Source organism: Actinacidiphila sp. bgisy144, assembly GCF_057708105.1.
The window spans coordinates 115,344-172,103 of sequence record NZ_JBYIRM010000011.1; the positions used below are offsets into that span (position 1 = coordinate 115,344).

Sequence of the window (56,760 nt, forward strand, 5' to 3'; positions counted from 1 at the left end):
CCTGAACCGCATGGAATTGCCCTCGCCGCTCCCCACGTCCCCGGTGCTGCTCGCCGCCTACCGCGCCCGCGCCGCCGCCGCGGACCTGGCCCCGCAGACCCGCGCGGCGAAGGACGACGCGCTGCTGGCCATCGCGGACGCACTGATCGTCCGCACCCAGGAGATCGTCGCCGCCAACGCCGAGGACGTCGTCCGGGCGCGCGAGGCCGGCACCAGCGAGGCGATCATCGACCGGCTCACCCTGACCCGCGAGCGCGTCGCGGCGATCGCCGCGGACGTCCGGCACGTGGCGTCCCTGCCGGACCCGGTCGGCGAGGTGCTGCGCGGCTCGACCCTCCCCAACGGCCTGGACCTGCGCCAGGTCCGTGTCCCGCTCGGCGTCGTCGGCATCATCTACGAGGCCCGCCCGAACGTCACCGTGGACGCCGCCGCGCTCTGCCTGAAGTCCGGCAACGCGGTGCTGCTGCGCGGCTCCTCCTCCGCGTACGCCTCGAACACCGCGCTGGTCACGGTGGTGCGCGACGCGGTCGGCGGCGCCGGGCTGCCCGCGGACGCGGTCCAGCTGGTGCCCGGCGAGAGCCGCGACTCCGTCACGGAGCTGATGCGCGCCCGCGGCCAGGTCGACGTACTGATCCCGCGCGGCGGCGCCGCCCTGATCCGCGCCGTCGTCGAGGGCTCCACCGTGCCCGTGATCGAGACCGGCACCGGCAACTGCCATGTCTACGTGGACGCCGAGGCCGACCTCGACACCGCCGTGCAGATCCTGGTCAACTCCAAGGCGCAGCGCCCCAGCGTCTGCAACGCCGCCGAGACCCTGCTCGTGCACCGCGACATCGCCGACCGCTTCCTGCCCCGCGCGCTGGCCGCGCTCGCCGAGGCGGGCGTCACCGTGCACGGCGACCCGGGCGTGGTCGCGGCCGCGCGGGCGCACGACAGCAAGGCCACCGTGGTCCCGGCCACCGCGGAGGACTGGGAGACGGAGTACCTGTCGTACGACATCGCCGCGGGCGTGGTCGACTCCCTGGACGCGGCCGTCGCGCACATCCGGCTGTGGTCCTCCGGCCACACCGAGGCGATCGTGACCACCTCGCAGGCGGCCGCGCGCCGCTTCACCCAGCTGGTGGACGCCGCGGCGGTGATGGTGAACGCCTCCACCCGGTTCACCGACGGCGGCCAGTTCGGCTTCGGCGCCGAGATCGGCATCTCCACCCAGAAGCTGCACGCGCGCGGCCCGATGGGCCTGCCGGAGCTGACCTCCACCAAGTACATCGTCACCGGCGACGGCCACATCCGCTGACGGCGCGCCCGCCGGCCGCCGCCGCACCCGTACCTCCGGCACCGCCCGCGCCGCCCGTCCCCCCCGCCCCGCGCGCTCGGGGCGGGCGGATACCACGGACCCGCCACTGGCGCACAGCCGCCGCACCAAGGGCCGGGAAAGCCCTGCCCAAAAGGGCCCCTTCCGGATTACGCTGAACAGATGCCGGACGATGACGAGTTCGCCTCCGTAGTCCTCGACGAAGAATTCGTACGGTCCGCCCTGTTCCACGAGCCCACGGCCAGGGAACGGGCGCTTGCCGTCGCCGAAGGCCCCGCGCTGCCACCCGGTCGCCCCGGGCGGTACGGAAGCCGGGGCGCCGTGCTGCCCGAGCCGGCGGACGACGACTCCGTGCTGGAGTCGGACGAGCTGTACGCGCAGGGCCACCCGTACCGCACCATCGGCAGCCGCTGGCACCGGCCGGTCGCGTGGGCCCTCGCGGTGGTGCTGGGCGTCGGCGTGGTCGCCCTGACCTTCGCCGCGGTCTACCGCGGCGCGGGCAGCGGACGCACCACCACCCCGCCCCCGCCCGCCCCGCCGATCGGCTCCTCGGCGACCCCGGCCGTCCACTTCGCGCCGCAACCCTGACCCCGCGTCAAGTTGACCGCCACGAGGGCGCCGCTTCCGGTCCATGCGGATTTAACCTTGTGATATGGGTGGGCGCGAGGACCCTCCCGAGGGCGCACCGGACGGTGTGCCCCCCGGGGGCGACGACGACAGCGAGTACCGATCCGTCGTGTTCGACGAGTCGTTCGTGCGGGCTGCCCGCATCCAGGAGTACTCCGCGCGCGAACGGCTCGACGACGCCGCGCACGCCGTGCACGTCCGCCGCGCGGTGCCCCGCGGCCTGGCCCGGCAGGCCCTGGCGGTCGCGGTCCTGATCGTGGTGGCGTTCGGGCTCGCCGTCTACATGGGCGTGCGCCACCCTTACCGCGCCCACACCCCCGCGGTCAGCGAGCAGATCCGGGTCAACGTGATACCGCTGGTACCGGGGGGCACCGTGCCCGCCGTCTCGCCCACCGCGCCCTTCGCGGGCAGCGCCGCGCAGGCGTACGGCCACGGCATCAGGGTGCCGACCGACGCGGCCCGGCGGATCGGCGGCTACGCCCAGAGCGAGGTCCAGCAGGCGCTGGACACCGCGAAGAAGTACCTGACCGTCACCTCGCTCGACCACGACACGGTGCTCTCCGGCGATGTCGAGCCGGTGCGGGAGCTGCTCAGCGCCGGCCAGCGCGACCAGTTCGACGACACCCTCACCCAGCCCAGCGACGACGGCAGCCACGCCGCCACGGGCTGGCTGGTGCGCTTCGACCCGAGCGCGGACATCTCCCTGGCCGGCAGCGACGCCACCGCGATCCGGGTGAACAACGGCAAGGTGCACACCGCCGCCGCGGGCAGCGAGCTGGAGATCGTCTCCGACTACACCTTCTTCTACGCCCTGCGCGGCGCCCCGGACACCGGGGTGTCGCTCTTCACCGTCCGGCGCCGGCTGGTCTTCCACGCCGACCACGCCGACCTGCGGGAGCATCACATCGAGGTGGTCGACGCCGACGTGGAGGCCGGGCCGCTGGCCTGCACGGACGCCGTGGGCAGCTATTTCCGGCCGATACTGGCCGGGCAGAGCGGCGGCCGGCTCCAGGGCGTCGACCCCTACCACCCCGACCACCCGGCCGGCTCGGTCTGCACGGCGATGGACGACAGCGCGACCCCGAGCCCGACGGGTACGGCCCCGGGCGCGACCTCGGGCACGGGCACGCCGACGGGCACGACCCCTGGCGCGGCCGCGGGAGCCACGGCCGCCGGCACCGCCGGCACGACCGCCGCGGTGCCCGCGGACCTGCGGGTCTACGCCCCCTCGGGCTCCGGGCCCGCCGGGTCCGCCCCGCCCTTCCCGGTGAACTTGTCCCGCAGCTTGCCGCCGATGTCCCCGGCGCCGTTGCCCAGGTCGCGGATCAGACCGACCAGCGGGTCCTTGCTCTGCTTCGCCCGTTCGGAGTAGTGGTTCGCCGACTCCTTGAACGTGTCGTAGACCGAGGTGTCCTTGTCCTCGGTGCGCCGCGGGTAGTGGCCGTCCATCAGCCGCTGGTAGTCCCGGCTGGCCGCCCACTTGCGCAGCTCGCCGGCCCGCACGGTGGCGAAGGGGTGGCTGCGCGGGAGCACGTTGAGGATCTTCAGCACCGAGTCGCGCAGGTCGCCCGCGGCTTCGTACTCGTCGGCCTGCTTGAGGAAGGCGTCCACGTTCATCTCGTGCAGGTGGTTGCCGCCGGCCAGCTTCATCAGGCCGCGCATCGACGCCTGGAGGTCCTGGCCGACCAGCAACCCGGCCCGGTCCGCGGACAGTTCGGACTTGCGGAACCACTCGCGCAGCGCGGTGACGATGGCCAGCACCGCGAGGTTGCCCAGCGGTATCCACGCCACCCGCAGGGCGAGGTTGGTCAGGAAGAGCAGTATCGTCCGGTAGACGGAGTGCCCGGACAGCGCGTGCCCGACCTCGTGGCCGATGACCGCGCGCATCTCCTCCTCGTCCAGCAGCTCGACCAGGCCGGTCGTCACCACGATGATCGGCTCGTCCATGCCGATGCACATCGCGTTCGGCTGCGGGTCCTGCGTGACGTAGAAGGACGGCACCTTCTCCAGGTCCAGGATGTAACAGGCGTCCCGCAGCATCGCGTTGAGGTGCGCGAACTGCTCGTCGCTGACCCGGACGGAGTCGGACAGGAAGAGCAGGCGCAGGCTGCGCTCGGGCAGCAGCCCGCTCAGGCCCTTGAAGACGGTGTCGAAACCGGTGAGCTTGCGCAGCGCCACCAGCGCCGACTTGTCGGCCGGGTGCTCGTACGCCCGCGAGGAGATGTCGGGGAAGCGGCGCCGGGTGCGACTGGGCAGCTTCTCGCCGCTGCCGCCCGCCCCCGCCGCCTTGCCGCCCGGGCCCTTGCCACCGGACCCGTCCTTCTTCGGTTTCTTCGACTGGGACGATTCGGACACCTGGGCCAACCCCCTGCTCGCCAACCGGTTACACAGTGCTGGACGCGTGGAGCCACCGCGAAGTTCCCCGGGCGCCGCCCGTACCATGTGCCGAGAGCCTTCCCACCCGTCTCCGAGAACGCAGAGGGTCAGCCGAATGTCGACCGCACCAGCCACCGCCCTGACCACTCTCGCCGAGGGCGGCAACCACCCGAGCCTCAGCCCGTACCTGACCGGTTTCGGTGCGCTGATCGCGCTGCTGCTCCTGCTGTGGGTCGTCACCCGCTTCAACCGGGACTAGTCGGCCGTATGTCGGACAAGAAGCGCATCGGTGTGATGGGCGGGACCTTCGACCCCATCCACCACGGGCACCTGGTGGCCGCGAGCGAGGTGGTCAGCCTCTTCCACCTCGACGAGGTCGTCTTCGTGCCCACCGGCCAGCCCTGGCAGAAGGAGCACCGCAAGGTGTCCGCCGCCGAGGACCGCTACCTGATGACGGTGATCGCCACCGCCTCCAACCCGGAGTTCTCGGTCAGCCGCAGCGACATCGACCGCGGCGGCCGGACCTACACCATCGACACCCTGCGGGACCTGCGCTCCGAGCACCCCGAGGCGGAGCTGTTCTTCATCACGGGGGCCGACGCGCTCTCGCAGATCCTGTCCTGGCGGCATGCCGAGGAGCTGTTCGGACTGGCGCATTTCATCGGCGTCACACGTCCAGGGCATACGCTGTCGGACCCGGGGCTCCCCGAGGGCGGCGTGTCGCTGGTGGAGGTCCCGGCGCTGGCGATCTCGTCGACCGACTGCCGCCAGCGGGTGGCCAAGGGGGAGCCGGTCTGGTACTTGGTTCCGGACGGTGTGGTGCGCTACATCGACAAGCGCGCGCTCTACCGGCACGAGACCGGGTAGCGCACAGCAAACGTGAAGGGGTTCCTCGTGAACGACGCAAACCCCCGCAGGCACTATGCCGAGGGCGGTCCAGACAACGAGACAGACCCTTACGCGCAGGACCCCTACTACCAGCAGCAGCCCTACGGCTACGACGCGTACGGGCGCCCGCTCGCCCAGCCGCCGTACCAGGACCCGTCCGCGACGTACGGCGGCCAGCAGCAGGGCTACGTCCCGCAGCAGGCCCCGCCGCCGTACCAGGAGCAGTACGACACCGGCACGCACCAGGTCCATCCGCCGCAGAACTACCAGCCCGGCTACGGCCAGGGCCCGGCCCAGGGCGGCCAGGACTACGGCACCGGGCAGATGCCCGCCTACCCGGCGCAGGACTACGGCGCCGGCGGGCAACCCGGCTACGGCACCGGGCAGATGCCCGCCTACGAGACCGGTCAGATGCCCGCGTACGAGACGGGCCGGATGCCCGCCTACGACACCGGGCAGCAGCAGCCGGTCCACGACACGGGGCAGCAGCCCGTCTTCGAGGAGCAGCCGGCCGCCCAGGAGGCGCGGCAGCCGGGCGACCCGGACTACCGCACCGAGCAGTTCGCCTTCGTCGACGAGGACTCCGAGGAGTCCGAAGAGGTCATCGACTGGCTGAAGTTCTCCGAGTCGCGCACCGAGCGCCGCGAGGAGGCCAAGCGGCGCGGGCGCAAACGCCGGTTCGGCCTGGTGGCGATACTCGTGCTCGCCCTGCTCGGCGGCGGCGGGTACCTGTGGAAGGCCGGGAAGATCCCCGGGTTGAAGAAGAGCAGCACCGCGGCTGCCGTGAGCAGCGGCTCCGACCGGCGCGACGTGATCGTGGTGCACATGCTGCCGGTCGACGGCGGCGCCAGCTCCACCGCGCTGCTGGTGGACAACACCACGAAGAAGCACGGCACCACCGTGCTGATCCCGAACTCCGTGCAACTCACCGGCGACGACGGCTCGGTGACCACCCTCGACAAGTCCGTGTCCGACGGCGTCGGGCCCACCCGGGACTCCCTCAACACCCTGCTCGGCACCGACATCAAGGGCAGCTGGCGGCTGGACTCGCCGTATCTGGAGCTGCTGGTCGACTCGCTCGGCGACATCTACGTCGACACCGACGCCGAGGTGAAGGGCACCGGCAAGGACAAGGACAAGGTGCTGGTGGCCAAGGGCGAGCAGCAGGAGCTGAGCGGGGACGCCGCGGTCGCCTACGCCACCTACAAGGCGCCCGGCGAGTCGCAGACGGCCCAGCTCAACCGGTTCGGCCAGGTCATGCAGGCGGTGCTGATGAAGATGCCCAGCGACGCGGCCGACGCGACCAGGACCGTGCAGGCGCTCGCCCAGATCCTGGACCCCTCGCTCACCGACAAGCAGCTCGGCGCCTCCCTCGCGCAGCTCGCCGACCTCGCCAAGACCGGCCAGTACAGCACCTCGATGCTGCCGGTGCAGAAGGACGGCACGCTCAGCGAGGCGGCCACCCAGAGCGTGGTCAAGAACGTGCTCGGCGGCAGCGTGAAGCAGTCCACCGGCTCCTCCGGCCCGGCGCGGGTGTCGGTCAAGGACGCCAGCGGCAAGTCGAAGTCCGCAGCCATGGCACAGGCGGCGATCGTCAACGGCGGCACCTACACCTATGTGTCCGGCGGCAAGTCCGGCACGGTGCAGGCGACGTCCCAGGTGCTGTACGCCGACGCGTCGCGGGAGGCCGCGGCCAAGGACGTGGCGGCCACCCTGGGCCTGCCGACCAGCGCGGTCAAGAAGGGCACGGTCGCCTCGAACGCCGACATCACGGTGGTCCTCGGCGCGGATTACAAGCCGACCAGCGACGACGGCTGAGGCCGCCTCGCCGGGCGGCGCCGCAGGTCAGCGGCGCCGCCCGGAAACACGGTCGGGGTCTGTCGGAGGGTCGTGAGACCCTGGAGTCGACAGGACCCCGACCGGAAAGCCGCATCCGTGACCGCCACTGACCGTTCCATCGAGCTGACCCGCGCCGCCGCCCAGGCCGCCGCCGACAAGCTCGCGCACGACATCATCGCCTACGACGTCAGCGATGTGCTCTCCATCACCGATGCCTTCCTGGTCGCCTCGGCGCCCAACGACCGGCAGGTCAAGGCGATCGTCGACGCCATCGAGGAGCACCTCCTCAAGGAGCTGGACACCAAGCCGGTGCGGCGCGAGGGCGAGCGGGACGGCCGCTGGGTGCTGCTGGACTACGTGGACATCGTGGTGCATGTGCAGCACTCCGAGGAGCGGGTCTTCTACGCGCTGGAGCGGCTGTGGAAGGACTGCCCCGAGATCGAGCTGCCCGCGGACGCGGTGGCCACCCGCGGCAAGGCCGCGGCCCACGCCGCCGCCACCGAGGCGGCCGCCCACGAGGACGCGTGAGCGCGCGGTGACCGGCACCGACCACCGGGACGGCAGCGGCGACGTCCAGGCGCCCGGCGCCGACCGGCGCCGCCGGATCGTGCTGTGGCGCCACGGCCAGACGTCGTGGAACGTCGAGCAGCGCTTCCAGGGCAGCACCGACGTGCCGCTCACCGAGACCGGCGTCGCCCAGGCCCGCCGGGCCGCCCGGCTGCTCGCCGCGCTCGCCCCGGACGCGATCATCTCCTCCGACCTGAGCCGGGCCCGGGCCACCGCGGCCGAGCTGGCCGCCCTCACCGGGCTGCCGGTCACCCCGTACGAGGGCCTGCGGGAGACCTACGCCGGCGCCTGGCAGGGGCTCACCCACAGCGAGATCCTGGCCCGCTACGGCGAGCAGTACACCGCGTGGAAGCGCGGCGAGCCGGTCCGCCGCGGCGGCGGCGAGCTGGAGACCGAGGTCGCCGACCGCGCCGCGCCGGTGGTGCTGGCCGCCGCCGACAAGCTCGCCGACGGCGGCGTGCTCGTCGTGGTCAGCCACGGCGGCGCGATCCGCACCACCATCGGCCGCCTGCTCGGCCTGGCGCCGGACACCTGGGAGTCGCTGGGCGGCCTGTCCAACTGCTGCTGGTCGGTGCTGGGCGAGGGCGCCCGCGGCTGGCGGCTGACCGAGCACAATGCCGGCACCCTGCCGGAGCCGGTCCTCGGCGACGACACGTAGTCCGAGGTCGTGGGCCCGCGGGCGGGCCGCAGCGCCGATTTCGTTTCCGGCCCGTCCACCGGCTATGCTTCTTCTCGTCGCCGGGACAACCGGCGGTGCGGGGCTGTAGCTCAGTTGGTAGAGCGCTTGCATGGCATGCAAGAGGTCCGGGGTTCAATTCCCCGTAGCTCCACGCTTGAAGAGGGCGAGTTCCTTCCGCGTACGCCGCGGACCGGACTCGCCCTCTTCGTCGTACGAGCCCGCGGCCTCCCGCCGTAGGAGCCCGCGCCCTCAGCCGGCCGGCTCGCCCTCGTACTGCGCGCGCAGGTCCGACAGGCGGCGGCCGTGCCGGGCGCAGCCGACCAGCGGGTCCTCCATCGCCCGCAGCCGCTCGATCCGCTGCCGGTCCTCCGCCGCGACCGGGGTGTAGACCACCACCCGGTGCTCGGCCATGCCGTCGATGCTCAGCGAGGTGGAGGTCATGTGGACGGTGCCGGCCTCCGCGTGCCGGAAGACCTTCACCCGCCGGCCGGGCGAGGCCACGTCGCCGCTCGCCCACAGCTGCGCGAAGGCCGGGCTCTTCCGGATCAGCAGCGCCACGAACTCCTCCCACGCGGGCTCGCCGATGTGCCGGCCGTAGCTGTGCCGCAACTGCGCCACCATCCACGGCAGTTCCTCGGCGCTGTTCTTGAAGGACGAGCAGCACTCGGGGATCGTGAAGAGCTTGTACAGCAGGTTGCGCTCCCGGCGCGCGACGAGCGAGGTCATCGGCCACAGCACGCGGTAGGTGGCGTTGGTGGCCTGCACGTCGTAGCGGTCGTTGAGGACCGCGGCCGGCAGCGGGTCGAGGGCGCCGAGCACGCCGAGCAGTTCCTCGCCGACCACCTCGGCGTCGGAGACCGGCGCGCGGACGAAGGGGACGCCGGCCAGCCCGTAGAGGTGGTCCCGCTCGGTCACGTCGAGCTGGAGCACCCGGGCCACCGCGTCGAGCACCTGCACGCTGGCGTTGATCGGGCGCCCCTGCTCCAGCCACGTGTACCAGGTGACCCCGACGCCGGCGAGCTGCGCGACCTCCTCGCGGCGCAGCCCCGGGGTGCGGCGCCGGATGCCCGGCGGCATGCCGACGTCCGCAGGTCCGATCCGGGCCCGGCGGCTGCGCAGGAACGCCGCGAGTTCGTTCCGGCGCCGGGGCTTGGCGTCGGCGGCCGCGTTGCGGACCGGCCGGGCTGGATACGGCTGCGGTGGATACGACTGCGGTGGGGACGACTGCGGTGGGGACGGCTGCGCCATGCTTCCATCCTGGACGGCGCGCCGCGCCGCTGCCAGGTGCTGTCAGTACCAGGACCACTGGGCTCTCGTTACTGGTACCGGCGCGGCGCGAGGCTCGACGGCATGAGCAACGACACGCTGTCCGGGGCCGCGTCCACCGCCCCCGCCACCCCGTCCACCGCCCCCGCCCCCGTCACCGCTACCGACCCCGCCGCCCGTGCCGTCGCCACCGGGCCGGGCCGCCCGGGGCCGCGGTCCGGGCTGCTGCTGGGGACCATCCTCGGCGGCCTGTTCATGGCGCTGCTCGACGTCTTCATCGTCAACGTCGCAGCCCCCACCATCCGCGCCGACCTGCACGCCTCCGGCGCGGCCTTGCAGATGGTGGTCGCCGGCTACACCATCGCGTACGCGGTGCTGCTGATCACCGGCGCCCGGCTGGGCGACCTGCTCGGGCACCGGCGGATGTTCCTCACCGGCCTGTCGGTGTTCACCGCCGCCTCACTGGCCTGCGGGCTCGCCGGGACCACGGGGGAGCTGATCGGCTTCCGGTTCGTGCAGGGCGCCGGGTCGGCGCTGATGATCCCGCAGGTGCTGAGCCTGCTCCAGCTGAACTTCCGCGGGGACGCCCGCACCCGCGCGATGAGCGCGTACTCGGCGGTGATCGCCTCCGGCGCGGCGCTCGGCCAGTCGCTGGGCGGTGTGCTGGTCAGCGCCGACCTGTTCGGGACCGGTTGGCGGCCGGTGTTCCTGGTGAACGTGCCGATCGGCGTGGTGCTGCTGGCGCTCGCCCCGCGGGTGCTGCCGAAGGACCCGCGCACCGCTCCGGAGCGGCGCCGCGGCCTGGACCTGCCGGGCCTGGTGGCGCTGGGCGCGGCGGTCACGCTCCTGACGGTGCCGCTGGTGCTCGGGCAGGAGGAGGGCTGGCCGCTGTGGGGCTTCGTCTGCCTCGGGCTGAGCGTGCTGGTGTTCGCGGTGTTCGCGGTGGTCGAGCGCCGGCTGACCCGGCGCGGTGGCGCGCCGCTGGTGTCCGGGCGGGTGCTGCGCGCGCCGGGCATGATCCGCTCGGTGGCGCTGCTGATGCTGGCCATGGCGGTGAACGCCGGCTTCCTCTTCGCGGTGGCGCTGCACCTTCAGACGGGGCTCGGGTACAGCGCGCTGCGCACCGGGCTGACCTTCGCGATCACCGCGGTGGTCTTCGGCGGCACCAGCCTTTACTGGCGCCGGCTGCCGAGCAGGTGGTGGGGCCGGCTGGCCCCGGCCGGGATGGGGCTGGCCGCTCTCGCGCTGGCCGTGGTCGGGCTGGCGCTGCGCGGCGGAGGCGGCGGCGGTGCGGCCTTCTACGCCGGTCTGGTGCTGCTCGGCGCCGGATTGGGCCTGTCGTTCAGCCCGACGTTCGCGCTCGCACTGGCCCAGGTCGCGCCGCAGGACGCCGCCGACGCGAGCGGACTGCTCGCCACGGTGACGCAGCTCGGCCAGCTCGCCGGGGTGGCGACCCTGGGCACCGTCTACCTCAACCGGCTCGGCTCGGGCGTGGGCGCGCACCACTCCGCGCACGCCTACGCGGTCACCTCGGTGGCGCTGATCGCGGTGGCGGTGCTGGGCGTGGTGGTGGCGTCGGTCCGGGGTTCGTCGGCGGGCAGCGCCGGGTAGTCGGTGTAGCCGCGGTCGTCGCCGCCGTAGTACGTGGCGCGCTCGGGGGAGTTGTACGGTCCGCCGCGCCGCAGCCGCAGCGGCAGGTCGGGGTTGGCGAGGAAGAGGGCACCGTAGGAGAGCACGTCCGCGGTGCCGTCCTCGACCAGGGACAGCTGCTCGGGTCCGGCGTGGCCGCCCTCGACGCGGGGGTTGAGGACGAACACCCCGCCGAACCGGTCGCGCAGCTCCCGGGTCAGCTCCCGGTCCGGGCTCTCCACCAGGTGCAGGTAGGCCGGGCCGACCGGTTCCAGGTCGCGCAGCAGCGCCCGGTAGGTGGGGGCCGGGTCCGGCTCGTCGATGTCGCCCAGCGCCTTGCCGGGGGAGATCCGCAGCCCGGTCCGCTCGGGGCCGATCGCGGCGGCCACCGCCCGGACCACCTCCACCGCGAACCGGGTGCGGCGGCGGTCGTCGCCGCCCCAGTGGTCCACCCGGATGTTGGAGTTGGGGGCGAGGAACTGGTGCACCAGGTAGCCGTTGGCGCCGTGCACCTCCACCCCGTCGAAGCCGGCGGCCATGGCGTTGCGGGCGGCGGCGGCGTGGTCCTCGACGGTCTGCCAGATGTCGTCCTCGTTCAGCTCGTGCGGCACCACGAACGGCTTCGGCCCGTTCGCGGTGTACACCGAGCCCTGCGCGGGGACCGCGGACGGACCCACCGGGTAGAGGCCGTCCGGCAGCAGGGAGGGGTGCCCGATCCGTCCGGTGTGCATCAGCTGGGCGAAGATCCGGCCGCCCGCGGCGTGCACCGCCCCGGTCACCTTGCGCCAGGCGGCGACCTGCTCGGCGCTGTGCAACCCGGGGGTGTCCGGGTAGCCCTGCCCGCCGGGCGACGGCTGGATGCCCTCGGTCACGATCAGCCCGGCCGACGCCCGCTGCGCGTAGTAGGCGGCGGTCGACGCCGTGGGGCTCAGCCCCGGCCCGTACGCCCTGCTGCGGGTCATCGGCGCCATGGCGATCCGGTTGCGCAGGCGTATCCCGGCCAGGTCGATCGGGTCGAACGCGGTGGTCACGGTGGCCTCCAGCCTCTTGTCCACACGGCCCGACCCACCGTAGCCCGCAAAACCCGCACCTTTTATTGAGACTTCGTGAACACCGCGGCCGTCCCGCAGCCGTCCCGCTCCCGGGCCCTCGCGCCCCCTGGCGCCCGGGACAATGGATGTGCTTCCCGCCGGTGCGGCCGTGTAAAGTGGCCACAGGCCGCCGGGACACCGGCCGCCGCGGGGCTGTAGCTCAGTTGGTAGAGCGCTTGCATGGCATGCAAGAGGTCCGGGGTTCAATTCCCCGTAGCTCCACACGACCGCGAACGCCGCACACCACCGGGTGTGCGGCGTTTTTCGTGTCCCCGCGGCGCGCAGGACGCGGGCGGGGCGTGAGCCCTCGTCAGGCGCCGCCGCAGGGAGGGCGTTTCGGGCGGGGGCGCGGTGAGCAGCATGTCGACGCGGGGCGTCCACCGGACGTGCACGGACCGGAGAGCGGAGAACTACCGTTCCTTTACGTTCTCTTGGGGAAACCATATCCCTGGCATGAACTGATCAGCGAAAGAGTGTCGCTCTGCGGTGAGCCGCGCACGCATAGCGGCGAGCCGCCTTGATGCGACAACCATTCGCTGCGTATGGGGGTTCCATGAGATTTGAGCGCAAGAGAACGCGCGCGGCACTCGCGGTGGCGGCGGCGCTGCCGCTGGTCGCCGGTGCCCTCGCACTTGGTGCCCAGAGCGCCACGGCCGCACAACCCGCCGGACGGCAGCTCCTGAGCGGCACCAAGCCGCAGTGGGCCACCGCGGGTGCGGACAAGGGCGCCACGTCCGACAGCGGCAAGGTGACCGTACGGGTCTACCTGGCCGGCAAGGACGCCAAGGGCCTCGAAGCCTACGCCCAGTCCGTCTCGGACCCGAACTCCGCGGACTACGCGCACTACCTGACGCCCGCTCAGGTCAAGGCCCGGTTCGGCGCCACCACGGCCCAGACCGACGCGATCACCGACTGGCTGACCTCCGCCGGCCTGAAGGTGACCGGGTCCAACGCGCACTACCTGACCGTCACCGGTGACGTGAAGGCCGCCGAGAAGGCGTTCGGCACCCAGCTGCACAACTACACCAAGTCCGGCCACACCTACCGGGCCCCCACCAGCACGGCGTCCGCGCCCGCCTCCCTCAAGGGCGCCGTCCTGACCGTCACCGGCCTGGACAACGCCCCCAAGAAGGCCAGCCACGACGACACGCTGCCCGGCCCCGCCGACGCGTTCGTCAACGCCGGCCCGTTCTCGACCTACTACGGGTCGAACACCAACACCAAGCTTCCCTCCGCGTACGGCGGCAAGGCCCCGTACACGATCAAGGGCTACACCGGTGACCAGCTGCGCGCCGCCTACGGCGCCGGCAAGTACACCGGCAAGGGCGTCACCGTCGCGATCACCGACGCGTACGCCTCGCCGACCATCGTCGGCGACAGCGCCACGCTGGCGAAGGACACCGGCGGCCAGAAGTACCGCAAGGGCCAGCTGACCCAGGTCACCCCGGCCGCCGACGCCTACACCAACGTCGAGGACTGCGGCGGCAACGGCTGGTACGGCGAGGAGACCCTCGACGTCGAGTCCGTGCACGCACTCGCCCCGGACGCGAACATCGTCTACGTGGGCGCCAAGTCCTGCTACGACGACGACCTGCTCGACTCGCTGAACACCATCGTCGACGGCCGGCTCGCCACCATCGTCAGCAACTCGTGGGGCGACGTCGAGGCCAACTCGACGCCGGACGTGCAGGCCGCCTACGACCAGACCTTCGAGCAGGGCGTGGTCGAGGGCATCGGCTTCTACTTCTCCTCCGGTGACGACGGCGACGACACCATCGACGGTGCCAAGGACGTCAGCACGCCGTCGGACTCCGCCTGGGCCACCTCCGTGGGCGGCACCTCGCTGGCGGTCGGCAAGAACGACACGTACCTGTGGGAGACCGGCTGGGGCACCGAGCGCGCCCCGCTGTCCTCCGACGGCAAGAGCTGGGACGGCTTCCCCGGGCCCTTCACCTCGGGCGCCGGCGGCGGCACCAGCAAGCTGGTGCAGCAGCCCTTCTACCAGCGCGGCGTCGTCCCCGACTCGCTCGCGCTGGCCAACGGCGGCACCACGAAGATGCGGGTCCAGCCGGACATCTCGGCCGTCGCCGACCCGAACACCGGCTTCCTGATCGGCCAGACCCAGGCCTTCCCCGACGGCACCGTGAAGTACAGCGAGTACCGCCTCGGCGGCACCTCGCTCGCCTCCCCGGTCATCGCCGGCGTCCAGGCGCTCGCCGAGCAGGCCCGCGGCGGCGTGCCGATCGGCTTCGCCAACCCGCTGATCTACGACCGGTACGGCACCTCCGCCTACCACGACGTGACCGACCACCCGCTCGGCCAGAACCAGGGCATCGCCAACGTCCGCGTCGACTACGCCAACGGCGTGGACGCCTCGGACGGCCTGGTCACCAGCCTGCGCACCTTCGGCGTGGACAGCTCGCTGCACGCCACGGTCGGCTACGACGACGTCACCGGCGTCGGCAGCCCGGCCAAGGGCTACGTCCAGTCGTTCAAGCCCGCCAAGCCCGCCAAGCAGGGCGGCGGCAAGAAGCACTGACGCGACGGCTTCGACGCTGACGGCGGGCCCGTACCGGCAACCCCGGCTACGGGCCCGCCCCCGTGCGGGCCCGGGACGCGCTGCGGTATCCTGACCGCATGCGAGCCGTGAGCCTCCTGCTTAGCCCGCCGCGCTGACCGAGCACCACGTCAGTGCGGCACCCCTCCTGCGCGAGGGGTTTTTTTGTTTCCCCTGCCAGGAACGGCAGGAACCCGGGGAACCCCGGGAACACCAGGAAGCGGCTCACGGCGGCGCAGCCGTCACGACATCGATGGAGTACCGAGGACGATGAGCGACACCACCCCGGCCGCCGAGACGGCTGCGCCGTACCGCTACACGGCCGAACTGGCCGCGCGGATCGAGCGCCACTGGCAGGACCACTGGGACGAGCACGGCACCTTCGCCGCACCCAACCCCAGCGGTGAGCTGGACGGGCAGCCCGAGCTGGCCGCCCGGCCGAAGAAGTTCATCATGGACATGTTCCCGTACCCCTCCGGGGTGGGCCTGCACGTCGGCCACCCGCTGGGCTACATCGCCACCGACGTCTTCGCCCGGCACCAGCGGATGACCGGCCACAACGTCCTGCACACCCTGGGCTTCGACGCGTTCGGCCTGCCCGCCGAGCAGTACGCCGTGCAGACCGGCACCCACCCCCGGGTCAGCACCGAGGCCAACATGGCCAACATGCGCGCCCAGCTGCGCCGGCTGGGCCTGGGCCACGACCGCCGCCGCTCGTTCGCCACCATCGACCCGGAGTACTACCGCTGGACCCAGTGGATCTTCCTGCAGATCTACAACTCCTGGTACGACCCCGACGCCGACCGGGCCCGCCCGATCGACACCCTGATCGCCCAGTTCGAGGACGGCAGCCGCCAGGTGCCCGGCGGCCGCCCCTGGGCGGAGCTGAACGGCCCCGAGCGCGCCGACGTGCTGAGCGGCTACCGCCTGGCCTACGCCGCGAAGTCGCCGGTCAACTGGTGCCCCGGCCTGGGCACGGTGCTGTCCAACGAGGAGGTCACCGCCGACGGCCGCTCCGAGCGCGGCAACTTCCCCGTCTTCAAGGCGAACCTGCGCCAGTGGATGATGCGGATCACCGCCTACGCCGACCGGCTGGCCGACGACCTGGACGCGGTGGACTGGCCCGAGGCGATCAAGCTCCAGCAGCGCAACTGGATCGGCCGCAGCGAGGGCGCCCGGGTGGACTTCGCCGTGCGCACCGCGGCGGGCGACGACCGCGCGATCACCGTCTTCACCACCCGCCCGGACACCCTGTTCGGCGCCACCTACATGGTGCTGGCGCCCGAGCACGAGCTGGTCGAGCCGCTCGTGCCCGCCGCCTGGCCGGCCGGCACCCGCGACGCCTGGACCGGCGGCCACGCCACCCCGGCCGACGCCGTCGCCGCCTACCGCAAGCAGGCCGCCGCGAAGTCCGACGTCGAGCGGCAGGCCGAGGCGAAGGACAAGACCGGCGTCTTCACCGGCGCCTACGCGGTCAACCCGGTCAGCGGCGAGCGCGTCCCGGTCTTCATCGCCGACTACGTCCTGATGGGCTACGGCACCGGCGCGATCATGGCCGTGCCCGCCCACGACAGCCGCGACTTCGCGTTCGCCCGCGCCTTCGACCTGCCGCTGCGCTGCGTCGTCGAGCCCGGTGACGGCCGCGGCACCGACCCGGCCGCCTGGGACGACGCCTTCGTGTCGTACGACGGGAAGATCGTCAACTCCCGTACCGGCGACGGGGCCGCCGACCCGATCAGCCTGGACGGCCTGGGCGTCGTCGACGCGAAGGCCGCCATCACCGCCTGGCTGACCGAGCACGGCATCGGCGAGGGCACCGTCAACTACCGCCTGCGCGACTGGCTGTTCAGCCGCCAGCGGTACTGGGGCGAGCCGTTCCCGATCGTCTACGATGAGGAGGGCACCGCGCACGCCGTACCCGACTCGATGCTGCCCGTGGAGCTGCCCGAGGTCGACGACTACAGCCCGCGCACCTTCGACCCCGACGACGCCGACACCTCCCCGGAGCCCCCGCTGGCCCGCAACGAGGAGTGGGTCACCGTCGAACTGGACCTGGGCGACGGCAACGGCCCGAGCACCTACCGCCGCGAGACCAACACCATGCCCAACTGGGCGGGCTCGTGCTGGTACGAACTGCGCTACCTGGACCCGCACAACGCCGAGCGGCTGGTCTCCGCCGAGGCCGAGTCGTACTGGATGGGCCCGCGCGAGGGCCAGCCGGCCGGCGGCGTGGACCTGTACGTCGGCGGCGCCGAACACGCGGTGCTGCACCTGCTGTACGCCCGGTTCTGGCACAAGGTGCTGTACGACCTGGGGTACATCTCGTCCTTCGAGCCGTTCCACAAGCTGTACAACCAGGGCATGATCCAGGCGTTCGTCTACCGCGACGCGCGCGGCATCGCGGTGCCCGCGGCCGAGGTCGAGGAGGTGGACGGTGCCTACTTCCACCACGGCGAACCCGTCTCCCGGCTGCTGGGCAAGATGGGCAAGTCGCTGAAGAACGCGGTCACGCCCGACGAGATCTGCGCGGAGTACGGCGCCGACACCCTGCGGCTGTACGAGATGGCGATGGGCCCGCTGGACGTCTCCCGCCCCTGGGACACCCGCGCCGTCGTCGGGCAGTACCGCCTGCTCCAGCGGATGTGGCGCAACGTGGTGGACGAGGCCACCGGCGAGGTCACCGTCCTGGACGCCGAGCCCGACGAGGCGACGCTGCGCGCCCTGCACAAGGCGATCGACGGCGTCTCCACCGACATGGCGAACCTGCGGTTCAACACGGCGATCGCCAAGATCACCGAGCTGAACAACACGCTGACCCGCACCTCGGGCGCCACCGGCGGGGTGCCGCGCTCGGTGGCCGAGGCGCTGGTGCTGCTGATCGCGCCGCTGGCCCCGCACTTCGCCGAGGAGCTGTGGGCCAAGCTGGGGCACGGCGGGTCGCTGGCCCACGAGCCGTTCCCGGTCGCCGACCCCGCGCTGGTCCAGGACGAGGCCGTCACCTGCGTCGTCCAGGTCAAGGGCAAGGTCAAGGCGCGGCTGGAGGTGCCGCCGGCGATCACCGACGCCGAGCTGGAGAAGCTGGCGCTGGCCGCCCCGGCGGTCGTCGAGGCGGTCGGCGGCGCGGCGGTGCGCAAGGTGATCGTCCGGGCGCCGAAGCTGGTCAACATCGTGGTGTGAGGCCGGCCCCCTCGGGGGTGTGCGGCCGTAGCGCGGGGGCGCGGAGGTGCGGTGCCCCTAGGGGAGGGGCCGGAGCGGGTTCGGGGAAACGACCGGGACAGGTCGTCCGACGCTCCGGTCCCTTCGCCCGTCCGCAGGCATTACCGTGGAACCAGGCCCGAACGGGTCGGTTGGACCGGGCCCGGGTGGGCCGTGGCCCGCGATCGGAGGCGCTGTCCGTGGAGACCGTCGGCATCATCCTGCTGCTGTTCTTCCTGATCTTCGCGACGCTCGCGACGGTGGCGATCGTGCGGACGACGCGTGCGGTGAAGCGGGGCGTCGAGCGGCACACCTCCCGGGCGCGCCGGCTGGTGGAGGACCAGAAGCTGCGGGCCCGCCGGTTCGCCCAGCCCGGCGACATCGGGGCGCTCACGCAGCTCCGCCTCGATCTGCGCTCCTCCATCGACAGCACCTTCGAGGCCATGGCGCACGCCTCCCTGCCCGAGGCCGCTGCCCTGCTCGACCGGCTCAACGACCACGCCCGCACCCTCGACGCCGAGCTGAAGCTGCTCGAACGCGAGCCGGACAAGGCCAGGGTCGCCGCGCAACTGCCCGAACTGACCGAGCGGACCCGGCACATCACCCACTCCGCGGACTCGCTGCGCTGGGCGGCCCAGGACCGGGTGCACCACGCGAACGGCGACGACCTCGCGTCGCTGACGCGGGAGATCGACATGGAGGCGACGGCGCTGCGGCACTGGGAGCCGATCGCCCGCGGCGGCGGGCAGAACGCGGGGGAGCTGCGGGACAAGCCGCGCTGAGCCGCGCTGAGCCGCGCTGAGCCGCGCTGAGCCGCAGGTCCCGACGTGCCGCACCGCGCGGGGCCCCGGTAATCTCCCGACATGCCCCCGCACGTCTCCATCGTCACGGACTCCACGGCCTACCTGAGCCCGCAGGCCCTCACCCGGCACGCCATAAGCCTGGTCCCCCTCACCGTGGTGATCGACGACGAGGCGTTCGAGGAGGGCACCGACATCTCCGCCCCCGCCGTGGCCCGCGCCCTCCAGCGCCGCCGCCCGGTGACGACCTCCCGCCCCAGCCCCGCGGAGTTCACCGCGGCCTACGAGGCGGCCGCCGCGTCCGGCGCGCAGGCGATCGTCTCGCTCCACCTGTCCGCGGACTTCTCCGGGACGTACGACGCCGCGACCGTCGCGGCGAAGGAGGCGCCCGTTCCGGTGCGGGTCGTCGACACCGGGATGGTCGCGATGGCGCTGGGCTTCACCGTCCTCGCCGCCGCCGAGGCCGCGGAGGCCGGGGGCAGCCCGGACGACGTCGTGGCCGCCGCCGAGCGCCGCGCCGCCGCCACCTCGGCCTTCTTCTACGTCGACACGCTCGACTACCTGCGGCGGGGCGGGCGGATCGGTGCCGCGCAGGCGCTGTTCGGCTCGGCGCTGGCGGTGAAGCCGCTGCTGCGGCTCGCGGACGGGCGGATCGAACTCCTGGAGAAGGTGCGCACCGCGTCGAAGGCGGTGACCCGGCTGGAGGAGATCGTGGTGGAGCGGGCGGCAGCCGGCACAGGAGCCGGGGGGGAGGGCGGCGGGCGGGTGGACCTCGCGGTGCACCATCTCGCCGCGGGCGAACGGGCCGCGGCTTTGGCGGAGCGGCTGCGGTCGCGGGTGCCGGGGCTGGGGGAGCTGGTGGTGAGCGAGGTGGGCGCGGTGATCGGGGCACACGCGGGACCGGGTCTGCTGGGGGTGGTGGTCGCGCCGCGGTGAGGCGGGGGCGCTGATGTGGGTGCGGGGTCACCCACATGAGTGGCGAAGTTGTCCACAGGCGGTGGGTTCTCCACAGATCTCGGGGGCGGCCGTTCCGGGGGGTGCGGGCGGGCCAGCATCGAGGCATGGACATTTTGGACTCGTCGGAGTCGCTCAGTTCCCTCGGCCCGCTCGGGTTCCCCGGCGCGCGGACCTCCCCCGGTTCGCGGACCTCATCGGGCGGGCCCGGTTCGGGTCGGCGGGACCGTAAGGAATCGGATGCCGCCGAGGCGGCGCGGGACCGTACCGCGGCGGTGTTCGGCGCGGCGCGCGAGGGGCCGTCGCTCGGCCCGCCGGTCGCGGGCGCGCCCGTCTTCGGGAGCGGGCCGCTCGGCCGCGCGCGGACCTGGCTGTTCGTGCGGTGCGGGCTGGAGCTGAAGACGGTGCTGGCGCTCACGGTCGTCCTCGCGGTGGCGGCCGGGCTCGCCGTCCAGCACTACTGGGCGGGGCGGCCCCGCACCGTCCGCGTCCCCGCGGCGCCGCTGCCGCCCGAGGCCGCCCCGGCGTCCCCGCCCGCAGCCTCCCCGCCCGCCGCACCGGTCCCGCCCTCACCGCCGCCCAAGCTCACCGTGGACATCGCGGGCAAGGTGGCCAAGCCCGGCCTGCGCAGACTCCCCAAGGGCGCGAGGGTCGCCGACGCGCTCACGGCGGCGGGCGGGCCGCTGCCCGGCACCGACACCACCGCGCTGAACCTCGCGCGGCCGCTCGCCGACGGTGAGCAGATCCTCGTCGGGGTCACCCCGCCGCCGTCGGTGGGTGGTGCCTCCGCGGGTGACGGTTCCGCGGGTGGCACCGGCGCCGTCGGGGGAGGCGGGGCCCCGGGCGCGCCCCTCCACCTCAACACCGCCACCGAGCCGCAGCTCGACGCGCTGCCCGGTGTCGGCCCCGTCACCGCCCAGCGCATCGTCGCCTACCGCGCCCAGCACGGCGCGTTCACCTCGGTGCAGCAGCTCCAGCAGATCCCGGGCATCGGGCCGCGCAAGTTCGCCACCCTCCAGCCGCTGGTCGAGCCATGAGCCCCGCCGGGGAGGCGCCGGAAGCTCCGCCACGGGGCGAGGAGCGGGCGGCGGTGCACGCCGCGGCGGCCTCGCGGTTGGGCGCGGCACATCCGAAGCAGGAGGGGCCGCCCGACCTGCGGCTGGTCGGGCCCGCGCTGGCGGCGTGGGGCGCCGCGGCGGCGGTGCCGACGGTGGGGGCGGCGGTGGTGGTCGCGGGGTTGGTGGCGCTGACGGCCGTGGCCGCCGCGGCCGTGGGGGTCGCCGGGCTGGTCGGCGTACGGAGCAGGGGAGTACCGGCCGGGTGGGGGCGGGTGAGCCTGGGGTCGGCGGCGCTCGCGACGGTGCTGTGCGGCGCGGTCGCGGCGGCAGCCGCGGCGTTGCAGGGCGCGGAGTTGACGCGGGGGCCGGTGCCGTCGCTCGCCCGGCACCGGGGCGGCGCGGAGGTCGTGGTGCGGGTGAGCGGCGACCCCTTCGCGCCGGAAGCCGGGGTGGGGGAGCCGTTGGTGGTCGTGCCGGCGGTGGTGGAGCGGGTCGGGCGGACCCGGCTGCGGACGCCGGTCGTCGTGATGGCGTCGGGCGCGCCGTCGGCCTGGCTGCGCCTGGTCCCGTCGACCCGGCTGGCCGCCACCGCGCGGTTCGCACCGGACGAGCGCGGGCGGACCGCGGCCCTGCTGCGGGTGAGGGGCGCCCCGCGGATCACCGGGCCCCCGACCCGCACCCAGCGCCTGGCCGCCCACCTGCGCGCGGGCCTGCGCAACGCGGCCGCCCCGCTGCCCGCGGACGCCCGAGGGCTGCTGCCCGGTCTGGTGGTCGGGGACACCGCGGGGGTCCCGCCGGAGCTGGCGGAAGCGTTCAAGGCCACGGACCTGGCGCACCTGACGTCGGTGTCCGGCGCGAACCTCACGGTCGTGCTGATCCTGCTGATCGGGCCGCCCGGACTGGCCACGCGCGTCGAGCGGCGCGGTGTGGCCGCCCGGCTCGGGCTGCCGCTGCGCTGGACCGCGCTGGCCGGCGCCGCGCTCACCGCCGCCTTCGTCCTGGTCTGCCGGCCCGGCCCGAGCGTGCTGCGGGCGGCGGCGTGCGGTCTGATCACCCTGCTCGCGATCGGCACCGGGCGGCGCCGCTCCCTGCTGCCCGCGCTGGCCGGGGCGGTGCTGCTCCTGGTGCTCTGGGAACCGGAGCTGGCGCGCTCCTACGGTTTCGCGCTGTCGGTGCTGGCCACCGGCTCGCTGCTGACGCTGGCACCGCAGTGGGCCGCGGCCCTGCGCCGGCACGGGCTGCCGCCTCGTGCGGCGGAGGCCCTGGCCGCGGCGGCGGCCGCGCAGGCGGCGTGCGGGCCGCTGATCGTGGTGCTGTCGGCGCGGCTGAGCCTGGTCGCGGTGCCGTGCAACCTCCTGGCCGAGCCGGCGGTCGGTCCCGCCACGGTGCTGGGGTTCGCGGCGCTGGTCGTGGCCCCGTTCGCCCCGCTCCCGGCCCGCGGGCTGGCGTGGCTGGCGGGCTGGCCCACGCGGTGGATCGCCGCCGTGGCCCGGCACGGCGCCGCGCTGCCGGGCGCGGAGGCCGCCTGGCCCGGCGGGTGGGCGGGCGCGGCGCTGCTCGCGGTGGTCACCGCCGCGGCGGCGGTCTGCGGCCGCGGCCTGCTGCGCCGCCCGTGGCTGTGCGCGGGTCTGGCGGTCGCGCTGCTGCTCGCCCTGGTGCGGCCGGTGCCGCTGCCCCGTGTCATCGCCGCATGGCCGCCGCGCGACTGGCGGTTCGCGATGTGCGACGTCGGCCAGGGCGACGCGCTGGCGCTCGCCACCGGCCCGGGCAGCGCGGTCGTCGTGGACACCGGCCCCGACCCGGCCGCGGCCGACCGCTGCCTGCGCGACCTGCGGGTCACCTCGATCCCGCTGCTCGTCCTCACCCACTTCCACGCCGACCACGTCGACGGGCTGCCGGGCGCGCTGCGCGGCCGCCGGGTCGGCGCGATCGAGACGACCACGCTGGACGACCCGCCCGGCCAGGCCGCCCAGGTCCGCCGGCAGGCCGCGGCCGCCGGGGTGCCGCTGCGCCGGGTGGCCCCGGGCGAGCAGCGCGCCCTCGGCCCGCTCACCTGGCAGACCCTGTGGCCGGCCCCTGGCTCAGGCCCGCTCCCGTCCGGCGCGCCCAACGACACCAGCATCGCCCTCCTGGTCCGCGACGCCGGCCTCACCCTCCTCCTGCTGGGCGACCTGGAACCCGACGTCCAGGCCCAGGTCCTCGCGGACCACCCCGACCTGCCCCGCGTCGACGTCCTCAAAGTCGCCCACCACGGCTCCGCCTACCAGGACCCGGCCCTCCTCGCCCGCGCCCACCCCCGCCTCGCCCTCATCAGCGTCGGCGCCGACAACCCCTACGGCCACCCCGCCCCCCGCACCCTCACCACCCTCCACTCCCTCGGCGCCCTCACCCTCCGCACCGACCAGGACGGCCCGATCGCCCTCACCGGCACCACCCCCGCCACCCTCCACACCACCTACCGCCCCCACCCCCACGCCGACCCCGCGTCAGCCCGAACCCGGACGCCCACAGGGCCAGTTGGCGACGACGCCGACGGGTGAGGCGAGGTTGTCAACATTTCTTTCTAAAGATACCTTTACATGTCATGGAGAAGCCCATGCCGTCCTCGATCCAGCTCACCGACCCCCGCGCCCTACGGGCCTACGCCCACCCGACCCGGATGGCGCTGGCCGGGCTGCTCCGGCGGGAGGGGGCGCTCACGGCGACGCGGGCGGCGCAATTGACTGGGGAGTCCGTCGCCAGTTGCTCGTACCACCTGCGCATCCTGGCCAAATACGGGTTGGTGGAGGAGGACACCCCGGCGGGACCGGGGCGGGAGAAGCCGTGGCGGGCGACGGCGCGGTCCACCGGCTGGCCGGGATACTCGGCGGACCCTGCCGTTGCCTCGGCGGCCGAGGCGCTGACCGTGGCGGTGGCGGAGAACTACTTCCACCGCATGGCCCGGGCGCAGGACGCGCGCCGGGAGTTGCCGCGCGAGTGGCAGGAGGCGGAGGTGTTCACGGACACCACGCTCTACCTGACGGCGGAGGAGCTGAGGGCGCTGGGGAAGCGGGTCGCCGGCGTCCTCGCGGAGTTCACCGACCGCGGGGACGACCCGAAGCTGCGTCCGGAAGGTGCCCGCCGGGTGCAGTGGCTCCAGGTCGCCTTCGCGGACACCGAGCCCGGGACGGAAACGGCGGGGAGCGGGGACGGATCATGACGGGCGGCGGTCGGTTGGCGGTGGCGGTGCGGCTGCCGGAACTGCTGCGGCAACGACCGTTCCGCCGCTACTGGAGCGGGCAGACCGCTTCGTTCTTCGGAGACCAGGTCACCTTCCTCGCGGTACCGCTCGCCGCCGTGCTGGTACTGCACGTCGACGCTGTCGAGATGGGCTGGCTGTCGACGGCGGGATTGCTGCCCGCGCTGCTGTTCTCCCTGGCTGCGGGCGCCTGGGCCGATGGCAGGGGACGGCGTCGCCAGATGATGATCGCCGCCGACCTCGGCCGGGCCGCGCTGATGGTCTCGATACCGGTCGCCTACGCCCTCGGGCATCTCACCCTCGTGCAGATGTACGGAGTGGTCTTCCTTGTCGGCACGCTCTCGGTGGTCTTCGACGTCTGCAACGTCACGCTGTTCGTCTCGCTCGTCGAACCGGAGCAGTACGTCAGGGGGAACACACTGGTCAACGGCAGCCGGGCGTTGTCATTCGTGGCCGGGCCGAGCGTCGGCGGTCTGCTGGTGCAGGTACTCGCCGCGCCGCTCGCACTGCTCGTGGACACGTTGTCGTACGTCTGGTCCGCCGGGCTGCTGGCCAGGATCGCCCCCGTCGAACCGCCGCCCGCCGAGCCGCGCAAAGGGCACTTCTCGGCCGGGCTGCGCTTCGTTGCCGACTCCCGGTCCCTGCGTGCGCTGGTGGCGGGTGCGGCCACGGTCAACTTCTTCAACTTCGTCTTCCACGCCCTGATGGTGCTCTACGCGGTTGACCAACTCGGTTTGAGTGCAGGCACGTTGGGCGTGGTGCTCGGTGCCGGGGCCGTCGGCGGGCTGGTCGGGGCGTTCGTCACCGGGCGGGTGGTTCGGGCGATCGGCATCGGGCCCACGGTGCTGCTCGGCTTTGTCGCCTTCCCCGCGCCACTGGTGCTGGTGCCGCTGGCCGGCGGGCCGAAGCCGCTGGTCCTGGCGGCGCTGTTCGGCGCCGAGTTCCTGTCCGGTATCGGGCTGATGCTGTTGGACATCGGCAGCGGTTCACTCCAGGCCGCGCTCATACCCGACGCTCTGCGGTCGCGGGTCAGCGGGGCGTTCCGGATGGTCAACTACGGGGTGCGGCCGCTGGGCGCGCTGGCCGGCGGACTGCTCGGCAGTTCGTTCGGGGTGCGGGCGACGCTGGGGGTGGCGGCTGTCGGCGGGGTGCTGGGGGTGCTGTGGGTGCTGCCGTCCCCCGTGCCGCGGATGCGTGAGCTGCCGGTCGGGGCCGGGGGTGGGCCGGCGTCCGGCGCGGGGTGAGGTGGGGCCTACGGGGTGTCGCGGTCCTCCTCGAGCCAGCCGCCGTGGTGGGAGGCGATGTCGTCGAGGGCCGCGGCGGCGGGGAGGTCGTCGGGGTCGTCGGATTCGACGATCACGAGCCACTGGGCGTCCTCGGCGTCGTCCTCGCCGGCGAGGGCGTCGCGCAGCACCCGCGGTTCGTCGGGGAGGTCGAACTGCTCGGAGAGGAGCTCGGCGACCTCCTCGGCCGCGTCGCGTTCGGGCAGCACCAGGACATGTCGTACGTCGGTCACCACGGCATTGTGCCCGAGGTGGGGGGGCCGGGTGTCGGTGGGGCGTGGGATGCTGGTCGGCGATGGCCAGGAAGACCGCTTCAGACGACGTACTCGCTCCGCTGACGCTCGCCGTCGGCCAGGAGGACCTGCTGCTGGACCGCGCGGTGCGCGAGGTGGTGACCGCGGCGAAGGCCGCCGACCCCGACACCGACGTGCGGGACCTGCCGTCGGAGGCGGTGCAGCCGGGCACGCTCGCGGAGCTGACGAGCCCGTCGCTGTTCGCCGAGCGCAAGGTCATCGTGGTGCGCAACGCGCAGGACCTGTCGGCGGACAGTGTGAAGGACGTCAAGGGGTATCTGGCCGCGCCCGCCGAGGAGATCATCCTGGTGCTGCTGCACGCGGGCGGCGCGAAGGGCAAGGCGCTGCTGGAGGCGGCCCGGAAGGCCGGGGCGCGCGAGGTGGCCTGCCCGAAGATGACCAAGCCGGCCGACCGGCTCGGGTTCGTCCGGCAGGAGTTCCGCACCCTCGGCCGGTCCGCGACCCCTGAGGCGGCACAGGCGCTGGTCGACGCGATCGGCAGCGATCTGCGCGAACTGGCCAGCGCCTGCGCCCAGTTGACCGCCGACGTGGACGGCACCATCGACGTCGACGTGGTGGCGCGCTACTACACCGGCCGGGCCGAGGCCACCGGCTTCGAGGTCGCCGACCTCGCGGTGACCGGGCGGGCCGCCGAAGCGCTGGAGCGGCTGCGGTGGGCACTGTCGGTCGGCCAGCCGCTGCCCGGCATCACCTTCGCGCTGGCCTCGGGGGTGCGGTCGATCGGCAAGCTCGCCTCGGCGCCGCGCGGCGCCAACCCCGGCCAGCTCGCCCGCGACCTCGGCATGCCGCCGTGGAAGATCGACCGGGTCCGGCAGCAGATGCGCGGCTGGTCCGCGGACGGCGTCTCGGTGGCCCTGCGCGCGGTCGCCGAGGCGGACGCGGCTGTCAAGGGCGGCGCCGCGGACCCGGCGTACGCGCTGGAGAAGGCGGTGGTCACCATCGCCCGCGCCGCCCGCTCCCGCACCTGACGCCACCCGCACCTGACGCCGCGCCCCGCGCCGAAGAACCCCGCTACGACTTGAGCTTCGGCAGCGTCGCCCGCGTCGCGGCCTTCACCCACGTCGCCCCCTGCGTGGCCGTCGCCGGGGAACTGGAGCTGCCGACCGAGTAGTTGCTCCACTGCATGGTGTACGTCACCCAGCCGTCGCGCACCGCGAGCGTCACGTAGGAACTGCTCGTCGTGGTGTCGCTGACGAGGTACGCCTCGTCGCCGTAGCCCTTGACCGGGGTCACCGTGTAGTGGTCCGTGTGCTGGGTGTAGCTGCGCCAGCTGTCGGCGAACTCCCCGCTGGGGTCGGTCTTCTTGTGCAGGTCCACCTCGACGTACACGTACGAGTCGGGGTACGACTCGGACTCCTGCTGGAGGCTCTCGTCGCAGTACATCTCGTCCAGCGTCGGGGTCTTGGCGGTGTATTGCGTCGGGTCGTCGTCGTCCTTCGGGTAGGTGGACTTGAAGGCCGACAGGTCGACGGAGTCGCAGAGCTTGCTGACGAGCTTGTACCCGCGCAGGTCGGCCTTGGGCGAGGAGTCCTTGCCGAACAGCAGCACCCCGCCGCCCCACAGCGCCGATGCCACCACGGCGCCCACCACCGCCCACAGCACCGCCCGCCCAGCACCGCCGGAGCCCTGCGCCGCCCCGGGCGCACCCGGCATCCCCGGCGCACCCGGCGGCAGGTAGTACCCCTGTGTCGGCGGCTGCGGCGCGGCACCGGGCTGCCCGGGCTGCCCCGGCTGTCCCGGCTGGGCCACCCCCGGCTGCCCCGGCACCGGCGGCCCGAAGGCGCCCGCCTGCGCGTAAGGATTGTGCTGGGCCGGTACCGGCGTCCCGTACCCGCCGACCCCCGGGGCTTGCGGCGCCTGCGGGGGCGTCGGTGCCGAGCCGGGAACAGGCGGCGCGGGCTGCTGGTAGGGGTTCGAACTCGGCTGCTCGGGCGGCGTCGACATACGCCGAGACTAGCGGCAGCGGTACCCCTGCGGGGATGGTCGGTCACGGAACGCTCACGTCCCCGTGACGTCCTCGCGACCTGGCGGTACGCAGGTGACGTGAGGGGCGGCCCGGGACGTGCGAGAGCCCGCCCGGGCGGACCCGGGCGGGCTCTCGGAAAGACGTCCGGCGCCGCAGGCACGTGGCGAACGTCCGCGTGCGGCGCGCTGGGTCGGGGCCGTGCCGGTCCGGGCGGTAGAGGGGCCGCTCGTTCCGGTTGCCGGCGGTGCCGCGATCCGTGACGTGGTCCGGCTGTCCAGCTGTCCTGCTCGTTCAGCGGTCCCGGTGGTTTCAGCGATCCGCTGCTCTCAGCCGTCCCGCTGGTTCAGCCGTCCCGCTGGTTCAGCGGTCCTGCTGGTTCAGCCCTGGAGCGCGGAGACCGACTGAGCCAGCGCCGACTTCTTGTTGGCGGCCTGGTTCTTGTGGATGACGCCCTTGCTCACGGCCTTGTCGAGCTTGGCGGAGGCGGCGCGCGCGGCAGCGGTGGCCTTCTCGCTGTCGCCGGCCGCGACGGCCTCGCGGGTGCGGCGGATCGCGGTCTTCAGCTCGGACTTGACGGCCTTGTTGCGCTGGCGCGCCTTCTCGTTGGTCTTGTTGCGCTTGATCTGGGACTTGATGTTCGCCACGAAAGAGCCTTCTCAGGTTCGTCTGGCCGCCGGCTTGTGCCGTCGGCGGGTCGAGCAGAGTGCGCGCCTCGGGTAGAGGGCACGAGACGCACCGGCCCAGGCTAGCAGCAGCACGCGCGCCCTCCCAAACCGTGCCCGCCCCCCGGTCATGGGACTATGGGGGACAGTCCGCCCGTCCTCACGTTCTCAAGAAACTGGACCCCGCGTGCCCGCGACCCCTTCTCCTCTGCCGCACGACGTCCCGGAGCCGAGCCGTACCGACCCGGCGCTGATCCGGAACTTCTGCATCATCGCCCACATCGACCACGGCAAGTCGACGCTGGCCGACCGGATGCTCCAGCTCACCGGCGTCGTCGACCAGCGGCAGATGCGCGCCCAGTACCTCGACCGGATGGACATCGAGCGCGAGCGCGGCATCACGATCAAGTCGCAGGCCGTCCGCCTGCCGTGGGCGCCGACCGCCGGCGACGACCAGGGCCGCACCCACATCCTCAACATGATCGACACCCCCGGCCACGTGGACTTCACCTACGAGGTGTCCCGCTCGCTGGCCGCCTGCGAGGGCACGATCCTGCTGGTCGACGCGGCCCAGGGCATCGAGGCGCAGACGCTGGCCAACCTCTACCTCGCGATGGAGAACGACCTCACCATCGTGCCGGTGCTCAACAAGATCGACCTGCCGGCCGCCCAGCCGGAGAAGTTCGCCGAGGAACTGGCCAACCTGATCGGCTGCGACCCCGCCGACGTGCTGCGGGTCTCCGCGAAGACCGGCGTCGGCGTGGACGCGCTGCTGGACCGGGTGGTCCGCGACGTGCCGGCCCCGGTCGGCGTCGCCGACGCGCCCGCCCGCGCGATGATCTTCGACTCCGTCTACGACTCCTACCGCGGCGTGGTCACCTATGTCCGGGTGATCGACGGGCAGCTCACCAAGCGCGAGCGGATCAGGATGATGTCCACCGGCGCCGTGCACGAGCTGCTGGAGATCGGCACCAACTCCCCGGAGATGCTCGCCGCCGACGGCCTGGGCGTCGGCGAGGTCGGCTACCTGATCACCGGGGTGAAGGACGTACGCCAGTCCAAGGTCGGTGACACCATCACCACCCAGTCGGCCGGCGCGACCGAGGCGCTGGGCGGCTACAAGGACCCCAAGCCGATGGTCTTCTCCGGCCTCTACCCGCTGGACGGCTCGGACTACCCGGAGCTGCGCGAGGCGCTGGACAAGCTCCAGCTCAACGACGCGGCGCTGGTCTACGAGCCCGAGACGTCCGCCGCCCTCGGCTTCGGCTTCCGCGTCGGCTTCCTCGGCCTGCTCCACCTGGACGTGATCCGGGAGCGGCTGGAGCGCGAGTTCGGCCTCGACCTGATCGCCACCGCCCCCAACGTGGTCTACCGGGTCACGATGGAGGACGGCACCGAGCACACCGTCACCAACCCCAGCGAGTTCCCCGAGGGCAAGATCGCCGAGGTGCACGAGCCGGTGGTGCGCGCCACCGTGCTCGCCCCCACCGAGTTCATCGGCGCGATCATGGAGCTGTGCCAGAACCGGCGCGGCTCGCTGCTGGGCATGGACTACCTCTCCGAGGACCGGGTGGAGATCCGCTACACCCTGCCGCTGGCGGAGATCGTCTTCGACTTCTTCGACCAGCTGAAGTCCAAGACCCGCGGCTACGCCTCGCTGGACTACGAGCCCACCGGCGAGCAGGCCGCCGACCTGGTGAAGGTCGACATCCTGCTGCACGGCGACAAGGTCGACGCGTTCTCCGCGATCACCCACAAGGAGAAGGCGTACGCCTACGGGGTGCGGCTGGTCGGCAAGCTGCGCACGCTGATCCCGCGGCAGAACTTCGAGGTGCCGATCCAGGCCGCCATCGGCGCCCGGGTGATCGCCCGCGAGACGGTCCGCGCCATCCGCAAGGACGTCCTCGCCAAGTGCTACGGCGGCGACATCTCCCGCAAGCGCAAGCTGCTGGAGAAGCAGAAGGAGGGCAAGAAGCGGATGAAGATGGTGGGCAACGTCGAGGTGCCGCAGGAGGCGTTCATCGCGGTGCTGTCCACCGACAGCGAGGGCGAGGCCAAGGCGAAGAAGTAGCGCCGCGCGCGGTGGGCGGGGGACAGGCGGGGGCGGGCGGCGCGGTCACGGTTTGCGACCCGCCGCCCGTCCCCCCTTACATCACGGACGTATGGCCTCTACCCTGATCGCGGATAGGTTACTGGTGAGTTAAGAACGCCGTTCGGGCCCGGAGGTTGTCGTGACCGACACGCAGACGTTGATCGAGAACCGGCCGCCGTCCGTGGCCACGCTCTTCCTGGAGCGCGTCGACGCGACGCCGGACGCCGAGGCGTACCGCATGCCGGTGCCACCCGCGTCCGGGGAGGGCCCCGACGAGTGGCGGTCGCTGACCTGGGGCCAGGCCGCCACCAGGGTCCACGCCATCGCCGCCGGCCTGATGGACCTCGGGGTGCGCCCCGAGGAGCGGGTCGCGATCGCCGCGAACACCTCGGTGGACTGGATTCTGGCCGACCTCGGCGTGCTTTGCGCCGGCGCGGCGACCACCACCGTCTACCCGTCGACCAACGCCGACGAGACCGCGTTCATCCTCGCCGACTCCGGCAGCCGGGTGCTGATCGCCGAGGACGCCGCGCAGCTGGCCAAGGCCCGCGCGCGCCGCGCCGAGCTGCCCGACCTCGCGCACGTGGTGGTGATCGACCCGGCCGCCGCCACCGACGCCGACAACGACGGCTGGGTGCTGTCGCTGGCCGACCTGGAGAAGCGCGGCGCCGCCTACCTGGAGCAGCACCCGACCGCCGTCACCGACGCGGTGGCCGCGCTCACGAAGGACCAGCTCGCCACCCTGATCTACACCTCCGGCACCACCGGCCGCCCCAAGGGCGTGCGCCTGCCGCACGACGCCTGGGCGTACATGGCCCGCGCCATCCAGGCGGTCGGGCTGCTCGACGAGAACGACGTGCAGTACCTGTGGCTGCCGCTCGCCCACGTCTTCGGCAAGGTGCTCACCGCCGGGCACATCACCATCGGCCACGTCACCGCCGTGGACGGCCGGGTCGACAAGATCATCGAGAACCTGCCCGCGGTCCGCCCCACCTACATGGCCGCCGTGCCGCGGATCTTCGAGAAGGTCTACAACGGGGTCGCCGCCAAGGCCAGGGAGGGCGGCAGCGCCAAGTACAAGATCTTCCAGTGGTCCGCGCAGGTCGCCCGCGACTACGCCAAGGCCGCACAGAACAGCATGCGGCTGACCGGCTCCCCGACCGTCCCGCTGTCGCTGCGCAGCAAGCACGCGATCGCCGACCGGCTGGTCTACAGCAAGCTGCGCGAGGCGTTCGGCGGCAGGCTGCGCGCCTGCGTCTCCGGGTCGGCCGCGCTCGCCCCCGAGATCGGCTTCTTCTTCGCCGGCGCCGGCATCCACATCCTGGAGGGCTACGGCCTGACGGAGTCCAGCGCGGCGAGCTTCGTCAACCCCGGGGAGTCCTACCGCACCGGCACCGTCGGCAAGGCGCTGCCCGGCCTGGAGGTGCGCATCGCGGAGGACGGCGAGATCCTGCTGCGCGGCCCGGGCATCATGCAGGGCTACCACGGGCTGCCCGAGCAGACCGCCGAGGTGCTGGAGCCCGACGGCTGGTTCCACACCGGGGACGTCGGGGAGCTGTCGCCCGACGGCTTCCTGAAGATCACCGACCGCAAGAAGGACCTGATCAAGACCTCCGGCGGCAAGTACATCGCGCCGGCCGAGGTCGAGGGCCAGTTCAAGGCGGTGTGCCCGTTCGTCAGCAACGTCCTGGTGATCGGCGGCGGCCGCAACTTCTGCTCCGCGCTGCTCGCCCTCGACGAGCCCGCGCTGCTGGGCTGGGCCGGCGACAACGGCCTGGCGGGCCGCTCCTACGCCGAACTCGTCGGCACCGAGCAGGTGCGCGAGCTGATCGACGGCTACGTCCAGGAGCTGAACGCGGGGCTCCAGCGCTGGCAGAAGATCCGCCAGTTCCGCATCCTCCCGCGCGACCTCGACGTGGAGCACGGCGACCTCACGCCCAGCCTCAAGCTGAAGCGGCCGGTCGTCGAGCGCGAGTTCGCGCCGCTGATCGACGAGATGTACGCGGGCGCCGTCGAGGCGTAGCCGGGGCAGGCCGTACGGCGCCCGGTCCGCGGTGCGCGCGGGTGGCGGATACTGGACGGATGCCATCCGTACTCCCCGACGGGGAACCCGTGCCCGCGGACGGCGCCCTGCCGGCCGCCGCGCTCGCGGCCGCCGCCGGTCGCCCGCTCGGCTTCTACCTGCACGTGCCGTACTGCGCCACCCGCTGCGGCTACTGCGACTTCAACACCTACACCGCGAGCGAACTGCGCGGCTCGGGCGGCGCGCTGGCCTCGCGGGACAACTACGCCGACGTGCTCGTCGAGGAGGTCCGGCTCGCCCGCAAGGTGCTCGGCGACGACCCCCGCCAGGTCGACACCGTGTTCGTCGGCGGCGGCACCCCCACGCTGCTGCCCGCCGCCGACCTCGGGCGGATGCTCGCCGCGATCCGCGACGAGTTCGGTCTCGCGCCGGACGCCGAGGTCACCACCGAGGCCAACCCGGAGTCCGTCGACCCGGCCTACCTCGCCGAACTGCGGGCGGCCGGCTTCGACCGGGTGTCCTTCGGCATGCAGAGCGCCCGGCAGCACGTGCTGAAGGTGCTGGACCGCACGCACACCCCCGGGCGCCCCGAGGCATGCGTCGCCGAGGCCCGTGCCGCCGGGTTCGACCACGTCAACCTCGACCTGATCTACGGCACCCCCGGGGAGAGCGACGCCGACTGGCACGCGTCGCTGGACGCGGCGATCGCCGCCGGACCCGACCACGTCTCGGCGTACGCGCTGATCGTGGAGGAGGGCACCCAGCTGGCCCGGCGCATCCGCCGCGGCGAGGTGCCGACGACCGACGACGACGTGCACGCCGACCGCTACCTGATCGCCGAGGAGCGGCTGTCCGCCGCCGGCTACGGCTGGTACGAGGTGTCCAACTGGGCCACCGGTCCGGCCGCGCGCTGCCGCCACAACGAGCTGTACTGGACCGGCGCCGACTGGTGGGGCGCCGGGCCCGGCGCGCACAGCCATGTCGGCGGGGTGCGCTGGTGGAACGCCAAGCACCCGGGCGCCTACGCGCAGGCCCTCGCGGAGGGGCGCAGCCCCGGGGCGGGCCGCGAACTGCTCAGCGCCGAGGACCGCCGGATCGAGCGGGTCCTGCTGGAGCTGCGGCTCGCCGACGGCTGCCCGCTGGACATCCTCGCGGAACAGGGTGCCGCGGCCGCCGCCCGGGCGGTAAGGGACGGCCTCCTGGAGCCCGGTCCTTACGGTGAGGGCCGCGCCGTCCTCACGCTGCGCGGCCGCCTGCTCGCCGACGCCGTGGTCCGGGACCTGGTCGACTGAAGGCCCCGGCCGCCCCCGGCTACGGCGCCGTCACGAAGTCGATCAGGTGCTCCACGGCGCCCAGCAGCTCCGGCCGCAGGTCCTTGTACGACGCGACCGACGCCAGGATGCGCTGCCACGCCTCGCCCGTCGTCAGGTCGCTCCAGCCCAGCGCCCGGCACACACCGGTCTTCCAGTCCTCGCCGCGCGGCACCCGCGGCCACTCCGCGATGCCCACCGACGACGGCTTCACCGCCTCCCACACGTCGATGAACGGGTGGCCGACCACCAGCACGTCCTCGTTCGTGACGGACGCGGCGATCCGGGACTCCTTCGAGCCCGGCACCAGGTGGTCCACCAGGACGCCCAGCCGCGCGTCCGGGCCGGGGGAGAACTCCCGCACGATCGCGGGCAGGTCGTCCACGCCCTCCAGGTACTCCACGACCACGCCCTCGACCCGCAGGTCATGGCCCCACACCCGCTCCACCAGCTCCGCGTCGTGGCGGCCCTCCACGTAGATCCGCCCCGCCCGGGCCACCCGCGCCTTCGCGCCCTGCACCGCGATCGACCCCGACGCCGACAGCAGCGGCCCCCGGGGCGCCGGCGCCCCGCCCCGCGGCCGTACGAGGGTGACCGTCCGCCCGTCGATCAGGAAGCCGCGCGGCGCCATCGGGAACACCCGCAGCTTCCCGAAGCGGTCCTCCAACGTCACGGTCAGGCCCTCGGCGGTCTTCTCGACCCGCACCACGGCCCCGCAGAAACCCGTGCGGATCTCTTCGACCACCAGGTCCCGTTCTGCGGCCACTTCCGGTGCCGGGTCGGACTTCTTCCACGGCGGTGTGAGGTCAGGGTCATAACTCCTGCTGCGCATGCGCACGATCGTAGAGCCTGACCCCCCGCCGTTCCCGGATCTGCCGGCTCCGGGACCACCTGTCGTCAGTGGCTGGTCGCGCAGTTCCCCGCGCCCCTTTTGGGTACGCAGCGTTCTTTCGCGGAGGGGCCGCACATACTCAGGGGCGCGGGGAACTGCGCGACCAGCCCACCACCGGCAGGTGGTCCCGGAGCCGGCAGGACGGGGCAGCCTAGGGGGTCAGGGCACCCCGAAACCGGCGGACGAAGCGCGCGTCGACCACCGCGCCGTGCCCGGGGACGTAGCGCGCGGTCTCGCCGCCGAGGGCGAGGAGGGCGTCCAGCGCGGTCGGCCACTGCGCGGGGACGGCGTCGGGTCCGGCCTGGGGCGGCCCGGACTCCTCCACGAGGTCGCCGCAGAACAGCACCGAGGGATCGCTCGGGCTGGTACCGGGCACGTGCACCACGATGTCGTGGCCGGTGTGCCCCGGCCCGGGGTGGAGCAGGGTCACCGGCCGGTCCCCGAGGTCAAGGGCGAGCCGGTCGAGGACGGGCCGGGTCGGCCGGCGCAGCGCGGCGGCCGCGGCGGCGGCCTCCGCCGGATCGACGCCGTGCGCGACCGCGTCCGCCCGCATCGCCTCGGCGTCCCCGGCCGGCGGGCCGCCGAGCGCGCGGTGCCCGTACACCTCGGCCTCGGGGAAGGCCGCAGCGCCGAAGACGTGGTCGAAGTGCCCGTGGGTGAGCACGACATGGGTCACCGGCCGCCCGGTCAGCGCTTCGGCCTGCGCCCGCAGTTCCGCGCCCTCGCGCAGCGTGGACCCGGTGTCCACCATCAGCACCCCGTCCGTGCCGACCACCAGCCCGATGGTCACGTCGAGGTGCGGCAGCCGCCGCCGGGCGACTCCCGGGGCGAGCTGCTCCCACCCCGACCCGCCGGCGCCCGGCACCGCCCCGGCTCCGGCCCTCTCCTCATCGCTCACGACCCGACGCTATCGCCCCGCCCGCGCCGCCGCGCGCGGGCACCCGCCCCCGGCGCCCCCCCCTCACGCCCCCACCCGCCCTCCGTCCGCACGCGCGCCCGGGCCGGCGTACGTACCGCGCGTATCGCCCGTACCGCCCGTACCGGGCCGCCGGGCAAGACCGGATCGCCGTCGCTCTTGCCGAGCCCTTGCCGCCGCGCCGTACACTGACTGCGGGAGTGTTGGCACTCGAAACGGCGGAGTGCCAGGCCGCAGGGTCGGGACAACGGGTTGGAGGTGCGCGATGCTGAGCGAACGCAGACTCGAAGTGCTGCGCGCCATCGTCCAGGACTACGTCGGTACCGAGGAACCCGTCGGATCGAAGGCGCTCACCGAGCGCCACTCGCTCGGCGTCTCCCCGGCCACCGTGCGCAACGACATGGCGGTGCTGGAGGACGAGGGGTACATCGCGCAGCCCCACACCAGCGCCGGCCGTATCCCCACCGACAAGGGCTACCGCCTCTTCGTGGACCGGCTCGCCGGGGTCAAGCCCCTGTCGGGCGCCGAGCGCCGCGCGATCCAGAACTTCCTGGAGGGCGCCGTCGACCTCGACGACGTGGTGGCCCGCACGGTCCGGCTGCTCGCCCAGCTCACCCGGCAGGTCGCCGTGGTGCAGTACCCGTCGCTGACCCGCTCGTCGGTGCGGCACGTGGAACTGCTCTCGCTCGCGCCGGCCCGGGTGATGCTGGTGCTGATCACCGACACCGGCCGGGTGGAGCAGCGGATCATCGACTGCCCCGGCCCGGTCGGCGAGACGGTCCTGGCGGACCTGCGCGCCCGGCTCAACAGCCGGGTCACCGGCCGCCGCTTCCCCGATGTGCCGCCGCTCGTGCAGGACCTGGCGGACAGCTTCGACCCCGACGACCGCCCGTCGGTCGCCGCGGTGCTCAGCACCCTCCTCGAAACCCTCGTCGAGGAGAAGGAGGAGCGGATCATGCTGGGCGGCGCCGCCAACCTGACCCGCTTCCACCACGACTTCCCGCTCACGATCCGGCCGGTGCTCGAAGCGCTGGAGGAGCAGATGGTGCTCCTCAAACTCCTCGGGGAGACCGCCGACGGCACCATGACCGTCCGGATCGGGCATGAGAATTTTCACGAGGGCCTCAATTCCACCTCCGTGGTGGCGGTCGGCTACGGTTCGGGCGACGAGGCAGTCGCCAAGCTAGGCGTGGTCGGACCGACCCGCATGGACTACCCCGGAACGATGGGAGCGGTACGCGCAGTGGCACGTTACGTCGGACAGATCCTGGCGGAGTCGTAGGTGGCCACGGACTACTACGCCGTACTCGGCGTGCGTCGCGACGCGGGCCCGGACGAGATCAAGAAGGCGTTCCGCCGCCTCGCCCGTGAGCTGCACCCGGACGTCAACCCCGACCCGAAGACCCAGGAGCGGTTCAAGGAGATCAACGCGGCCTACGAGGTCCTCTCCGATCCGCAGAAGAAGCAGGTCTACGACCTCGGCGGCGACCCGCTGTCCGCGGCGGGCGGCGGGGGCGGTGCGGGCGGCTTCGGCGCCGGCTTCGGCAACTTCAGCGACATCATGGACGCCTTCTTCGGCCAGTCCTCGCAGCGCGGCCCGCGGTCGCGCACCCGGCGCGGCCAGGACGCGATGATCCGGCTGGAGATCGAGCTGGACGAGGCCGCGTTCGGCACCACCAAGGACATCCAGGTGGACACCGCGGTCACATGCGGCACCTGCAACGGGGAGGGCGCCGCGCCCGGCACCTCCGCGCAGACCTGCGACATGTGCCGCGGCCGCGGTGAGGTCTCCCAGGTCACCCGCTCCTTCCTCGGCCAGGTCATGACCTCCCGGCCCTGCCCGCAGTGCCAGGGCTTCGGCACCGTGGTGCCCACCCCGTGCCCGGAGTGCGCGGGCGACGGGCGGGTGCGCTCGCGCCGGACCCTGACGGTGAAGATCCCGGCCGGTGTCGACAACGGCACCCGTATCCAGCTCGCCGGCGAGGGCGAGGTCGGCCCCGGCGGCGGCCCGGCCGGCGACCTCTACGTGGAGATCCGCGAGCTGCCGCACTCGGTGTTCCAGCGCCGCGGCGACGACCTGCACTGCACCGTCACGATCCCGATGACGGCGGCCGCGCTCGGCACCAAGTGCCCGCTGGAGACGCTGGACGGCCTGGAGGAGATCGACGTACGGCCCGGCACCCAGTCCGGCCAGTCGATCCCGCTGCACCAGCGCGGCATCACGCACCTGCGCGGCGGCGGCCGCGGCGACCTCATCGTGCACGTCGAGGTCGTCACGCCGCACAAGCTCGACGCCGAGCAGGAGGAGCTGCTGCGGCGGCTGGCGAAGCTGCGCGGCGAGGAGCGGCCCACCGGGCAGTTCGCGCCCGGCCAGCAGGGGCTGTTCTCACGGCTGAAGGACGCGTTCAACGGCCGCTAGACCGTGGGCGGGGGCCGGGTGAACCGGCCCCCGACGCGCGGGGCACCACACCCTACGTGACACGATGACCACATGCCCGCGTTGACCGATCTCTCCTCCTTTTCGGCGTACCCGATCGTGCAGGCCCCGATGGCCGGGGGTGCCTCCAACCCGCGGTTGGCGGCCGCCGTGTCGGGGGCCGGCGGCCTCGGCTTCCTCGCTGCCGGGTACAAGACGTCCGAGGCGATGTACCAGGAGATCCGGCAGCTGCGCGACGCCACGTCGCAGCCGTTCGGGGTGAACCTGTTCATGCCGCAGCCCGCCACCGTGGACCCGTCCGCGGTCGCGGTCTACGCCGAGCAGCTCGCCGGCGAGGCCGCCTGGTACGACACCGCGCTCGGCGACCCGGACACCGGTTCCGACGACGCCTACGACGCGAAGGTCGCGGTGCTGCTGGAGGACCCCGTGCCGATGGTGAGCTTCACCTTCGGCTGCCCCGACCGGGCCGTGCTGGACGCCTTCACCAAGGCCGGCACGTACACCGTGGTCACCGTCACCACGCCCGCGGAGGCGCTGGCCGCGCAGTGGGCCGGGGCGGACGCGGTGTGCGTCCAGGGCATCGAGGCCGGCGGCCACCAGGGCACCCACCGCGACGACCCGCAGCTCGACGGCACCGGGCTCGGCCTGCTCACGCTGATCACCCAGGTCCGCGAGGCGGTGCAGCTGCCGATGATCGCCGCCGGCGGGCTGATGCGGGGCGAGCAGATCGCCGCGGTGCTCGCCGCGGGCGCCTCCGCGGCCGCGCTGGGCACCGCGTTCCTGGTCTGCCCGGAGTCGGGCGCGTCCCCGCTCCACAAGCAGGCGCTCACCGACCCGGTGTACGCCCGTACCGAGGTGACCCGGGCCTTCAGCGGCCGCCCGGCGCGCGGCCTGCTCAACCGCTTCGTACGCGAGCACGGCCGCTACGCCCCGCCCGGCTATCCGCAGGTGCACCATCTGACGCAGCCGGTGCGCCGGGCCGCGGCCGGGCTCGGCGACCCGCAGGCGATGGCGCTGTGGGCCGGGCAGGGCCACCGGCTGGCGCGGGAGCTGTCGGCGGGCGCGCTCGTGGAGACCCTGGCGGCCGAACTGCACGCCGCGCAGGGGGCCCGCGCATGACCGCCCCGGTGTTCCTCGTCGGCCCCGCCGCGCTCGACGGCGCCCCGGCGGTCGTACGGCTCGACGGCGCCGAGGGGCGGCACGCGGTGTCGGTGCGGCGGCTCCAGCCCGGCGAGGAGATCGTGCTGACCGACGGCGCCGGGCGGGCGGTGAGCGGCGTGGTCGCCGCGGTCGCCGGGAAGGACGTGCTCGACGTCGAGGTGCGCGAGCAGCGGATCGAGGCCGCGCCGGCGGTGTCCGTCACCGTCGTGCAGGCGCTGCCCAAGGGCGACCGCGGCGAGCTGGCGGTGGAGACCATGACCGAGGCCGGGGTGGACGCGGTCGTGCCGTGGGCGGCGTCGCGCTGCGTCACCCAGTGGCGTGGCGAGCGCGGCGCGAAGTCCCTGGCGAAGTGGCGGGCCACCGCCCGCGAGGCGGCCAAGCAGGCGCGGCGCCTGCGTTTCCCCACCGTCGCGGAACAGGTGACGACCCGTCAACTGAGCACCCTGCTCGCCGACGCGGACTTCGCCGCGGTACTCCACGAAGAGGGCGCGTCCCCGCTCGCGACCGCCGAACTGCCCGCCACCGGCTCCGTCATGCTCGTGGTCGGCCCCGAAGGCGGCGTCTCCCCCGAGGAGTTGGCCCTCTTCGCCGCCGCGGGCGCCCCCTCCTACCGCCTGGGCCCCACCGTCCTGCGCACCTCCACCGCCGGCGTAGCAGCCCTCTCCCTCCTGATGACCCGCACCGGCCGCTGGGGGTAGGCCTGTTGCCGCCGGTGCGCGGGCGCGGGGCGGCTCAGGGGCGGCGGAAGAGGGCGGTGTGGAGGAAGGGCTCGCCGAAGTGGGGGGAGTCCGCGGGCTCGTCGCGCATCGGGCGGATCTCCACCTCGGTGAGGTCGGCGAAGATCCGCCGGAGGTCGTCGGGGCGGTAGGCGAGGCCGCCGTGCAGGGCGCCGTCGCGGTAGAAGTCCGCGTCGGGTACTTCGGAGCCCATCTTGCCGCTCGCGAAGCAGGACAGCCCGAAGTGGCCGCCCGGCGCGAGGTGCCGGTCGAGCAGGGCGAGGTAGCTGATCCGTCGGTGCGGCGGCAGGTGGTGGAAGCAGCCGGAGTCGAAGACCAGGTCGTACGTGCCGTGCAGAGGTACCGCCTGCGGGTCGAACACGTTTCCCCGGTGGAAGCGCACCGCGGCGCCGGCCGCCTCCGCACGGCTGCGCGCCCACTCCAGCGCCGCCGCGGACAGGTCGACCGCGTCGACGTCGAAGCCCGCGCGGGCCAGGTACAGCGCGTTCCGCCCCGGCCCGCACCCCAGCTCCAGCGCCCGCCCGGGCGCCACCGGCCCGCCCTCCACGTACGACACCAGGTTCTCGTCCGGCTTCTCCACGAAGAACGGAATCCCGCGCTCCCGGTCGGCGTAGAACCCGTCCCACCACCCGGCGCCCTCCTCCCCCCACCGGTCCCCGCCCCCCGCGAACACCCCGTCCAGCACCCGCAGCAAGTCCTCGACCGACCGCACATCACGCCCCATCCGGCGCCCCTCCCGCTGTTTGTCCCTGTGGTGAAAGCACGGCTACCTGCACGCGCCCGACGTGACTTTCGTGCGGACGGTGTACATCGGCTCCTTCTTCGGGTCGGGCGACTGCCGTTGGGCCGCGGCCGGTGCCAGACGGGCCGACAGGATGACCAGGCACGCCTGGTGGTCGGTCGCCCGCAGGTCGTCGTAGCTCTTCTCCACCATGCCGGTGATGACGTAGCTGTCCACCGCGCCCGGCGGCGGCCGGTGGGCCTCCGCGTCGATCGTCAGGCCGTCCTTGCTGTAGGAGAAGCCGTAGCTGTTGTACGGGTACCCGAACTCCTCGTTCACCGCGTCCTCGAAGGCGCTCTCGTCGGGGATCTTGTCGATCGGTGCCTCGGCCAGGACCGGTTCGGTGTCGAAGGCCGAGGCGACCGTGTCCGCGCGTTGCCGCACCGAGGCGTCGGTCCAGTGCGGCGGGCGGTTCTGTGCGTGCAGGTGCACGAAGAAGACGGCCGTCAGGGCGTAGATCACCATGCGCAGCGCCGCGCGGTACACCGCGGTGTCCGTCGGTACGTCGACGGTGCCGTCGGAGTGCCACCGGTGCGGCAGGTTCCGGTACAGGCCGACCGCGTCGAGCGTCAGGCACACGCCGATGCCGCACTCGGCGATGACGAACTGGGTGGTTTCGCTGAACCCCAAGGAGTCGAATAACGTCACTGCTGCCCCCTCGTAACTCCCCCCATCCGACACCTTGTTCGGGCCTTCCACCTGCCGTTTTCGGCAATCGAGACCCTGCGGTGACCTTCCGGTGGCGGAAGCGGGCGCTCCGCTGCCGCGGGAGGGAGGGGCTGGTGCGGGGCGTACGGGAGCGTGGTCCGGCGGTCGCTGAGGCGGTGATACCGAACCCGGACATATCGGTGACGCGACTGTGGCGCGATCCGGGTGCTCTTCGCACTTCGGGCGGGCGAGAATCGAGTCGACCTTGGTTCCGCCGGGGAGATCGCGGAGCCGCACCGCAAGACGAGGAGCCCGAGTTGACGCGTCGTACCCACCGGAGGATTGCCGCCACCCTCGCCGCCACCGCACTCCTGGCGGCCACCGGCGCCGGCGTCGCGCAGGCGGCGTCGGCAGGAAGCGGCGCGCCGTCGGCCTGCCGCCCGGCCAACCACCTCGCGAAGATCACGCAGACGGCGAGCAGCGCCGGCCACCGCCACTACCGGGTCACCCTGACCGCGCCGAAGGGGTACGACTCCTGCACGCTGGCCGGCTCGCCGACCGGCGCGCACTTCACCGAGCACGGCAAGAGCGTCAAGCTCACCGCGCAGCGCTACGGCGCCCAGAGCGCCGCCGTGACCTTCGGCCCGGGCCACCCGGTGCACTTCGACATCCAGGTGCCGAGCGGCGCCTCCGCCCTGGCCGCGGACGAGGTGTCGTTCACCCTCCAGGCGCCCGGCGGCGAGATCCCGGGCCTGTCCTACGCCGACGGCCGGCTCCGCGTCGCCAAGGGGACGAAGATCGGGCCCGTCCAGCGCGGCGCCTGACCGCGGGCGCCCCCGGACCCGGACCTGGACCCGGGGGCGGGGGCGCCATGCCCGGCCGGCGCGGGCGGGCGCCGGTCAGCTCGGCAGCGCCGGCGGCGACTTGGGCGGGGTGGCCGCCAGCGACTCCAGGGCCATCTCGATGGCCCGGTCGAGCTGGGGGTCGCGGCCGGCGCCGTAGTCCTGCGGGGTGACGACCACCTCGACGTCGGGGTCCACCCCGTGGTTCTCCACCGACCAGCCGAACCCCTCGAACCACAGCGCGTACTTCGGCTGGGTCACCGCGGTGCCGTCGACGAGCTGGTAGCGGCTGTCGATGCCGACCACGCCGCCCCAGGTGCGGGTGCCGACCACCGGGCCGATGCCGAGGGTGCGGATCGCGGCGTTGACGATGTCGCCGTCCGACCCGGAGAACTCGTTGGCGACCGCCACCACCGGCCCGCGCGGCGCGTCCTGCGGGTAGCTGAAGGGCAGGCCGTGCCGCGGCAGGTCCCAGCCGATGATCCGGCGGGCGAGCTTCTCCACGACGAGCTGCGAGGTGTGCCCGCCGCGGTTCTCGCGGACGTCGACCACCAGCCCGTCGCGGGCCATCTCCACCCGCAGGTCGCGGTGGAGTTCGGCCCAGCCGTTGCTGACCATGTCGGGCACGTGCAGGTATCCCAGCCGCCCGCCCGAGGCCCGGTGGACGTAGGCGCGCCGGTCGGCGACCCAGTCGTGGTAACGCAGCGCCTCCTCACTGGCCAGCGGCACCGCGACCACGTGCCGGACCTGGCCGCCCGCGGCAGGGGCGACGGTCAGCTCGACCGGCTTGCCCACGGTGCCCACCAGCAGCGGCGCCGGGCCGGTCCGCGGGTCGACCGGCACCCCGTCGACCGCGAGGAGGGCGTCCCCGGCGCGCACCGCCACTCCGGGTGCCGCCAGCGGCGAGCGGGCCCGCGGGTCGGACGACTCGCCGGGCAGCACCCGGTCCACCCGCCAACTGCCGTCCTGTGCACGGGAGATGTCCGCGCCGAGCAGCCCCTGGTTGCGGCGCGGGTCGCCGGCGCCGCCGGGCGGGGTGACGTACGCGTGCGAGGTGCGCAGCTCACCGTGCAGCTCCCACAGCAGGTCCACGAGGTCGTCGTGGGTGGCCACCCGGTCCAGCAGCGTGCGGTACCGCGCGCCGATCGCGTCCCAGTCGAGGCCGCCCATGTCGGCCCGCCAGAAGTGGTCGCGCGCGAGGCGGTGCGTCTCGTCGAACATCTGCCGCCACTCGTCGGCGGGGTTGACGGTGACCCGCACCCGGGACAGGTCGATGGTCGTCGAACCGTCGGCGTCGTCGTCGTACTTGCTGTCGGCCGGGCCGATCCGCAGCCGCGAGCCGCTGTTGACGAGGACCTTGGTGCCGTCGCCGGAGACCGCGAACGCCTCGGCGTCGGCGGCGATCTCCTCGACCTTCAACTGCCGCAGGTCGTAGCGCTCCAGGATGGACTCCGGCGGCTCCGCCTCGGGGGTGGCCAGCGCGGTGCCGAGGGTGCCGGTGAGCGGGTGGCGCAGCCACAGCACCGCGTTCTTGGCGGCGCGCAGCCCGGAGTAGTGGCCCGCCTCGACGGGGAAGGGCACGATGCGGTCGGCGATGCCCTCCGCGTCGACCTTGGTGGCGCGCGACCGTTCGCGGCTGCCGGGGCGGCCCGCGCCGGTGGACGTACCGGAAGCGGAGGAAGCGGCGGAGGCGGAAGCGGCGGACCCGGTCGGGCCCGCAGCCGGGTCGCCGGCGGCCGGGTCCGCGCCGCCCGCGTCGGCGCCCGCGCCCTCGCCCGCCTCGCCGCTGTCGTCGTCCGCGTCGTCGTCGTACGGGCGGCCGTGCCGCTGCGGGCCGAACGGCGACGGCGTGGTCGCGGCGAGCGTGATCAGATACGGGCGGCAGGCGTTGGGGAAGGACAGGTCGAACACGTGGGCGTCGTAGACCGGGTCGAAGGCCCGCTCGGACAGGAACGCCAGGTGCCGGCCGTCGGCGGTGAAGGCGGGGGCGTAGTCGATGAAGCGCAGCGGGGTCGCCGTCACCAGGGTCAGGTCCGCGGTGGAGGCGAGCATGATCTGCCGCAGCGAGCCCGGGCCGGGCTGGGACCAGGCCAGCCAGCCGGAGTCGGGGGAGAAGGCCAGGTCGCTCACGTCGGCGTGGTGCCAGGCGGACTCGGCGGCGGGGGTGCCGTCCTCGGCGGTCTCGGCGGCGGTCGGCACCTCGCGGACCTCGCCGGTCTGGGTGTCCACCAGCAGCAGCCGGCCGTCGTGCGAGGCGACCGCGATGCGGTGGCCGTCGGGGGAGACCTCGATCTCGTGCACCCGGCCGAGCCGTCCCGCGGCGAGCCGGCGCGGCGCGGTGTCCCCGGCGGGTCCGGTGGCCGGTCCGGTGGCCGGGGCGATCTCCAGCGCGTCGTCGCCGTCGGCGTCGGTCACCCACACCACGTACTGGTCGTCGCCCTGCGAGAACACCCGCGGGTGCCGGGTGCGTACGCCCGGCCGGGCCGACAGCACCCGCGCCGGGCCGCCGCGGTGGGTGATCCAGTGGGTGGTGCCGCGCACCTCCACCGCGCTGCCGCGGCCGGTGTGGTCGGGGCGGGCGTCGCCCAGGTAGGCGGCCGGACGGACCGGGTGGGGCTGCAAGTCCGTGCGCTGGCCGCCGAGTTCGATCTCCAGCGGGCGTGGGGCGGTGTCCTCGCCGAGGCCGTCCAGCACATGCAGGGTGCCGGCGCAGGTGTACACCACGCGGGTGCCGTCGGTGGCGGCGTGGCGCGCGTAGAACCCGCCGAGCGGGGTGTGGCGGCGCAGGTCGGTGCCGTCGGGGCGGCTGGAGTACAGCGCGCCCTGGCCTTCGTGGTCGGAGAGGAAGGCGATCCGGTCGCCGACCCACATCGGGCACTCGATGTTGCCGTCGATGTCCTGGTGCAGCCGCGCGAACTGCCCGCCGCCGTCCGGGTCGAGCCACAACTTGCCCGCGGTGCCGCCCCGGTAGCCCTTCCAGTACGCGGCCTCGCGCCCCATCGTCACCGACTGGAGCAGCACCGCGCCGTCCGGCCCGTACGCCAGGTCGCCGACCGGGCCGAGCGGGAGCCGGCGCGAGGGGCCGCCGTCCAGCGGCACCTGGTGCGCCCAGGTGCGGCGCAGCGACGCCTCGCCGGCGGTGGTGACCACCACCAGTTCGCCGTCGGGCGTCCAGGTGCGCACCGACGTCAGCGCGTTGCCCCAGTACGTCAGGCGGCGCGAGGGGCCGCCGGCCAGGTCCGCGACGTGCACCTCGGGGGCGCCGTCGCGGGTGGAGGTCCAGGCGACGACGGCGCCGTCCGGCGAGATCCGCGGGCGTTTGACCGGCATGTTGTCCGCGCTGACCCGCCACGCCCGTCCGCCGTCGAGCGGTGCGACCCACACGTCGTCCTCGGCGGTGAAGACGACCTGGCCGCCGTACGGGTGCGGGTTGCGCAGGTACGACGGGTGGTGCGTGCGGTGGGCGGAACCCGGAGGCTGTGTGGAGAGCGAGGACTGGGTCACGGTGCCAGCCTAGCCAGGATCAACGCCCGCGAGCAGTGGATATCGGATTCGCCCCGGGGGCCGGGGGAGCGGGCCGGTTCGTCAACAGGCCCCGAGTCCGCGCACGTCGAAGACCGTACGGCCGTCGACGGCGGCGGTGAGGTGGCCTTGGAGGCAGCGCAGGTCCGTCTGCCGGGTCACGTCGCCCTTCACCGTGATCTTCCGCTGGTCCTCGGTGCGGCCCAGGCAGTCCACCTTCGGGTCGTGCGCGTCCTCGGTCACGCCGCAGGACAGCCACTGCACCGCGACGTGGTCCCGCTTGAGGGCCTTCGTCGCCAACTGGTTGGTGCTCACCGACACGTTGGAGCTGTCCAGCCCGTCGACCGGCTCGCACCCCGCGACGGCCGCCAGCACCATGGCGGCGCCCGCCAGTCCCACACCCCGGTTCCACCCGATACGTCCCATCCCCCCAACGATGCCCGCCCCGCCCGGCCTCGGCCATCCCCCACACGGTGGACGCGCACCGGACGCGCGGACGCATGAACGCATGGACGCATGGACGCATGGCCGTACGGCTGGGGCGCCGCCCCCCGCGGCGGACCGCGGACCTTCGAGGACCCGGGGCGGCCGGGCCGATACGATGCCGGGTGGCGGGCCGGCGCGGGTGCCGGCGCGCGGACGGATGAGGCGAGCGGAAGAGCAAGGGGTGCCGCGGTGGCGGGAGAAGCGCAGCCGGACTGCCTGTTCTGCAAGATCGTGGCCGGGGACATCCCGGCGACGATCGTGCGGGAGACGGCGACCACGATCGCGTTCCAGGACATCAACCCCCAGGCGCCGACCCATGTGTTGGTGATCCCGCGGGCGCACTACGCGAACGCGTCCGAGCTGGCCGCCGGCGACCCGGCCGCCGCCGCGGACGTGCTGCGCGAGGCCGCCGTGGTGGCCGAGCAGGAGAAGGTGGCCGACACCGGCTACCGGATCGTCTTCAACACCGGCCCGGGCGCGGGCCAGACGGTCTTCCACGCGCACGCCCACGTGCTGGGCGGCCGCGACCTGCAACGGCTGGTCTGAGCCCCGTACGGACCCGCGCGCCATGTCGCCCCGCGAACTCGTCGTCCTCGGCACCGCCAGCCAGGTGCCGACCCGGCAGCGCAACCACAACGGCTACGTCCTGCGCTGGGACGACGAGGGCATCCTCTTCGACCCCGGCGACGGCACCCAGCGCCAGATGGCGCACGCCGGGGTGGCCGCACACGACCTGAACCGGATCTGCGTCACCCACTTCCACGGCGACCACAGCCTGGGCCTGGCCGGGGTGGTGCAGCGGATCAACCTGGACCGGGTGCCGCACCCGGTCACCGCGCACTACCCGGCCAGTGGGCAGCGCTACTTCGACCGGCTGCGGTACGCCACCGCCTACCACGAGACCGCCGACCTGCGCGCCCGGCCGCTCGACGCGGACGGCCCGATCGAGACCACCGCGCGCTTCACGCTGTCGGCGCGGCGGTTGTCCCACCCGGTGGAGGCGTACGGCTACCGGCTGGACGAGCCGGACGGGCGGCGGATGCTGCCCGAGCGGCTCGCCGCCCACGGCATCGCCGGACCGGACGTCGGACGGCTGCAACGGGACGGCGTGCTGCGCGGGGTGACGGTCGAGCAGGTCAGCGAGGTCCGGCCGGGCCAGTCCTTCGCCTTCGTGATGGACACCCGGATGTGCCCCGCGGTGCCCGAACTCGCCGACGGCTGCGACATGTTGGTGATCGAGTCCACGTTCCTGGACCAGGACGCCCGGTCCGCCGAGGAGTTCGGCCACCTGACGGCCGGCCAGGCGGGCCGGGTGGCCGCGGAGGCGGGTGTGCGGCACCTGGTGCTCACCCACTTCTCGCAGCGCTACCCCGACCCGGACGACTTCGGGCACCAGGCCCGCGCGGCGGGCTTCACCGGTGAACTCACCGTCGCCCACGACCTGATGCGCGTCCCGGTGCCCAAACGCCGTGCCGGCTGACCGGCTTCATCCGGTTACGGCAGGTAGTACATCGGGTTCGGCAGCTTGAACGAGCGGTCCGCGTGCCCGCCCTCGAGGTCGCTGTACTGGTCGCCGAAGTTGCCGACGATGTCGTAGCCCAGCGACTCGATGTGCGCCCGGGTGCCGGACTTGTACTCCACGGTCGTGCAGGTCGACCCGCACGCCAGGTACGACGGCGGCGTGGCGGTGTTCTTCAGGTACAGGTGCGCGGTGTCGGACGGCGCCTGGAAGCCCTCGGCGGTCAGGTTCCGCGCGGTGTCGGCGCGCTGCGCCTCCGGGCGGCCGGTGATCCAGAAGACCGTGATGCCCTTTGAGGACGCCCAGTTGACCAGGGAGTCGATGCCGAACACCGGCGGCATGTTCTTGGTGTCCAGGTACGCCTGGTTGGTCGCCGTGGTGTAGTTGAAGCCCACCTCCAGCTCGTAGTTGTACGTCAGCAGGCTGGTGTCGTCCACGTCGAGCACGATCGCGGGCTTGCCGCCCTTGCCGTGCCCCTTGTCGTGGCCGGCGGTGGCCGCCGCGTGCGCCAGGTACGCCTTCGCCTTCGCCTCGATACCGGCGACCTGCTTGGCGTAGTTGCTGGTCGCAGACGCCTGGTGCTCGCCCGACGCGTCGACGGTGTCTCCGTAGTACGCCTTGATCTGGCTGACGACGTTGGTGAGGTTCGGGATCTGCTGGTCGCTGCGCGGTGCGGAGTTGTCCGCGGTCGCGACGCCGACGCCGTAGAACGTGGCGCCCAGCGTCACCGCGGTGGCGGTGACGGCCAACGCGCGGGCACGCAGGGACAGTCGGGCACGGGGCATGGCGGTGCTCCTTCAGGACTTGGTGGTGCGGCGGAATGTAGACCCCGCCATCCGAGCAGGTCAAGAGCCGTCTACGCGCGTGGCGACGGCGGACGCGTTCACCAGCGGTTTCCGTTGCGTTAACCCGCAGTTCAGACGCGTGCGGCGGGCCGGGCGGCCGCGTTCACCAGCCGGCGGCGGTGAGGATACGGCTCGCCGCCGCCGCGGAGTCGACCAGCGGGTGCCGTACCAGCGCGCGCAGCGCCGCCGCCCGCGAACCGGTCGTGGCCGCCTCGATCGCCGCCCGCTCCACCGACTTCAGCGCCAGCATCAGACCGGCCTGGTGCTCGTCGGGCGCCGCCACCGCCAGCGGCCGCGCCCCGAACGCCCCCACCTCGCACGGCACTTCGACCACCGCGTCCGGGTCCAGCGCCGAAACGACCCCGCCCCCGGGCACGTTGAGGATCAGTACGGTGCGCTCGTCGCGGGCGATGGCCCGCATCAGCGCGAGCGCCACCTTGTCGTAACCGCCGCCGTCCAGATCGTGCGGGTCGCGCTGCCAACCGCCGGTGGCCGCGCGGTTCTCGGCCATGTACGTCTCCTCGCGCTCCAGCCGGGCGCGCTCCCACAGGTCGTACGCCGACGGGTCGCCGCCCGGCCCGTTCGCGCCGCCCGGCCCGCCCGCCTCGTCCGCGGCGGTGAAGAACTCCGACTGCCGCCGGTGCAGGAACTCCCCCCGGGTGGCGTCCGCGGAGCGCACCGCGGCCAGTGCCTCCCGCCGGAAGTAGTAGTAGTGCAGGTACTCGTTGGGCAGCGAGCCCAGCGCCGACAGCCACTCCGCGCCGAACAGCCGCCCCTCCTCGAACGACCCGAGCGCCGCCGGGTCCGCGAGCAGCCCCGGCAGCAACTCCCGCCCGTCCGCGGCCATTCCGCGCAGCCAGCCGAGGTGGTTCAGACCCACGTAGTCGTACGAGAAGCCCGGCGCGTCCGGGTCCGCGCCCGCCGCCCGCGCGGCCCGCCGCACCAGCCCCACCGGCGAGTCGCAGATGCCGATCACCCGCGGCCCCAGCACCCGGGCCATCGCCTCCGTCACCATCCCGGCCGGGTTGGTGAAGTTGATCACCCACGCCGACGGGGCCACCGCGCGGACCCGTTCCGCGAGGCGCAGCGCCACCGGGATCGTCCGCAGGCCGTACAGCACACCGCCCGCGCCCACCGTCTCCTGGCCGAGCACCCCCTCGGCCAGCGGGACCTGCTCGTCCCGCACCCGGCCCGCGGTGCCGCCCACCCGCATCGCCGAGAAGACGAAGTCCGCGCCGCGCAGGGCCGCGTCCAGCTCCGCCTCCACCCGCACCTCCGGGCCGCGGGGGCCCCGCGCGGACAGCTCCGCGAGGATCTTCGCGACGACCCGCACCCGCAGCGGGTCCGTGTCGTGCAGGACCAGTTCCGTCACCGTCGGGTCCGCCTGGAGCGCCCGGAACACCAGGGGCACCCTGAATCCGCCGCCCCCGAGAATGGTGAGCCTCACGCCGTCACCGTCCCTTCTGCCGCACTGATGCCGTCGCCGGACCCTACGCCGCTGGTGGGCTGGTCCCTCGACCGACAGTACGTGGCTACCCCGGGGGACAGGGGGCGCCGTGGCACAGTGGGGGGATGGACGATCAACCCGTTCTGGACCCGCTGGCGGGTGTACGGGTGCCGGGCGACCCGGCGACGGACGTGTACCTGACGGGCACCGTCTTCCTGGACATCATCTTCACCGGCCTGGACCAGGCCCCGATCCGCGGCACCGAGTCATGGGCCCGCGGCATGGGCTCCAGCCCCGGCGGCATCGCCAACATGGCCACCGCCCTGGCCCGCCTCGGCCTGCGGACGACCCTGGCCGCCGCGTTCGGCGACGACATGTACGGCGACTACTGCTGGGAGAGCCTCCGCGAGGGCGAGGGCATCGACCTCGGCCCGTCCCGGCGGGTGCCCGGCTGGCACAGCCCCGTCACCGTGTCGATGGCGTACGAGGGCGAGCGCACCATGGTCAGCCACGGCCACCGCGCCCCGCCGCCGGAAGGCGCCGTCCCCGCCTGCCCGCCGCCGGCCCGCGCCGCGGTCGCCTCGCTCGGCGCCCGGGAGACGGGGGAGGAGCGCGCCGACTGGATCGCCGGCGCCGCCGCGTCCGGCACGAAGGTCTTCGCCGACGTCGGCTGGGACGAGACCGGCCGCTGGGACCCCGCCGACCTCGCCGGGCTGCGGCACTGCGCCGCCTTCCTGCCCAACGCGGAGGAGGCCGTCCGCTACACCCGCGCCGACAGCCCCCGCGAGGCCGCCCGCCGGCTGGCCGAACACGTGCCGCTCGCCGTGGTCACCCTCGGTGCGCAGGGCGCCTACGCCGTGGACTCCGCGGCCGGCCGCACCGCGGAGGTGCCCGCGCTGGCCGTGGAGGCGCTGGACCCGACCGGCGCGGGCGACGTCTTCGTGGCCGGGTTCGTCACCGGCACGCTGGCGGGGTGGCCGCTCACCGACCGGCTGGCGTTCGCCTCGCTGTGCGCGGCGCTGTCGGTGCAGGAGTTCGGCGGGTCGCTGTCGGCGCCCGGCTGGATCGAGATCGCCGGGTGGTGGGCGCAGGCCAAGGCGTACGCGGGCCAGTCCCCGGACCACCGGGAGGCGGTGTGCCGCTACGGCTTCCTGGAGGAGCTGCTGCCCGCGGCCACCCGCCCGTGGCCGCTGCGCCGCGCGGTCCCCACGATCGGCTTCCGCCCGGCCCCGGCGGGACCCGCGCCGGCACCCCCGGCGGGACCGGCCCCGGCGCCCCCGGCGGGACCTCCCTCCGGCCCGCCTGGCAGCACGGTCCGCAACAGCGCGCCGTAATCCCCTCTGCCTGCGCCGTTCCGCGTCGTACGCTTGGTACTCCAAGGCCCCACGGGCCCAGCGACCAGCAGAAGGCGGGATGAGCAGGCCCTAGCGCCGGCCCATGACTCAGACACCGACCCAGCAGCAGCCGCAGCAGCCGCACCAGGCACGCGCGCATTTCGTCGTACCGGCCAAGCACCCCATGGTGACCGTCCTGGGCTCCGGTGACTCCCTTCTCCGGGTGATCGAGCAGGCGTTCCCGGCCGTCGACATCCACGTCCGGGGCAACGAGATCAGCGCCGTCGGCGACGCGGCCGACGTGGCCCTGGTCCAGCGGCTGTTCGACGAGATGATGCTGGTGCTGCGCACCGGCCAGCCCATGACGGAGGACGCCGTGGAGCGCTCCATCGCGATGCTCCGGGCGAACGGCGAGGCGGCCGACGGCGAGGCGGAGACGCCCGCGCAGGTCCTCACGCAGAACATCCTGTCCAGCCGCGGCCGCACCATCCGCCCCAAGACGGTCAACCAGAAGCGGTACGTCGACGCCATCGACCGCCACACCATCGTCTTCGGCATCGGCCCGGCGGGCACTGGCAAGACCTACCTCGCGATGGCCAAGGCCGTGCAGGCCCTCCAGTCCAAGCAGGTCAACCGGATCATCCTCACCCGCCCCGCGGTCGAGGCCGGCGAACGCCTCGGCTTCCTGCCCGGCACCCTCTACGAGAAGATCGACCCCTACCTGCGCCCCCTCTACGACGCCCTGCACGACATGCTCGACCCCGACTCCATCCCCCGCCTGATGGCGGCGGGCACCATCGAGGTCGCCCCCCTCGCATACATGCGTGGTCGCACCCTGAATGACGCGTTCATCATTCTGGACGAGGCGCAGAACACCAGCGCCGAGCAGATGAAGATGTTCCTGACCCGGCTCGGGTTCGACTCGAAGATCGTCATCACCGGCGACATCACGCAGATCGACCTGCCGGGCGGGACGAAGAGCGGGCTGCGGCAGGTGCAGGACATCCTGTTCGACGTGGACGACGTGCACTTCGCCCGGCTCACCAGTACGGACGTGGTCCGCCATAAGCTGGTCGGGCGCATCGTGGACGCGTACGAGCGCTACGACACCGCCCAGGCCGAGGAAGGGGCCGCGCGCGACCGGCAGGCCGGGAGCGGGCGCGGCAGCGGCTCGGGGCCGAAGAGAAAGTAAGCACCCCACCACCATGGCGATCGACGTCAACAACGAGTCCGGCTGGGACATCGACGACGAGGCGGTCCTGGACGCCGCCCGTTACGCCCTGTACCGGATGCGCATCCACCCGCTCTCCGAGCTGTCGGTGATCCTGGTGGACGCCGCGGCGATGGAGCAGCTCCACCTCCAGTGGATGAACCTGCCGGGCCCCACCGATGTCATGTCCTTCCCGATGGACGAGCTGCGCCCGGGCAAGGAGGACGAGGAGCCCGAGCAGGGCCTGCTCGGCGACATCGTGCTCTGCCCGGAGGTGGCGAAGAAGCAGGGCGAGGAGGCGCCGACGAAGCACTCCATGGACGAGGAGCTGCAACTGCTCACCGTGCACGGCGTGCTGCACCTGCTGGGGTACGACCACGAGGAGCCGGAGGAGAAGGCCGAGATGTTCGGCCTCCAGAAGGCGATCCTGGACGGCTGGCGGGCCGAGCGCGGCGTCGAGGGCCCCTCGCCGGCGCCCACCACCCGCTGAGGCGGCGGCTGCACCCCCATGGTCGTCTTCGCCGTACTGCTCGTCATCGTGGCCTGGCTCGCGGCGTGTGCCGAGGCCGGGCTCGCCCGGGTCTCCCGGTTCCGCGCCGAGGACGCGCTGCGCTCCGGCCGGCGCGGGGCCGCGAACCTCGTCGCGGTCGCCTCCGACCCGACCCGCTACCTCAATGTGGCGCTGCTGGTGCGGGTGGCCTGCGAGACGGCGGCGGCCGTGCTCATCACGGTCGTCGCCTACCGCCACTTCGACCGCACCTGGCAGGTGCTGTGCGTCGCGATCGGCGTGATGGTGCTGGTGTCGTACGTGGCGGTGGGCGTCTCGCCGCGCACCATCGGCCGCCAGCACCCGATGAACACCGCCACCGCCGCGTCGTACGTGCTGCTGCCGCTGGCCCGGGTGATGGGCCCGGTGCCGGGGCTGCTGATCCTGCTGGGCAACGCGCTGACGCCGGGGAAGGGCTTCAAACGGGGGCCGTTCGCGAGTGAGGCGGAGCTGCGGGCGGCGGTGGACCTGGCCGAGTCGGAGTCGCTGATCGAGGACGAGGAGCGCCGGATGGTGCACTCGGTCTTCGAGTTGGGTGACACGATCGTGCGCGAGGTGATGGTGCCGCGCACCGAGTTGGTGATGATCGAGCGGTTCAAGACGGTCCGCCAGGCGATGACGCTGGCGCTGCGCAGCGGGTTCTCCCGGATTCCGGTGACGGGGGAGAGCGAGGACGACGTGGTCGGCTTCGTCTATCTGAAGGACCTGGCGCGGCGGGTGCACATCAACCGCGACGCGGAGTCCGACCCGATCTCCACGGTGATCCGCCCGGCGTTCTTCGTGCCCGACACCAAGAACGCCGGCGACCTGCTGCGCGAGATGCAGCAGCAGCGCAACCACGTGGCGGTCGTCGTCGACGAGTACGGCGGCACCGCGGGGATCGTCACGATCGAGGACATCCTGGAGGAGATCGTCGGGGAGATCACCGACGAGTACGACCGGGAGACGCCGCCGGTGGAGCCGCTGGGCGGCGAGCGGTTCCGGGTGACCGCGCGGCTGGACATCGGGGACCTCGGCGAGCTGTACGGTGTGCCGCTCGACGACGACGACGTGGAGACGGTCGGCGGGTTGCTGGCCAAGGCGCTGGGCCGGGTGCCGATCCCGGGTGCGGGCGCGGTGGTGCCGCTGCCGGTGGACGCCTCGGCGGTCGGCCCGGACGGTACGGTCGCGCTGCGGCTGACCGCGGAGACGCAGGCGGGGCGGCGGAACCGGATCGGCACGGTGCTGGTGGAGCCGGTGACCAGCAGCGAACTGTCGGGCGCGACCCGCGCGGCGGAACCCCGAAACCCCACCCGCACCGAAGACCAGCCCGAGGCACACGGGGAAGACTAGGCCGGGTGGGGGGACGGGTGGTTTGCGGGGTGGTGGGGGAGGAGGAGGGGGGTGGTGAGGATGAGGAGGCCGGCGGCTCCGATCGCCAGGCGGGGGGAGGTCGCTGCGGCGAGCAGGCCCCACAGGGCGGTCAGGGCGGCGGTGGCGAGGTTGGTGCTGACCGTCCAGGCGGACAGGGTGCGGGCGACCCGGTCGGTCGGGGTCTGCTCCAGCCGGTAGGTGGCGAGTACCGGGTTGAAGACTCCGATGCTCGCGACCAGGCCGAACTGCACGGCCACCACCAGGGCGATGCCGGCCGCGCCCGGGCGCACGAACACCAGCCACAGCGGCCAGCACGCGCGCAGCGCGCCCGAGACGACCATGACGCGGTGCGGCCCGTAGCGTGCGACGAGCCGCTGTGAGAGCCGCGCGCCGAGCAGCCCGCCGGCGCAGGGCAGCGCGAAGGCGAGGCCGTACTGCCAGGGGCGGAAGCGGAGTTCGCCGAGCATGAGGACGGCGAGCAGCGGTTCGGTGGCCAGCAGCAGGGCGCTGAGCAGGACCGTGTTGAGGAAGAGCGGCCGCAGCCGGGGGTGGGTGAGCAGGTGGTGCCAGCCGTCGAGGAGTTCGGCGAGGCGGGCCCGGGGTCGGGGCGCGGTCGGTGCGGTACGGGGCAGCGGGCGCGGCTCGTCCCGGCGGATCGCGCAGACGCCCAGGGCTGACAGCAGGTAGCTGACCGCGTCGGCGGTCACCGTCGTCACCGGGCCGAACAGCCCGACCGCGGCGCCCCCGAGCGGCGGTCCGAGCACGGTGGCGCTCCATGTCGTGGACTCGAAGCGGCTGTTGGCGACGAGCAGCTGCTCCGGGCCGACCAGCGACTTCAGGTAGGCGCCGCTCGCCGAGCGGAACGCGATCTTCGCGGTGGCCGCCACGACGGAGACGAGCAGGAGCTGGACGAAGCCGAGCCTGCCGAGGGCGTAGGCGACCGGGATGCTGGTCATCGCGGCGAACCGGACCACATCCGCCGCGACCATCACCGGCCGTTTGCGGCGGGAGTCCACCCACGGGCCGAGCGGCACCGCCGCCAAGGCCCCCACCGCGAGCCCGGCGGCCGACAGCGCCGACACCTCGCCGGACCCGGCGTGCAGGACGACGATCGCCAGCAGCGGGAACGCGCCGAACCCGAACCCGGTGCCGTAGGCGCTGACCGCGTACGCCGCCCACAGCCACCCGAACGGCCGCCCCAGCGCCCGCCCCCCGACCTTCGCCATGCCCTGCCCGCCTCGCCCGTACGCCCACCGGTACAACCCGTCGTTGACCGGCGCCATCCAAGCAAGCGCGGAAGCACCCGGGCAAACAACCGTACGACCGGCGAGCCACAACCGCTGGTTGTTCATGCTGGCGGGTGGGTGGGCGGCGGCCCTTGACGGACGGGCCCGGGTCAGGGGCCGAGGTTTCCGATCATGCCGAGCATGCCGGCGCTGGCGGAGTGGATCGAGGTGGCCAGGCTGGTGTCGGCGAGATAGAAGCCGAAGGCGCCGCAGACCAGCGCGTGGGTCGCCTTGAGGCCGGACTTGCGGCTCAGGAAGAACGTGGCCGCGGCGAGTGCGATGACGAGGGGCATGTGCAGCAGCATCGTCGGATCACCACATCTCCTCATACGAGGGCATTTCTCGTGACGAGGCTATGCGCCCGTGCCGGTGTGCGCATCTTCGGGCACGGAGGGTGAGGGTCGGGCGGGGCGTCCTATGATCACGCGTATGACCGACGCGCAGACGCCCGCCGCCCCCGAGAACCCCGAGGACCGCAAGCTCCTCACGCTCGCCCGCTCCGCCCGGGCCCGCAACGCCGTCCCGGAGGGCGCCGCCGTCCGCGACGAGACCGGCCGCACCTACGTCGCCGGCACCGTGGACCTCCCGTCGCTGCGGCTGACCGCCGTGCAGACCGCCGTCGCGATGGCCGTGGCCAGCGGCGCGACGTCCCTGGAGGCGGCCGCCGTGGTGACCGCCGCCGAGGACGCGGCCGACGCCGACCTCGCGGCCGTCCGCGACCTGGGCGGCCCGGACACCCCGCTGCTGCTGGCCGGCCCGGACGGCGCCGTACGCCGCACCCTGACTGCCTGACTGCCTGACTGCCTGACTGCCTGACCGGCCGACCCCGCGCGCCGGGAGCGCGCCCCGCGCCCTACAGGGCGTCCGGGCCGCGCTCCCCGGTCCGCACCCGTACCGCGGTCACCACCGGCACCGCCCACACCTTGCCGTCGCCGATCTTCCCGGTCCGCGCGGCCGCCACCAGCGTGTCGATCACCTCGTCGGCCGCCGCGTCCTCCACCAGCACCTCGATCCGCGCCTTCGGCACCAGGTCCACCCGGTACTCCGCGCCCCGGTACACCTCGGTGT

49 protein-coding genes, 2 tRNA genes and 1 pseudogene (1 of these 52 cut by a window edge) are annotated in these 56,760 nt (G+C 73.5%); 35 read left to right on the forward strand and 17 right to left on the reverse strand.

What is annotated here, in order from left to right; all coding sequences use genetic code 11:
- Nucleotides 1-10: 10 nt before the first annotated feature.
- The 3 genes and pseudogenes from AC3EVP_RS15325 to AC3EVP_RS15335 form a co-directional block, all read left to right on the forward strand.
- Nucleotides 11-1,297: a glutamate-5-semialdehyde dehydrogenase gene (locus AC3EVP_RS15325; protein ID WP_335982094.1), complete on the forward strand. Its 1,287-nt coding sequence runs from the start codon at nt 11-13 to the stop codon at nt 1,295-1,297.
- A gap of 180 nt (nt 1,298-1,477) precedes the next feature.
- Nucleotides 1,478-1,903, forward strand: coding sequence for an SCO2583/SCO2584 N-terminal domain-containing protein (locus tag AC3EVP_RS15330; protein ID WP_335982093.1), 426 nt, complete (start codon nt 1,478-1,480; stop codon nt 1,901-1,903).
- Nucleotides 1,904-1,967: 64 nt separating this feature from the next.
- A pseudogene (locus AC3EVP_RS15335) lies at nt 1,968-3,014 on the forward strand (SCO2583 family membrane protein); the annotation flags it as partial.
- A gap of 146 nt (nt 3,015-3,160) precedes the next feature.
- Here AC3EVP_RS15335 and AC3EVP_RS15340 read toward each other — a convergent pair.
- A complete protein-coding gene (locus tag AC3EVP_RS15340) occupies nt 3,161-4,198 on the reverse strand; it encodes a M48 family metallopeptidase (RefSeq protein WP_435130540.1) in 1,038 nt (345 codons plus the stop codon).
- Nucleotides 4,199-4,433: 235 nt separating this feature from the next.
- Here AC3EVP_RS15340 and AC3EVP_RS15345 point away from each other — a divergent pair, with 235 nt between their 5' ends.
- From AC3EVP_RS15345 to AC3EVP_RS15370, 6 genes are all read left to right on the forward strand, one after another.
- On the forward strand, nt 4,434-4,577 hold the full coding sequence (locus AC3EVP_RS15345) for a hypothetical protein (protein ID WP_335982092.1): 144 nt from the start codon (nt 4,434-4,436) through the stop codon (nt 4,575-4,577).
- Between the two features lie 8 nt (nt 4,578-4,585).
- A complete protein-coding gene (gene nadD, locus AC3EVP_RS15350; protein ID WP_435130418.1) occupies nt 4,586-5,185 on the forward strand; it encodes a nicotinate-nucleotide adenylyltransferase in 600 nt (199 codons plus the stop codon).
- Between the two features lie 27 nt (nt 5,186-5,212).
- Nucleotides 5,213-7,024 (forward strand): LCP family protein, encoded by a 1,812-nt coding sequence (locus AC3EVP_RS15355; RefSeq protein WP_435130420.1) that lies wholly within the window; start codon nt 5,213-5,215, stop codon nt 7,022-7,024.
- Between the two features lie 117 nt (nt 7,025-7,141).
- Nucleotides 7,142-7,573 (forward strand): ribosome silencing factor, encoded by a 432-nt coding sequence (gene rsfS / locus AC3EVP_RS15360; RefSeq protein ID WP_335982087.1) that lies wholly within the window; start codon nt 7,142-7,144, stop codon nt 7,571-7,573.
- 7 nt (nt 7,574-7,580) lie between these two features.
- Complete coding sequence (locus AC3EVP_RS15365; RefSeq protein ID WP_435130422.1) at nt 7,581-8,270, forward strand: histidine phosphatase family protein; 690 nt, start codon at nt 7,581-7,583, stop codon at nt 8,268-8,270.
- 99 nt (nt 8,271-8,369) lie between these two features.
- A tRNA-Ala gene (locus AC3EVP_RS15370) sits at nt 8,370-8,442 on the forward strand.
- Between the two features lie 98 nt (nt 8,443-8,540).
- Here the strand turns inward: AC3EVP_RS15370 and AC3EVP_RS15375 are convergent.
- Entirely contained in the window at nt 8,541-9,539 is a 999-nt protein-coding gene (locus tag AC3EVP_RS15375) for a helix-turn-helix transcriptional regulator (protein ID WP_435130424.1), read from the reverse strand.
- A gap of 102 nt (nt 9,540-9,641) precedes the next feature.
- Here AC3EVP_RS15375 and AC3EVP_RS15380 point away from each other — a divergent pair, with 102 nt between their 5' ends.
- Nucleotides 9,642-11,168, forward strand: coding sequence for an MFS transporter (locus tag AC3EVP_RS15380; protein ID WP_435130426.1), 1,527 nt, complete (start codon nt 9,642-9,644; stop codon nt 11,166-11,168).
- Here AC3EVP_RS15380 and AC3EVP_RS15385 read toward each other — a convergent pair.
- Nucleotides 11,075-12,241 carry an alkene reductase gene (locus tag AC3EVP_RS15385; RefSeq protein ID WP_435130428.1) on the reverse strand — a complete coding sequence of 389 codons (1,167 nt, stop codon included), beginning with the start codon at nt 12,239-12,241 and terminating at the stop codon, nt 11,075-11,077. The genes AC3EVP_RS15380 and AC3EVP_RS15385 overlap by 94 nt on opposite strands.
- A 185-nt stretch (nt 12,242-12,426) precedes the next feature.
- On the opposite strand from AC3EVP_RS15385, the gene AC3EVP_RS15390 reads away from it, so the two are divergent.
- The 9 genes from AC3EVP_RS15390 to AC3EVP_RS15430 all read left to right on the forward strand — a co-directional run bounded on the left by AC3EVP_RS15390 (nt 12,427) and on the right by AC3EVP_RS15430 (nt 25,323).
- A tRNA-Ala gene (locus AC3EVP_RS15390) sits at nt 12,427-12,499 on the forward strand.
- 331 nt (nt 12,500-12,830) lie between these two features.
- Nucleotides 12,831-14,816, forward strand: coding sequence for a S53 family peptidase (locus tag AC3EVP_RS15395; protein ID WP_435130430.1), 1,986 nt, complete (start codon nt 12,831-12,833; stop codon nt 14,814-14,816).
- A gap of 288 nt (nt 14,817-15,104) precedes the next feature.
- Nucleotides 15,105-18,011 (forward strand): leucine--tRNA ligase, encoded by a 2,907-nt coding sequence (gene leuS, locus AC3EVP_RS15400; protein WP_435130432.1) that lies wholly within the window; start codon nt 15,105-15,107, stop codon nt 18,009-18,011.
- A 218-nt stretch (nt 18,012-18,229) separates the two neighbouring features.
- Nucleotides 18,230-18,811: a hypothetical protein gene (locus tag AC3EVP_RS15405; protein WP_435130434.1), complete on the forward strand. Its 582-nt coding sequence runs from the start codon at nt 18,230-18,232 to the stop codon at nt 18,809-18,811.
- A gap of 81 nt (nt 18,812-18,892) precedes the next feature.
- Nucleotides 18,893-19,765, forward strand: coding sequence for a DegV family protein (locus AC3EVP_RS15410; protein WP_435130436.1), 873 nt, complete (start codon nt 18,893-18,895; stop codon nt 19,763-19,765).
- A gap of 125 nt (nt 19,766-19,890) precedes the next feature.
- Nucleotides 19,891-20,820, forward strand: a complete 930-nt coding sequence (locus AC3EVP_RS15415) for a ComEA family DNA-binding protein (protein WP_435130438.1) — start codon at nt 19,891-19,893, stop codon at nt 20,818-20,820.
- On the forward strand, nt 20,817-23,381 hold the full coding sequence (locus tag AC3EVP_RS15420; protein ID WP_435130440.1) for a ComEC/Rec2 family competence protein: 2,565 nt from the start codon (nt 20,817-20,819) through the stop codon (nt 23,379-23,381). The genes AC3EVP_RS15415 and AC3EVP_RS15420 overlap by 4 nt, the downstream gene beginning before the upstream one ends.
- Nucleotides 23,382-23,425: 44 nt before the next feature.
- On the forward strand, nt 23,426-24,040 hold the full coding sequence (locus tag AC3EVP_RS15425) for a helix-turn-helix domain-containing protein (protein WP_435130442.1): 615 nt from the start codon (nt 23,426-23,428) through the stop codon (nt 24,038-24,040).
- Nucleotides 24,037-25,323, forward strand: a complete 1,287-nt coding sequence (locus AC3EVP_RS15430) for an MFS transporter (RefSeq protein ID WP_435130444.1) — start codon at nt 24,037-24,039, stop codon at nt 25,321-25,323. Before AC3EVP_RS15425 ends, AC3EVP_RS15430 begins: the two co-directional genes overlap by 4 nt.
- Nucleotides 25,324-25,331: 8 nt before the next feature.
- On the opposite strand, the gene AC3EVP_RS15435 is transcribed toward AC3EVP_RS15430, so the two are convergent.
- Nucleotides 25,332-25,595 (reverse strand): hypothetical protein, encoded by a 264-nt coding sequence (locus AC3EVP_RS15435; protein ID WP_335982070.1) that lies wholly within the window; start codon nt 25,593-25,595, stop codon nt 25,332-25,334.
- A gap of 62 nt (nt 25,596-25,657) precedes the next feature.
- On the opposite strand from AC3EVP_RS15435, the gene holA reads away from it, so the two are divergent.
- Nucleotides 25,658-26,644, forward strand: coding sequence for a DNA polymerase III subunit delta (gene holA / locus AC3EVP_RS15440; protein ID WP_335982068.1), 987 nt, complete (start codon nt 25,658-25,660; stop codon nt 26,642-26,644).
- A gap of 43 nt (nt 26,645-26,687) precedes the next feature.
- Here holA and AC3EVP_RS15445 read toward each other — a convergent pair whose 3' ends face one another.
- Together AC3EVP_RS15445 and rpsT are read right to left on the reverse strand one after the other, a co-directional pair.
- Nucleotides 26,688-27,620, reverse strand: coding sequence for a hypothetical protein (locus AC3EVP_RS15445; protein ID WP_435130447.1), 933 nt, complete (start codon nt 27,618-27,620; stop codon nt 26,688-26,690).
- 399 nt (nt 27,621-28,019) lie between these two features.
- A complete protein-coding gene (gene rpsT / locus AC3EVP_RS15450) occupies nt 28,020-28,286 on the reverse strand; it encodes a 30S ribosomal protein S20 (RefSeq protein WP_202233674.1) in 267 nt (88 codons plus the stop codon).
- A gap of 205 nt (nt 28,287-28,491) precedes the next feature.
- On the opposite strand from rpsT, the gene lepA reads away from it, so the two are divergent.
- The 3 genes from lepA to hemW all read left to right on the forward strand — a co-directional run bounded on the left by lepA (nt 28,492) and on the right by hemW (nt 33,711).
- Entirely contained in the window at nt 28,492-30,375 is a 1,884-nt protein-coding gene (gene lepA / locus AC3EVP_RS15455; protein WP_335982064.1) for a translation elongation factor 4, read from the forward strand.
- Between the two features lie 160 nt (nt 30,376-30,535).
- A complete protein-coding gene (locus AC3EVP_RS15460) occupies nt 30,536-32,419 on the forward strand; it encodes an AMP-dependent synthetase/ligase (protein ID WP_435130450.1) in 1,884 nt (627 codons plus the stop codon).
- A 59-nt stretch (nt 32,420-32,478) separates the two neighbouring features.
- On the forward strand, nt 32,479-33,711 hold the full coding sequence (hemW, locus tag AC3EVP_RS15465) for a radical SAM family heme chaperone HemW (RefSeq protein WP_435130452.1): 1,233 nt from the start codon (nt 32,479-32,481) through the stop codon (nt 33,709-33,711).
- A 19-nt stretch (nt 33,712-33,730) separates the two neighbouring features.
- On the opposite strand, the gene AC3EVP_RS15470 is transcribed toward hemW, so the two are convergent.
- Nucleotides 33,731-34,561 carry a DUF3097 domain-containing protein gene (locus AC3EVP_RS15470; RefSeq protein WP_435130454.1) on the reverse strand — a complete coding sequence of 277 codons (831 nt, stop codon included), beginning with the start codon at nt 34,559-34,561 and terminating at the stop codon, nt 33,731-33,733.
- A gap of 211 nt (nt 34,562-34,772) precedes the next feature.
- Entirely contained in the window at nt 34,773-35,519 is a 747-nt protein-coding gene (locus tag AC3EVP_RS15475) for an MBL fold metallo-hydrolase (RefSeq protein ID WP_435130456.1), read from the reverse strand.
- A 283-nt stretch (nt 35,520-35,802) separates the two neighbouring features.
- Here AC3EVP_RS15475 and hrcA point away from each other — a divergent pair, with 283 nt between their 5' ends.
- The 4 genes from hrcA (at nt 35,803) to AC3EVP_RS15495 (ending at nt 39,833) form a co-directional block, all read left to right on the forward strand.
- Nucleotides 35,803-36,819 (forward strand): heat-inducible transcriptional repressor HrcA, encoded by a 1,017-nt coding sequence (hrcA, locus tag AC3EVP_RS15480; protein ID WP_335982056.1) that lies wholly within the window; start codon nt 35,803-35,805, stop codon nt 36,817-36,819.
- Nucleotides 36,820-37,956, forward strand: a complete 1,137-nt coding sequence (gene dnaJ / locus AC3EVP_RS15485; protein WP_335982054.1) for a molecular chaperone DnaJ — start codon at nt 36,820-36,822, stop codon at nt 37,954-37,956.
- A gap of 72 nt (nt 37,957-38,028) precedes the next feature.
- Nucleotides 38,029-39,093: a nitronate monooxygenase gene (locus AC3EVP_RS15490; RefSeq protein ID WP_435130458.1), complete on the forward strand. Its 1,065-nt coding sequence runs from the start codon at nt 38,029-38,031 to the stop codon at nt 39,091-39,093.
- A complete protein-coding gene (locus tag AC3EVP_RS15495; RefSeq protein WP_435130460.1) occupies nt 39,090-39,833 on the forward strand; it encodes a 16S rRNA (uracil(1498)-N(3))-methyltransferase in 744 nt (247 codons plus the stop codon). Before AC3EVP_RS15490 ends, AC3EVP_RS15495 begins: the two co-directional genes overlap by 4 nt.
- A gap of 34 nt (nt 39,834-39,867) precedes the next feature.
- On the opposite strand, the gene AC3EVP_RS15500 is transcribed toward AC3EVP_RS15495, so the two are convergent.
- Nucleotides 39,868-40,596: a class I SAM-dependent methyltransferase gene (locus tag AC3EVP_RS15500; protein WP_435130462.1), complete on the reverse strand. Its 729-nt coding sequence runs from the start codon at nt 40,594-40,596 to the stop codon at nt 39,868-39,870.
- Between the two features lie 42 nt (nt 40,597-40,638).
- Nucleotides 40,639-41,301, reverse strand: coding sequence for a hypothetical protein (locus tag AC3EVP_RS15505; protein ID WP_435130464.1), 663 nt, complete (start codon nt 41,299-41,301; stop codon nt 40,639-40,641).
- A gap of 317 nt (nt 41,302-41,618) precedes the next feature.
- Between AC3EVP_RS15505 and AC3EVP_RS15510 the strand changes: the two genes are divergently transcribed.
- Nucleotides 41,619-42,125 carry a DUF4232 domain-containing protein gene (locus AC3EVP_RS15510; RefSeq protein ID WP_335982047.1) on the forward strand — a complete coding sequence of 169 codons (507 nt, stop codon included), beginning with the start codon at nt 41,619-41,621 and terminating at the stop codon, nt 42,123-42,125.
- A 75-nt stretch (nt 42,126-42,200) separates the two neighbouring features.
- Here the strand turns inward: AC3EVP_RS15510 and AC3EVP_RS15515 are convergent, their stop codons facing one another.
- Together AC3EVP_RS15515 and AC3EVP_RS15520 are read right to left on the reverse strand one after the other, a co-directional pair.
- Nucleotides 42,201-45,647 carry a S41 family peptidase gene (locus tag AC3EVP_RS15515; protein WP_435130466.1) on the reverse strand — a complete coding sequence of 1,149 codons (3,447 nt, stop codon included), beginning with the start codon at nt 45,645-45,647 and terminating at the stop codon, nt 42,201-42,203.
- An 81-nt stretch (nt 45,648-45,728) separates the two neighbouring features.
- Nucleotides 45,729-46,091 (reverse strand): hypothetical protein, encoded by a 363-nt coding sequence (locus AC3EVP_RS15520; RefSeq protein ID WP_435130468.1) that lies wholly within the window; start codon nt 46,089-46,091, stop codon nt 45,729-45,731.
- Nucleotides 46,092-46,340: 249 nt separating this feature from the next.
- Here AC3EVP_RS15520 and AC3EVP_RS15525 point away from each other — a divergent pair, with 249 nt between their 5' ends.
- Complete coding sequence (locus tag AC3EVP_RS15525) at nt 46,341-46,697, forward strand: histidine triad nucleotide-binding protein (RefSeq protein ID WP_435130470.1); 357 nt, start codon at nt 46,341-46,343, stop codon at nt 46,695-46,697.
- A 22-nt stretch (nt 46,698-46,719) separates the two neighbouring features.
- Nucleotides 46,720-47,631, forward strand: coding sequence for a ribonuclease Z (locus AC3EVP_RS15530; protein WP_435130472.1), 912 nt, complete (start codon nt 46,720-46,722; stop codon nt 47,629-47,631).
- Between the two features lie 14 nt (nt 47,632-47,645).
- Here AC3EVP_RS15530 and AC3EVP_RS15535 read toward each other — a convergent pair whose 3' ends face one another.
- Nucleotides 47,646-48,455 carry an HAD family acid phosphatase gene (locus AC3EVP_RS15535; protein WP_335982039.1) on the reverse strand — a complete coding sequence of 270 codons (810 nt, stop codon included), beginning with the start codon at nt 48,453-48,455 and terminating at the stop codon, nt 47,646-47,648.
- 163 nt (nt 48,456-48,618) lie between these two features.
- Complete coding sequence (locus AC3EVP_RS15540; RefSeq protein WP_435130474.1) at nt 48,619-49,962, reverse strand: family 4 glycosyl hydrolase; 1,344 nt, start codon at nt 49,960-49,962, stop codon at nt 48,619-48,621.
- Nucleotides 49,963-50,087: 125 nt separating this feature from the next.
- Here AC3EVP_RS15540 and AC3EVP_RS15545 point away from each other — a divergent pair, with 125 nt between their 5' ends.
- The 4 genes from AC3EVP_RS15545 (at nt 50,088) to AC3EVP_RS15560 (ending at nt 54,385) form a co-directional block, all read left to right on the forward strand.
- Nucleotides 50,088-51,296: a carbohydrate kinase family protein gene (locus AC3EVP_RS15545; RefSeq protein WP_435130476.1), complete on the forward strand. Its 1,209-nt coding sequence runs from the start codon at nt 50,088-50,090 to the stop codon at nt 51,294-51,296.
- A gap of 103 nt (nt 51,297-51,399) precedes the next feature.
- A complete protein-coding gene (locus AC3EVP_RS15550) occupies nt 51,400-52,488 on the forward strand; it encodes a PhoH family protein (RefSeq protein WP_335983336.1) in 1,089 nt (362 codons plus the stop codon).
- 13 nt (nt 52,489-52,501) lie between these two features.
- Nucleotides 52,502-52,996 (forward strand): rRNA maturation RNase YbeY, encoded by a 495-nt coding sequence (gene ybeY, locus AC3EVP_RS15555; RefSeq protein ID WP_335983338.1) that lies wholly within the window; start codon nt 52,502-52,504, stop codon nt 52,994-52,996.
- A gap of 18 nt (nt 52,997-53,014) precedes the next feature.
- On the forward strand, nt 53,015-54,385 hold the full coding sequence (locus AC3EVP_RS15560; protein ID WP_435130479.1) for a hemolysin family protein: 1,371 nt from the start codon (nt 53,015-53,017) through the stop codon (nt 54,383-54,385).
- Here AC3EVP_RS15560 and AC3EVP_RS15565 read toward each other — a convergent pair.
- Complete coding sequence (locus AC3EVP_RS15565) at nt 54,382-55,632, reverse strand: MFS transporter (RefSeq protein ID WP_435130481.1); 1,251 nt, start codon at nt 55,630-55,632, stop codon at nt 54,382-54,384. The genes AC3EVP_RS15560 and AC3EVP_RS15565 overlap by 4 nt on opposite strands.
- Nucleotides 55,633-55,802: 170 nt before the next feature.
- A complete protein-coding gene (locus tag AC3EVP_RS15570; protein ID WP_335983345.1) occupies nt 55,803-55,985 on the reverse strand; it encodes a hypothetical protein in 183 nt (60 codons plus the stop codon).
- A gap of 124 nt (nt 55,986-56,109) precedes the next feature.
- Between AC3EVP_RS15570 and AC3EVP_RS15575 the strand changes: the two genes are divergently transcribed.
- A complete protein-coding gene (locus AC3EVP_RS15575; RefSeq protein ID WP_335983347.1) occupies nt 56,110-56,484 on the forward strand; it encodes a cytidine deaminase in 375 nt (124 codons plus the stop codon).
- A 61-nt stretch (nt 56,485-56,545) separates the two neighbouring features.
- Here AC3EVP_RS15575 and AC3EVP_RS15580 read toward each other — a convergent pair whose 3' ends face one another.
- Nucleotides 56,546-56,760 carry the 3' portion of a P-II family nitrogen regulator gene (locus AC3EVP_RS15580; protein ID WP_435130483.1) on the reverse strand. 124 nt of this gene lie beyond the right edge of the window, so the window shows 215 of its 339 coding nt (coding positions 125-339); its start codon lies off the right edge, out of view — the gene reads right to left on this strand; its stop codon occupies nt 56,546-56,548.

What these genes read in the sequence shown, in the direction of transcription:
- AC3EVP_RS15570 (WP_335983345.1), bottom strand. Translation starts at nt 55,985, where the DNA reads ATGCCCCTCGTCATCGCACTCGCCGCGGCCACGTTCTTCCTGAGCCGC.
- AC3EVP_RS15430 (WP_435130444.1), top strand. Translation starts at nt 24,037, where the DNA reads ATGACGGGCGGCGGTCGGTTGGCGGTGGCGGTGCGGCTGCCGGAACTG.
- AC3EVP_RS15575 (WP_335983347.1), top strand. Translation starts at nt 56,110, where the DNA reads ATGATCACGCGTATGACCGACGCGCAGACGCCCGCCGCCCCCGAGAAC.
- AC3EVP_RS15535 (WP_335982039.1), bottom strand. Translation starts at nt 48,455, where the DNA reads ATGCCCCGTGCCCGACTGTCCCTGCGTGCCCGCGCGTTGGCCGTCACC.
- AC3EVP_RS15470 (WP_435130454.1), bottom strand. Translation starts at nt 34,561, where the DNA reads ATGCGCAGCAGGAGTTATGACCCTGACCTCACACCGCCGTGGAAGAAG.
- ybeY (WP_335983338.1), top strand. Translation starts at nt 52,502, where the DNA reads ATGGCGATCGACGTCAACAACGAGTCCGGCTGGGACATCGACGACGAG.
- AC3EVP_RS15545 (WP_435130476.1), top strand. Translation starts at nt 50,088, where the DNA reads ATGGACGATCAACCCGTTCTGGACCCGCTGGCGGGTGTACGGGTGCCG.
- AC3EVP_RS15325 (WP_335982094.1), top strand. Translation starts at nt 11, where the DNA reads ATGGAATTGCCCTCGCCGCTCCCCACGTCCCCGGTGCTGCTCGCCGCC.
- AC3EVP_RS15415 (WP_435130438.1), top strand. Translation starts at nt 19,891, where the DNA reads ATGGACATTTTGGACTCGTCGGAGTCGCTCAGTTCCCTCGGCCCGCTC.
- nadD (WP_435130418.1), top strand. Translation starts at nt 4,586, where the DNA reads ATGTCGGACAAGAAGCGCATCGGTGTGATGGGCGGGACCTTCGACCCC.
- AC3EVP_RS15395 (WP_435130430.1), top strand. Translation starts at nt 12,831, where the DNA reads ATGAGATTTGAGCGCAAGAGAACGCGCGCGGCACTCGCGGTGGCGGCG.
- leuS (WP_435130432.1), top strand. Translation starts at nt 15,105, where the DNA reads ATGAGCGACACCACCCCGGCCGCCGAGACGGCTGCGCCGTACCGCTAC.
- AC3EVP_RS15375 (WP_435130424.1), bottom strand. Translation starts at nt 9,539, where the DNA reads ATGGCGCAGCCGTCCCCACCGCAGTCGTCCCCACCGCAGTCGTATCCA.
- holA (WP_335982068.1), top strand. Translation starts at nt 25,658, where the DNA reads ATGGCCAGGAAGACCGCTTCAGACGACGTACTCGCTCCGCTGACGCTC.
- hemW (WP_435130452.1), top strand. Translation starts at nt 32,479, where the DNA reads ATGCCATCCGTACTCCCCGACGGGGAACCCGTGCCCGCGGACGGCGCC.
- AC3EVP_RS15420 (WP_435130440.1), top strand. Translation starts at nt 20,817, where the DNA reads ATGAGCCCCGCCGGGGAGGCGCCGGAAGCTCCGCCACGGGGCGAGGAG.
- AC3EVP_RS15490 (WP_435130458.1), top strand. Translation starts at nt 38,029, where the DNA reads ATGCCCGCGTTGACCGATCTCTCCTCCTTTTCGGCGTACCCGATCGTG.
- AC3EVP_RS15330 (WP_335982093.1), top strand. Translation starts at nt 1,478, where the DNA reads ATGCCGGACGATGACGAGTTCGCCTCCGTAGTCCTCGACGAAGAATTC.
- AC3EVP_RS15425 (WP_435130442.1), top strand. Translation starts at nt 23,426, where the DNA reads ATGGAGAAGCCCATGCCGTCCTCGATCCAGCTCACCGACCCCCGCGCC.
- AC3EVP_RS15500 (WP_435130462.1), bottom strand. Translation starts at nt 40,596, where the DNA reads ATGGGGCGTGATGTGCGGTCGGTCGAGGACTTGCTGCGGGTGCTGGAC.
- AC3EVP_RS15445 (WP_435130447.1), bottom strand. Translation starts at nt 27,620, where the DNA reads ATGTCGACGCCGCCCGAGCAGCCGAGTTCGAACCCCTACCAGCAGCCC.
- AC3EVP_RS15495 (WP_435130460.1), top strand. Translation starts at nt 39,090, where the DNA reads ATGACCGCCCCGGTGTTCCTCGTCGGCCCCGCCGCGCTCGACGGCGCC.
- AC3EVP_RS15530 (WP_435130472.1), top strand. Translation starts at nt 46,720, where the DNA reads ATGTCGCCCCGCGAACTCGTCGTCCTCGGCACCGCCAGCCAGGTGCCG.
- AC3EVP_RS15380 (WP_435130426.1), top strand. Translation starts at nt 9,642, where the DNA reads ATGAGCAACGACACGCTGTCCGGGGCCGCGTCCACCGCCCCCGCCACC.
- AC3EVP_RS15565 (WP_435130481.1), bottom strand. Translation starts at nt 55,632, where the DNA reads ATGGCGAAGGTCGGGGGGCGGGCGCTGGGGCGGCCGTTCGGGTGGCTG.
- AC3EVP_RS15345 (WP_335982092.1), top strand. Translation starts at nt 4,434, where the DNA reads ATGTCGACCGCACCAGCCACCGCCCTGACCACTCTCGCCGAGGGCGGC.
- AC3EVP_RS15520 (WP_435130468.1), bottom strand. Translation starts at nt 46,091, where the DNA reads ATGGGACGTATCGGGTGGAACCGGGGTGTGGGACTGGCGGGCGCCGCC.
- AC3EVP_RS15550 (WP_335983336.1), top strand. Translation starts at nt 51,400, where the DNA reads ATGACTCAGACACCGACCCAGCAGCAGCCGCAGCAGCCGCACCAGGCA.
- AC3EVP_RS15410 (WP_435130436.1), top strand. Translation starts at nt 18,893, where the DNA reads ATGCCCCCGCACGTCTCCATCGTCACGGACTCCACGGCCTACCTGAGC.
- hrcA (WP_335982056.1), top strand. Translation starts at nt 35,803, where the DNA reads ATGCTGAGCGAACGCAGACTCGAAGTGCTGCGCGCCATCGTCCAGGAC.
- AC3EVP_RS15560 (WP_435130479.1), top strand. Translation starts at nt 53,015, where the DNA reads ATGGTCGTCTTCGCCGTACTGCTCGTCATCGTGGCCTGGCTCGCGGCG.